Genomic DNA, 57,671 nt, shown 5'->3' with positions numbered 1-57,671 from the left:
CGGGGACCGACCTCGACGATCCGGAGCCGCCGGGAGCGGCCGATCCCGGCGCGCCCGTGCTGTGGCTCAATCCGGGGCTCGCCATGTCGGCCGGCAAGACGATGGCGCAGACCGGTCACGGCGCCCAGCTGACCTGGTGGGAGCTGACGGACGAGGAGAAGCGGGCCTGGCGGGCGGCGGGGTTCCCGCTCTCGGTGCGCACCGCGGACCCGGTCCACTGGAAGGAACTGATGGGGGCCGGCGGCCCGTTGGTGCGGGACGCGGGGTTCACCGAGATCGCGCCCGGGGAGACCGTCGCGGTCGAGGGCGTGCACCGGGCCGGGTCGTCCGGCCCCTGAGGCCGGCCCCACCCGCGCTCCGTACCGGAGGGCCGGCCTCGTCGGCCGGACCGAGCGGCCGTCCCGGCAGCCGGTATCCGCGGCCGCCTCGTGCGACCGGCGCTGCGCGGTCCGCGACGCGTCCGCCGGAGCGCTCCCCTGCGGCGCTCGGACGGGCGGTGCGGGGGCCCGGGCGCGTCAGTCGGCCAGCGCGGAGGCGAGTTCGGTGGTGGCGCGGACGAGCTCGGTGTCCGGTTCGTCGAGCAGGTGCTGGAGGGAACCGCGGCGGGCGCGGACGGCCTGCCGGGCCTCGCGCTCCCAGCCCACGTAGTTCTCTCGGCGGTTGAGCAGTTTGGGGTAGGCCCGGGCGGTGCGCTCCCACTGGCGCGCGTCGGCGATGTCCTTGAGCAACTGGACGATCTGCACCCGGCAGGCGACCTGCGGGAGTTCGAGGAGTTCCCACAGGAAGGGGACGGTGGCGGCGGTGGCCTGCTCGACCACGAATCCGTACTGGCAGATTCGTTCCCGCAAGTCGTGGAGCGCGGCCCGGGCCGTCGTCTCGTCCCCCCAGGCGACGGCGTTCAGCAGGAGCGGGATGGCCTGGGCGGAGCCGCTGGAGTCCTTGATCTCGCCCCACGGCACGCGTGCCAGGTTCTCGAGTGGTGTTGCCATGTCCGCTCCCTCCGAAGGCGTCGGACAGTGTCGGGTGATGCGGGCCGCTCGACGCCCCGGCCCCGGGAACGCCCCGGGGGCGTTCTCTGAAACAACGTCAGTACCTGGCGCTGGAAAGGATGTTGGCGCCGCCGCTAGTATCCACCCCGACAGCGCCTTCGTGCAATTGCACGAGAAATTGCACGGAGGTGGAAGGGAAGGATCAAGCCATGTGAGGCCCGGGAGCATCCGTGGTGCCGGATGGGCCCGCCGTCACATGGTCGAACGCCAGCAAGGAGAGTGCGTGGTGCGATCGGTGCCGAACGGAGTGCGGGCGAGTTCGCTGGCCGCCGACTGGGTCAAGAGCAGCCACAGCAACGCCGAGGGGAACTGCGTCGAGGTGGCCAGTCTGGCCGAGGGAGGTGTGGCGGTGCGCAACTCCCGCGACCCCGAGGGCCCCGCCCTCGTCTACACGCCGGCGGAGGTGGCCGCCTTCCTGGCCGGCGCGAAGGACGGCGAATTCGATCACCTCCTGGGAGGTCCTCACGCATGACGGAATCCCGACGCCGGTCCCGGCGAAGCGGAGGAGGGGTGTCCCACTTCCGCCTTCGCATGCGGCACGGACCGGAGCGGTGCGATAATTTGGGCTGTCTTCTGCCGGTCGACTGGGAGCCAGGATGTCTGTCGAGTCACCCCGCGCCTCCCGCCTCGAACCGTATCTGAGTCGGTCGGAGCCCGCGCCCACTCTGCTGAAGATGCTGGTCGGCGTACAGCTCGCGGGCGCGCGTGAGGACGCGGGCCTGTCCCAGGAACAGGCGGCGCGGGCCCTCGGGTTCAGCCCGGCGAAGCTGTCCCGCATCGAGGCGGGCAAGGGCCGCAAGCCTCCCACGGAGGCGGACGTCCGCTCGCTCCTCTCCCTCTACGGCACCGACGACTACGAAGTGTCCGTGCTGCTCCGGCTGTTGCTGCGGGCCGGCGAGCCGGGATGGTGGCAGCGCTACGACAAGCGGCTCATGCCCGAGTGGTTCGACCGGCTGGTCGGGCTCCAGGAGGCGGCCACCACCATCCGGACCTTCGAGATCCAGTACGTGCCGGGCCTGCTGCAGACCCCGGCCTACACCCGGGCGGTCGTGCAGCGCGGCCTGCCCACCGCCCCGGCCGCCGAGGTCGAGCGGCGGGTGGAACTGCGCATGCGCCGCCGGCAACTGCTGGACCGGGAGGACGCGCCCCATCTGTGGGCGGTCGTCGACGAGTCGGTCCTGCTGCGCGTCCTCGGCAGCCCCGAGGTGATGCGCGAGCAGCTGGAGCACCTGGTCGAGATGGCGTCCCGCCCTCATGTGATCGTGCAGGTCGTCCCGCTCGACGTGACCAACGCGTCGGCGCCGGCCATCCCGGTCACCTATCTGCGCTTCGGCGGTGTCGAACTGCCGGACGTGGTCTACCTGGAGCACATCCGCAGCGCCAACTTCCTGGAGGACCGCGACGAGACGGAGGAGTACCGCGTGGTGCTCGACCGGCTCGCCGACGAGGCGCTCAGCCCACGCGAGTCGCTGGCGCTGCTGCGCGACACGGTGAAGCGCCGCTACAGCCCGGCCCCCTGAGACGGCGGAGACCCGACCGCGCGCCGGGGCCGGCCGTCGGCCGCCGACCTGCGGCTGCCGGAGCGGGCCGGCGGCGCACCCGCCCGCCCGCGCGGGACCGCGGCGCGAACGCCGCGGTCCGTCGGGTCAGCGGATACGGCCGACGCCGCCGAACTCGATCCACTCCTGGGTGAGCTGACGCGCCACCACCTCGCTGTCCGGGCGCCAGGTGGACACCTCCACGAGACCGGGCTCCAGGATCTCCATCCCGTCGAAGAAGGTCGCCACGTCCTTCTCCTGGCGGACCCGGCCCCAGTGGCCCTGGGTCGCGGTGTCCATGAAGTCGGTGACGAACGTGCGGACCTCGGGGTCCTCGCTGACGAGCTGGCACATCACCATGCAACTGCCGGGGACGAGCCGCGCGGAGACCCGCTCGATCACCGCGAGCGGGCCGTCCGTGTCACTGTCCGGGATGCAGTGGAACACCGAGTTGAACAGCACGGCGACCGGCTGCGAGAAGTCGATCAGGCGACGGGTGTCGGGGTGCGCGAAAATCTGGTCGGTCTCGCGCAGGTCCGCGTGGATGACGGCGGTGCGGTCGTTCTGGTCCAGCAGGGCCCGGCCGTGCACGAGGACCATGGGATCGCTGTCCACGTAGACGACGCGGGACGTCTCGTCGATCTGCTGGGCGACCTGGTGCACGTTGTTCTGCGTGGGCAGGCCCGATCCGTGATCCAGGAACTGCCGGATGCCGTGCTCCCGGGCGAGCGTCCTCACCACGCGCTGGAGGAAGCGCCGGTTGTTCAGCGCCAGCGCCCGCGTGCTCGGTACGACCTTGTCCAGCTCCTCGCACGCCGCGCGGTCCGCGGCGTAGTTGTCCTTGCCGCCGAGATAGTGGTCGTACATGCGTGCGGCCGTGGGCACGGTGGCGTCGATCGCCGTGGACAGCTGCTGGTCCGGCTGCATCATTCCCCCAGATCGGTGCCGCGCCACGGGACTGGCCCGACGGTCGACATAGTAGAGAGGCCGACGTCGGGGTGACCAGTGCCCGGCGCCGACGGCGCCGCGCGGGGCCCTCCCCCGGCCCGGCCCCCAGCATCCCGCACAACGGACGGGCTTGTCCCGGCAGTCGGCGAGATTCCGGCACCCGGACCGGCCGAACCGTCCGCGGGCGGGCCGCGGACCACGAGACGCCGGCCGGGCCGCGTACCACGGGACGCCGGCCGGGCCGCGTACCACGGGACGCCGGCCGGGCCGCGGAACCTCAAATCTTCCTCTGAACGCACCCCGCACCGGGTTGGGCGCCCGCCGTCGGGGCCATGACACCGGCACACCGGGGGGACGGGCGTCGTGAGGAGACGGCACACGGGCAGGCCGGGCGGGCACCACGACCGAGGAGGGGACATGCAGCAGCCGAGGCGGCTGGGGACGGGAATCGGATGGCGGCCGGAGATCGCCGCGGCCGTGGAGCGCATGCCGGGCATCGACTGGGTCGAGGCCGTGGCGGAGAACGTGTGCCCCGGTCACGTACCGGAGGCGCTGCTGCGGCTGCGGGAGCGCGGTGTCACCGTCGTCCCGCACGGGGTGTCGCTGGGTCTCGGCGGCGCCGACCGTCCCGAGGAGTCCCGGCTCACCGCGCTCGCCGAGCGGGCGGAGGCGCTCGGATCACCGCTCGTCACGGAGCACATCGCGTTCGTCCGGGCGGGCGGACCGCTCACCGCCTCGCCCCTCCTGGAGGCCGGGCACCTGCTGCCGGTACCGCGGACCCGGGACGCCCTGGACGTGCTGTGCGCGAACGTGCGCGCCGCGCAGGCCGCGCTGCCGGTACCCCTGGCGGTGGAGAACATCGCCGCGCTGATCTCCTGGCCCGGGGAGGAGATGACGGAGGGGCAGTTCCTCTACGAGCTGGCCGACCGCACCGGTGTCCGGCTGCTCGTCGACGTCGCCAACCTGCACACCAACCACGTGAACCGGGGCGAGGACCCGGCCAGCGCCCTCGACGAACTCCCCGTCGAGGCCATCGCCTACGTCCATGTCGCCGGAGGCTTCGAACGCGACGGCGTCTGGCACGACAGCCACGCCCACCCTGTCCCGCGGCCCGTGCTCGACATCCTCGCCGACCTCGCCTCGCGGGTGGCGCCGCCCGGCGTCCTCCTGGAACGCGACGACAACTTCCCCGAACCCGCCGACCTGGAGCGGGAACTGTCCGCGATCCGGCGGACGGTGACCGGAGCCCGGGCGCGGGTCACGGCCGGAGCCGGCAAGCGGACCGGCGCACCGGCCCGCACCGGGTCCGCCGCGATGTCCGGGCACCGCGGCGGGGGTCGTGCGGAGCCGTCCGAGAAGCGGCCCGGCGCCACCGGGCCGGCGGCCGGGCACGCCGCGACCGCCCCGGCCACCCTCGCGGCCGGGGCCGAGGAGGCGCCCGGGGCCGAGGAGGCGGCCCGCCAGCGGCTGGCGCTCGCGCAGGCGGCCCTGCTGTCGGCGCTGGTGGCGGGAACGCCCGCACCCGAGGGCTTCGACCGGGTCCGGCTCGGGGTGCAGGCACGGGCGCTCGCCGCCAAGCGGGCGGACGTGGTCGCCAAGGTCGCTCCCGAGCTGCCGGAGATCCTCGCGGAGGTGTACCGGCCCGCCTTCCTGGCGTACGCCCAGGGGCACCCGATGACCGGCGGTTACCGGCGCGACGCCCTGGACTTCGCCGAGCACCTGCTGCTGGCCGGGCTGCCCGAGAGCAGCGAGACGCGCCGGCTGCGCACCTGGTGGCTGGAGCGTTCGGGCCCGGCCCCGCTGTCCCGGCACCCCGCGGCCCGGCTCGCCCGCGCCACCCGCCGGATGCTGCTGCGCCGCTGACGGCACGGGCCGCGCGAGCCCGGGCCCGCGCGGCGGCGGGTGGCGCGGGCCGCCCGCCCGGCGCAGCGCGGGACACGGCGCCCCGGACGCCGCCTTTCGGCGACCCTTCCGAGTGCCGCGTGCCCGGCCTCCGCGCCTGGTGGCTCTCCTCCCGCCCGCTCGCTGCGGGAACGGCCGGTCCGCGGAGTGTGCCCGGAGTAACACCGCCGCCCCGGCGGGCGGGAACCGTGTCCGCTTCCTGCCGTTCCGGCACGGTGCGACGTCGGTGCGAACCCCGGCAAACGGTGCCTTCCGCCCGCCGCGCGACCGTGGATTCCCGGACCGCCTCCGGCGTGGCGGGCGCAGTAGCATGCCACCCCGCACGCGGTGCATCGGCGTGCGGGGCGCAACAGGAGGCACCATGCGATCCATCAACCGCTCCGGATCGGCCAGAGGAACCGGGCTCATCATCACGGCCCTCGTGGCGACCCTCGCCGCCCTGGCGTTCCCGGTCTGGTCGTACGCGGACCGCTCCGGCACCGGCCTGGACACCCTGAACGCGGAGACCGTGGCGACGCGGTACGGCCCCCTGTCGGCCCAGGACCGGGACTTCGTCACGCGGGTCCGGCTGGCCGGGCTCTGGGAACTGCCCGCGGGCCAGCAGGCCGAGGAACGCGGCACCACCCGGGCCGTCCGGGCGGCCGGCGAGCACCTCGTCGAGGGGCACACCTTCCTCGACGCCCGGGTCCGCAGCGTCGCCGCGCGCCTCGGCCTGGAACTGCCCAACCAGCCGAACGCCCAGCAGCGCGGCTGGCTCGCCACCCTCGACGCGGCCCACGGGACCGAGTACGACCGGGACTTCGCCAACCTCCTGCGCAGGGCGCACGGCACGGTCTTCGCCCTCGTCGCCGAGGTCCGCGCGAACACCCGCAACGCGCTGGTCCGGGATCTCGCCGACGACGCCAACACCACCGTCCTCGACCACATCAAGGTGCTGGAGGCCACCGGCTACGTCGACTTCGACGCACTGGCCGAGGACGCCGCGACGGCGAGTCCGCCACCGCTCACCAACGCGCCCGCACCGCCCGGTCCGACCGAGGCCCCGCGCTCGCCGGTGCCCGTGACCCCGTCCTCGGGCTACCCGCTCCCGCCGCCCGCGACCCGCCCCAAGCCGTCGGCGACGTCGTGAGGACCCCGGCCGAGCGGAACGTCACGGACCGGCAACACTCCGTCCACGGAGTGGACAAGGCATGGCGCGCGCCGCGGCCTTCGCATAGAAACACGCCATGCTCTGGGTCCTTCTCCTGCTCCCGGCCTGGGCCGCGGCGGGCATATCGTGCACGCGGCTCTGCCTGGCCGCCGTGCGCGCCGCGACCGTCGACGCGGACGCGGTACGCCGGCACGACCTGACGCTGTACGAGGCGGCGTTCCTGTCGGGCGGCCCGGCCCGGGTCGCGGACCTGACGCTCGTGTCGATGGCCCGGCAGCGGCGGCTGCTGCTCGCGCACACCGGCTGGGCGACGGTCGTGGACCCGCGCGGGCGCGACGAGATGGAGCGCTCGGTGCTCGGGGCGATAGGCCCGGAGGGGCAGTCGCGGATCGCGCCGGTGCGGGCGGCCGCCGCCGCCGCGGACTGCGTGCACCGGCTCGCGGAGCGGCTGGTCGCCGCGGGGCTCGCCGTCCCCGCCGGGGCCCGCACCACCGTGGCGGGCGCCGTGCGCCAGGTCCAGGCGGCCGCGGCCGCGGTGCTCGCGCTCGCCGTCGCGGCCCTGCTGCTGCCGGCCGGAGCCGCCGGCAACGGCGTACCGGTGGCGGCCTGGTTCTCGCTGCCGCTCGTGCTGACCCTGAGCTGCCTCGCGATCGCCCGCATCGAGGTCCACCCGTACACCCGGTGGGCCTCGCCCGCCGGGCAGCGGCTGCTCGGCACCCTCGCGCGGCACGCCGGCACCACCGACGACGACCGCGTCTACCTCACCTCGGTCGCCGTCCGCGGGCTGCGCGCCGTCGGCGAACCGGACGTCCGGGCGGCGCTGGCCCACCGGGACCGCTGAGAGCGCGCCCACCTCCCCGGAGCGAAGCCTGCCCCCGGGGGGCCCGCGGCCCGTGCCGGATTCCGGCCGGGGAGGCGAGGGCCCGCGCAGGGGGCCGAAAGGCGCCCGCGGGGGCGCATCGGGGTCATTGACGCCGACACCGGCGGCCGGTGCTTTACTTCGCCGGCGGCCGAACGAAGCATCCTTGGCGTCGCTGCCGTGCGCCGAAGGGATTCGCGATGAGAGCTGCCGTCCTCCGCGGAACAGCGGGGTCCCTGCTGGCGACCGCCCTCGTCGCCGCACCGGCCGGCGCCGCCCCCGGCTCCGGCGGGAGCGGTCCCGGCCCGGCCGAGGCCCGCGGCACCGCGGTCGCCGCTCGGCTCGCCGCGACCGCCGGCATCCGCTTCGGCACCTGCCCCGAGGTGGAGGGGCTGCCGGACAACGTGCGGTGCGGCACCGTGACCGTGCCGCTCGACTACGCCCGCCCCGACGGCCGCAAGATCCGGCTGACCGTCAGCCGCGTCCGGGCCACCGGCACGGACCCGCGGAGCCCCAAGCGCGCGGTGGCCCGCCAGGGGGCCCTCGTGTACAACCCGGGCGGCCCCGGCGCGTCCGGCATGTACTTCCCGCTGATCGGGTTCCTCCCCGAGTGGAAGGCGATCGGCGCCGCCTACGACCTCGTCGGCTACGCGCCGCGCGGCGTCGGCCGCTCCGCGCCGCTGTCCTGCCGGGACCCCGAGCACCTGCCGAAGGGACCCACGGTGTCCCCGGCGTTCCCCTCCGAGTCGTACAAGCAGGAGCGGATCGCGCAGGCGAAGGCGTACGCCCGCGGCTGCGCGACCCGCTCCGGCGACGGCCTGCGCCACTACACGTCGCTCGACAACGCCCGCGACCTGGAGGTGCTGCGCGCCGCACTCGGCGAGCGCGGGCTCACCTTCATGGGGGCCTCCTACGGCACGTACGTCGGCGCGCTGTACGCGACGCTGTTCCCCTCCCACGTGCGGCGGATGGTGTTCGACTCCGCCGTCGACCCGGACCCGCGCCGCGTCTGGTACCGCAACAACCTCGACCAGTCGGCGGCGTTCGAGCGCCGCTGGTGGGACTTCCGTGCCTGGATGGCGCGGCACGACGACGTCTACGGTCTCGGCGGCACGCCGCAGCAGGTGCTGCGCTCCTACGAGAGGGCGCGGGCGCGGCTGGCCGCGGCGCCGGCGGGCGGCACGGTGGGACCGGCGCAGCTCCAGGGGGCGTTCCTGGAGGCCGGGTACTACGACGACTACTGGCCGCACAGCGCGCTGGCCCTGTCGGCCTACCTGAAGGGGGACCCGGAGCCGCTGGTGGAGATCGCCGGCCCGCATCCGGAGGCGGCGGCCGAACAGGAGAACACCCGCGCCGTCTACACGGCCGTGGAGTGCAACGACGCGCCCTGGCCGACCGACTGGCGCACCTGGGACCGCGACAACACCCGGCTCGCCCGGGTGGCGCCGTTCGAGACCTGGGACAACGCGTGGACGAACCTGCCGTGCGCGTACTGGCCGGTGCCGCGGCGGCAGCCGCTCGACGTGAGGGCCCGGCCCGGAGCGCTGCCGCCGACGCTGGTGCTGGCCGCCGAACGGGACGCGGCGACCCCGTACGCGGGGGCGCGGGAACTGCACCGCCGGCTCCCCGGGTCGGTGCTGGTGACCGAGCACGACGCCGGCACGCACGGGATCGGCGGCGGGCCCAACGCCTGCGTCAACGGCCATCTGGACGCCTACCTGCTGGAGGGGCGGCTGCCCGCCCGCGACGCCGGCTGCGCCCCGCGCGGGGAGCCGGTCCCCGAGAAGCCCTGACGGGGCCGGACACGACGGCGGCGGGAGCCCTTGCGCAAGGGCTCCCGCCGCCGTGTCACGTCCGGCGGGTCACCGCCCGGGGGCGGCGGGGCCGCTCAGGCGAGACCGGCCACCAGGTCGGCGACGTCCTTGCGGCGGCCCGTGTAGAACGGGACCTCCTCGCGCACGTGCATCCGGGCCTCGGAGGCGCGCAGGTGACGCATCAGGTCGACGATGCGGTACAGCTCGTCGGCCTCGAAGGCGAGGATCCACTCGTAGTCGCCGAGGGAGAACGAGGCGACCGTGTTGGCGCGCACGTCGGGGTAGCCGCGGGCCATCTTGCCGTGGTCGGCGAGCATCCGGCGGCGGTCCTCGTCGGCCAGCAGGTACCAGTCGTAGCTGCGCACGAAGGGGTACACGCTCACGTAGTCGCGGGGCGTCTCGTCGGCGAGGAACGCCGGGATGTGCGAGCGGTTGAACTCGGCGGGCCGGTGCAGCGCCATGTTCGACCAGACCGGGTCCAGGGCGCGGCCGAGGCGGGTGCGCCGGAACAGGTTGTACGCCTCCTGGAGCCGGTCGCTGGTCTCGGCGTGCCACCAGATCATGACGTCGGCGTCGGCCCGCAGCCCCGACACGTCGTAGGTGCCGCGGACGGTGACGTCCTTCGCGGCCAGTTGGTCGAACAGCTCCTGGACCTCGTCGGCGTAGCCGGAGCGGTCCTCGGGCAGCACGTCCTTCAGCCGGAAGACGGACCACAGGGTGTAGCGGATGACCTCGTTCAGGTCCTTGGCCAGCTTGCCCTTGTTCGGGACCCTGCCGGACTCGGTGGTGGGGGCGTCGTCGCTCATGGGGCTATTCTCCCGCTCCGCCGTGCAGGCTCTGCACCGGGTCGGCCGCCATCGCGTCGAGGCCGCCCCGGTCGCCGCCGAGTCCGTCCACCGCGGCGTTCGCGGAGGCGATGCAGGCCGGGATGCCGACGCCGTCGTAGGCCGCGCCGCAGACGGCCAGACCGGGCAGCCTGCCGACGTGCTCGCGGACGCGGGCCACGCGCGCGTGGTGGCCGACGGGGTACTGGGGCAGTCCGTCGTCCCAGCGGGTGACCCGGGCGGCCACCGGTTCGGCGTCGAGGCCGGTGGCGGCCCGCAGGTCGTGCCGGGACACCCGGACGAGGTCGGCGTCGGGACGGCCGAGGACCTCCGTCTCGCCGTACCGCCCGACGGAGGTGCGCAGCACCGTGAGGTCCGGGTTCTCCCCGGCGATCCAGGCCCACTTGCGGGAGGCGAACGTCGCGGCCTTGATGGTGTGCCCGTCGACCGGCGGGACGAGGAAGCCGCTGCCGTCGGGCAGTGCGGCGTCGGTGCCGCGGTAGGCGAGGGTCACGAGGGCCATCGAGGCGTACTCGACCCGGGCCAGCTCGGCCGCCGCGGCGGGGGCCTCGGCGCGCAGCAGGGCGGCGGCGGCCGGGGCGGGAACGGCGAGGACGACCGCGTCGGCGGCCAGCACCCGGCCGCCGGCGACGATCCGCCAGCGGGGCCCCGGCCCGTCGCCGGTGGCGGGGCCGCCGGGCGCGGCTGCCTCCGCGCCGGTCCTGCGCAGCTCGGTCACCGGCGTCCCGGTGAGGATCTCGCCGCCGCGTGCGGTGACGGACGCGGCGACGGCGAGCGGGAGCCGGCCCACGCCGCCCTCGATGCCCGTGAACACCGGACCGGTGTGCTGCGCGGCGGCGGCCTTGGCCTGGATCTCGCGGACCGCCGCGGTGAGCGAGGTGTGGGTGCGGGCGGCGGCGTACAGCTGAGGGACGGCGAGGCGCAGCGAGATCCGGTAGGCGTCGCCCGCGTACACCCCGCCGAGGAGGGGTTCGACGAGGCGGTCGACGACCTCCCGGCCGAGGCGGGCCGCCACGTAACGGCCCACGGCGATGTCGTCGCCGATCTCGGTGCGGGGCAGGTCGGCGTCCTGCTCGACACGGCGCAGGCCGGCCTCGGACAGGACGCCCGCGAGGGCGCCCGCGCTGCCGGGGACGCCCATGACGTGCCCCTTGGGCATGGGCCGCAGCGTCCCCCGGTTCCACAGGTACGCCGAGGCGGTGGCGGGCGGCTGGAGGCGGTCGCCGAGGCCGGTCTCGCGGGCCAGGGCCACGGCCTCGGGGCGGCGCGCCAGCAGCGACTCGGCGCCGAGGTCCACCCGCGCGCCCGCGATCTCACCGGTGAGCAGCTTGCCGCCGAGCCGGTCGGACGCCTCCAGCACCGTGACGCGCAGACCGCGCCCCAGCAGACGGTGGGCGGCGGCCAGTCCGGCGATGCCGCCCCCGACCACCACGACGTGCCCCCGACCCGTGTGAACGTCCTCTTCGCGCATGTCCCCACCTTCTCAGACCCCGCCGGCGCGACCGCCGGGCAGCCCGGTGTCCGGCGCGCGACCGGACCGTGACCGCATCGGGACCGGCGCGGGCCGACGTTCCGCGCCGGCCGGGCGTCGAAGGAGCGTCAGTCCGTCACCGTCCCGGGGGTAGGCCATGCGCACACCGACATCAGCCCGTCCGTCGTCCTCCGCGCCGCCGGGACGGCCCCCGCGCCGGCCCGGCCCGCCGCGCCCCCGCCGTGCGCCGCGGGTCCTGGCCGGGGCACTCCTCGTCACCGCGCTCGCGCTGACGGGGTGCGGGGCCGGCTCCGGCTCCTCACAGGGCGACGGCAAGGCGGCGGCCGAGGGCGGGGCCGCCGACACGCGGCGGGCGGGCCCGGGGGCCAGCGGCGCCGGCACGGCCGCCCGCGCGGCCACCGGCGCGCCCGCGCCGTCCGCGACCGCCGTCGTCCGCACCGCCTCCCTGACGGTCCGGGTCGAGGACGTTCCGCGCGCCCTGGACGACGCCCGGTCCGCCGCCGAGGGCGCCGGGGGCTACGTCGGCGACGAGACGACCACGCGCGACGACGAGGGCCGCGAGCGCACCCGGGTCGTCCTGCGGGTGCCGGCCGAGCGGTACGCCCGGGTGCTCGCCGACCTGGAGGGCGCCGGACGGGTCCTGGAGCGCAGGGCCGAGGCACGGGACGTCACCGACCAGGTGGTGGACGTGCGGAGCCGCATCGCCTCGCAGCGCGCGAGCGTGACCCGGGTCCGCGCGCTGATGGACAAGGCGGCCAAGCTCGGCGACGTGGTCACCCTGGAGGGGGAGTTGAGCCGCCGCGAGGCGGACCTGGAGGCGCTGCTCGCCCGGGAGGCCGCGCTGAAGGACCGGACGAGCATGGCCACGATCACGCTGTCGCTGTCCCGGACCGCGGCGCCCGCCCCGCAGGAGGGAGACGGCCCGGGCTTCGCGGACGCGCTCTCGGGCGGCTGGAGGGTGCTGGTCACCCTGGTCCGCTGGCTGGCGCTGGCGATCGGGGCGGTCCTGCCGTTCGCGGCGGTCGCCGTGCCGATCGCAGCGGTGTGGAGGTTCGTGGTGCGGTCCCGGCTGCGCCCCCGGTCCGCCGCGGGACCCGTGCCGGCCCCGTCGGCCCCGGCGCCCCCGGCGGCCGGCGACAGGGCCGGGGACGGTGCCGACCGAAGCTGAAACGCCGGGCCCCCGTAGCGTGTTCGCATGAGCATGAGCGCAGCGAGCGGCAAGGGCGGGGCCCGGGAGCGACTGGTCGTCATCGGCGGTGACGCGGCGGGCATGTCCGCCGCGTCCCAGGCGCGCCGGCTGCGCGGGCCGGACGCGCTGGAGATCGTCGCCTTCGAGCGGGGCGCCTTCACGTCGTACTCGGCGTGCGGCATCCCGTACTGGGTGGGCGGCGACGTCCCGTCCCGCGACCGGCTGGTGGCGCGCACCCCCGAGGAGCACCGGGAGCGCGACATCGACCTGCGGATGCGGACGGAGGTCACGGAGATCGACGTCGCGGGCGGCCGGGTGCGGTCGCGGGAGCTGGACACCGGGACCGAGGCGTGGACGGCGTACGACAAGCTGGTGGTCGCCACCGGTGCGCGGCCGGTGCGGCCCGACCTGCCGGGGATCGACGCGCGGGGTGTGCACGGGGTGCAGACCCTGGACGACGGCCAAGCCCTGCTGGACACCCTGGACAGCACGCGGGGCCGGCGGGCCGTGGTCGTCGGGGCGGGCTACATCGGCGTGGAGATGGCCGAGGCGCTCGTCAACCGCGGGTACGGGGTGACGGTCGTCAACCGCGGCAAGGAGCCGATGTCCACGCTCGACCCGGACATGGGCCGCCTGGTGCACACGGCGATGGAGGGCCTCGGCATCACGATGGTGGACGACGCCGAGGTCACCGAGGTGCTCACCGACGGCGGCCGGGGCCGCGCGGTCGCCACCGAGGACGCCGAGTACCCGGCGGACGTGGTGGTCCTCGGCATCGGGGTGCGCCCGGAGACGGCGCTCGCGCGGGCGGCGGGGCTGCCGGTGGGCGATCACGGCGGCCTGCTCACGGACCTGGCGATGCGGGTGCGCGGGCACGAGAACATCTGGGCGGGCGGCGACTGCGTCGAGGTGCTGGACCTGGTCTCCGGCCGCGAGCGGCACATCGCGCTGGGCACGCACGCGAACAAGCACGGCCAGGTCATCGGCACCAACGTGGGCGGCGGTTACGCCACGTTCCCGGGGGTCGTCGGCACGGCGGTCAGCAAGGTGTGCGATCTGGAGATCGCCCGCACCGGCCTGCGCGAGAAGGACGCGCACCGCGCGGGCCTGCGGTTCGAGGCCGTCACCGTGGAGTCGACGAGCCGTGCGGGCTACTACCCGGGCGCGGAGCCGATGACGGTGAAGATGCTGGCGGAGCGGCGCACCGGGCGGCTGCTCGGCGTGCAGATCGTGGGCCGGGAGGGCGCGGCGAAGCGGGTGGACGTCGCGGCGGTGGCGCTGACGGCGGGCATGACGGTGGAGGCGATGACGGCCCTCGACCTCGGCTACGCGCCGCCGTTCTCCCCGGTCTGGGACCCCGTTCTGGTGGCGGCCCGCAAGGCGACGGCGAAGGTGCGGGCGGGCGCCTCCTAGTGCCGTGACGAGCCGGTGGCCCCTTCCGGTCAGGGCACTGGCAGCGTGCCCCGCGGGTCCGGGTGGCCCACCGGAGGGTGCTCGCGCCGTGCGGGGGCCGCGGACCGGGGGCGGAGGGCCGCCGCACGGGCCGCGGGCGCGCACGGCGGCGGACGGTGCGACGGCCGCCCGTTCCGCGGGGAGCGGCCGGACGGCGCCCGGCTCACCGGTCTTCGCCCGGGTGCCCGGCGGTCCCGCGGCCGGCGCTCAGGCCGACTCGTGGCCCGCCGCTCCGTTGATGCGGTCGATCGCCTGGCGGGCCTGCTCCCCCGGCGGGCGGCCCGGCAGCGACGAGACGGAGGCGGGTGCGGTGACCGCGGGGGGCGTCTGGGCGGGCTTGGCGTGCGCGGCCGGCCGGGCGGACCGCAGCCGGTGGCTGACGGCCTCGTCCAGGGTCACCGGTCGTTGCATGCGGGCCGCGAGACGCCCCGCCTCCTGGCCGAGCGCCGCGACGTCCTCCCAGGGGAGGTGCACCACGAGGGCGATCTCCGCCTCGCCGTCGGGCAGTGCGTGCAGGGGAGGGGTAACTCCGTCGTTCATCGCCTGTGTCCTCACGTCGTCACGTCGTCGCGTCGAACCCACGCCGGAACGACCGTCACGGCGGGGGCGGTTGAGGACAGATACGGCTCGTGGGGCCGGTGTGTTCAGCGGCGCGCCGATCGGGCTGCGGCCGGACCGCCCCGGCCGGGGGCGCCGGCGGCACGCGGATTCGCCGCCCGCATCGCGGGCAGTACTTCCTCGTGGTCATTCCCGTCCATGACGTGAACCCGGTGCGGCGCACGCCCTATGTGACGTACGCGCTCATCGCCGCCAACGTCATCGTGTTCCTGTACACACCCGGTCTGGCCGGATCGGTGGCGGGCGACAGCGCGCTGTCGCAGCTGTGCCATCTGCACGCCTTCCTGGACCAGTACGCCGCCGTGCCGCAGGAGCTGATCCACCATCGGGTGCCGGCGCTCGTGCCGACCGGTGACGTCGGGGCGGGACCGCACGGCGCGGGCTGCGTGCTGGGCCCGCGGGACTACGACAAGTCGCCGCCGCTGTCGGTGCTCACCGCGATGTTCCTGCACGGCAGTTGGCTGCACCTGCTGGGCAACATGCTGTTCCTGCTGATCTTCGGCAACAACATCGAGGACCGCCTCGGCCACGTCCGGTTCACGCTGTTCTACGTCGCGTGCGGCTTCGCGGCGGCCTACGGGTTCGCGCTGGTCAACGAGGACTCGGGGGATCCGCTCATCGGCGCCTCGGGGGCGATCGCGGGCGTCCTCGGCGCCTACCTGGTGCTGTACCCGAGGGCCCGGGTGTGGGTGCTGGTGCCGTTCCTGGTGTTCCTGCCGCTCCGGCTGCCCGCCTGGATCGTGCTGGGCTTCTGGTTCGTTCTCCAGGCGGCCTACTCGTCCGGCGCGGCGGTTCCGGACGCGGGGACCGTCGCGTATCCGGCGCACGTCGTCGGATTCCTCGCCGGCATGCTGCTGGCGTGGCCGCTGCGCCCGGGCACCCCGCCGCCGCCCGAGCCGCGCCGGCTGCTGTTCGGCCGGCAGGCCCGGCACGGCTGGTGAGCCGCCCGGGCCCCGTTGCGGCGCCCCGCGGGCGCGGGTCTCAGCGCGCCGTGCTGGTGTGCACGTACTCCACGAGGCGGGTCAGGGCGTCGGGGTCCATCGAGGGCAGGACGCCGTGGCCGAGGTTGAAGACGTGGCCCTCCAGACCGGCGGCCGCGTCGAGCACCTCGCGCGTCTTGGCCTCGACGGCCTCGGTCGGCGCGAACAGCACGGCCGGGTCGAGGTTGCCCTGGAGCGCCTTGCCGGGGCCGACCCGCCGGGCGGCCTCGTCCAGCGGGACCCGCCAGTCGACGCCGACGACGTCGGCGCCGGCCTCGCCCATCAGTCCGAGCAGTTCGCCGGTGCCGACGCCGAAGTGGATGCGCGGGACGCCGTACCCGGCGACCGCGTCGAAGACCTTCGACGACGCGGGGAGGATCGAGCGGCGGTAGTCGGCGGGGGCCAGCGCGCCCACCCAGGAGTCGAACAGCTGGACGGCGCTCGCGCCCGCCTCGATCTGCACCTTCAGGAACGCGGAGGTGATCTCGGCGAGCCGGTCGAGCAGGTCGGCCCACAGCTGCGGGTCGCCGTACATGAGCGCCTTGGTGTGCTCGTGGTTCTTCGACGGTCCGCCCTCGACGAGGTAGCTCGCGAGGGTGAAGGGGGCGCCCGCGAAGCCGATCAGGGGGGTCTCGCCGAGTTCGGCGGTCAGGAGCCGGATCGCCTCCGTGACGTACCAGACGTCGTCGGGGGTGAGGTCGCGGAGCTGGGCCAGGTCGGCGCGGGAGCGGATCGGGTTCTGCACGACGGGCCCGACGCCCGGCTTGATGTCGAGGTCGACACCGATGGCCTTCAGCGGCACGACGATGTCGCTGAAGTAGATCGCCGCGTCCACGCCGTGCCGCCGGACGGGCTGGAGCGTGATCTCGGCCACCAGCTCCGGCCGCATGCACGACTCCAGCATGGGGATGCCCTCGCGCACCTTCAGGTACTCGGGCAGCGAGCGCCCGGCCTGCCGCATGAACCACACGGGCGTGTGCGGCACGGGCTCGCGCCTGCACGCCTTGAGGAAGGCGGACTCGTACGTCGCTGTCGGCTGCTGCCCGGCGGGGCTGTGGTTGGCGCTCACGACGGAAAGTCTCCCACGGCCGGCGGGCCTGCCCGTCCCGGGCTCCGGGGCCGCGGGCGGCCGGCGGGATCGGGCCCCGCCGCGGCGGGGCGGGGCCCGGTCGCGCCTCGGGCCGGCGCTCCCGCCGGGCGCACGGCGAGAGGCGCGGGAGCGTCCGGGCGCCGGCTCGGCCCGGCGGGCGGCCTGCCCGGAAAGCGGTGTTCGCGCGGCGCGATCCGGACAGGGGTCCCACGCACGGGTGTCTCTCCCTGCACGCGGGCTCCGTTCCCCTTAACCTTCCCCGCATGGCTGCGGCTCAGGGACGACTGTCGGACGGCGCTGGCGGGATGGACGACGCGAAGGAGGAGGACAGGAATGCGGCGGAGACGGCCCCGTTGGCCTTCCGGGCGGCCGTCGACGCCCTGAGGGCCGCACGGCTGCGGCCGGACATCGAGATCGACCCGACGCGAGCACCGCAGCGGCTGGCCCCCCACGCCTACGCGCTGGAGGCCGCCGTCGTCGCCGACGACGAGGATCTGGCCGACGGGCGCCTGGTCCTGCTGCACGACCCGGCCGGGCACGACGCCTGGCAGGGCTCCTTCCGGCTGGTGACGCTGGTCCGCGCGGAGCTGGAACCGGAGATGGCCGCGGACCCGCTGCTCCCCGAGGTGTGCTGGTCGTGGCTGACGGGCGCGCTCACGGCCCGCGGGCTGTCGTACGGGGAGCCCAGCGGCACCGTCACGCGGGCGAGTTCCCACTACTTCGGCGGACTGGCGGAGCGCCCGGCCGCCTCGCAGATCGAGATCCGGGCGTCCTGGACCCCGCGGGAGGGCCTGGGCGGCGTGCCGGACACGGCCGCGCACCTCGCCGCGTGGTGCGACCTGCTGTGCCAGATCGCCGGGCTCCCGCCACTGCCGCCCGGCGACGCCTCGGTGGTGACCCTGCCGCAGCGCCGGGGCCCGCAGTCCCGCTGATCCTTCCCCCGGACCTCCCTTACAGGGCGCGCGTCGACGACGCGCGCCTTTCCCATGTCCCGACGCGGCCTCCCGTGCAACCGGTGCGGCGCCGCGCGTCCGGCACGGCCCGGCCTTCCCGGCGCACGCGGAGCCGGGACCGCGCGGAGGGCGCTCCCGCGGCTCCCCGCCCGTTCCCCCGCGGACGGGTTTTACCGCCGCCGGTCACCGCCTTGCCGGTTTCTTTGTCGATACGGCCACTTTCGGCCGCGTATCGACGACGAGCGACTCGGTTCGATCTTCGGGTGATCGATCGCGCGTCCGAATTGCACGGATTGTTACTCATCACTTCGTGATCATTCTCTAAAGGTCCACAGGTTTGATGCCGAAGACGTCTGTGACCTTGAAAGCACGGTTCGTCCTGGCTCGCCCCCCAGAGCCGGTCCCCGTCCCCGCCCCCCAGGAGGCCTGGTGTCCGTTCTCCTCGAGCAGCCCGCAAGCCTGGTCGCCTACCGCCCGAACAAGCCGACCGCCATGGTGGTCGTGGCCGACCCCCGGGTCCGCTCCACCGTCACCCGCCATCTGTGGGCGCTCGGAGTGCGCGACGTCATCGAGGCGTCGTCCGTCGCGGAGGCCCGTCCGCGCATCGGCAACCCGCGCGACATCTGCGTCGCCGATGTGCACCTGCCGGATGGTTCCGGCCTCACCCTTCTGTCCGAAACCCGAGCCGCGGGCTGGCCCAACGGCCTCGCCCTCTCCGCCGCCGACGACATCGGCGCCGTGCGCAACGCCCTCGCGGGCGGCGTCAAGGGCTACGTCGTCACCGGCACCCGCACCAACGTCGGGCTCCCCACCCGGCCCGGCGCCGCGCCCATCGGCTCGGCCGCCGCCCGCATGCACCGCCGCCCCCCGGGTGCCCCGAGCCACCCGGGCGGCTACCGCGAACTGTCCGGCCGCGAGGTCGAGGTCCTGCGCCTGGTCGCGGAAGGCCAGTCCAACAAGGCCATCGGCGTCTCCATGGGCCTGTCCGCCCTGACCGTCAAGAGCCACCTCGCCCGCATCGCCCGCAAGCTCGGCACGGGCGACCGCGCCGGGATGGTCGCGGTCGCGCTGCGGACCGGCATCATCCACTGACCCCTCCCCCGACCCGCTCCCCCGCCCCTCCGGCCCCGCCGGACCTCCTCCCCCGATCGTGAACCGGATCTTTCAGCGAGCTGACTGGTTTACGACCCCCAGACGCCCGTCGCCGGAACGTTCCGTCGACGGGCGTTGTCCATCCACCGATACTCTTGACAGGTGACCGACGCCCAAGAGACCGCAGCAGACAGTTCACTGCGCACCACCGGAGGCGGCCCTCCGGACGACGTCGAACCGGCGCCGATCCCCTTGCTGGAGCCCCGCGAGGGCATCCCGGCCGTGATCGCCGACGACACGGCGCTCGCCGAGGTGATCGCCGCGTTCGCGGGGGGCACCGGCCCGGTCGCCGTCGACGCCGAACGCGCGTCCGGTTACCGGTACGGTCAGCGCGCCTACCTGGTGCAGCTGCGCCGCGAGGGCGCGGGCAGCGCCCTGATCGACCCCGTCGCCTGCCCCGACCTGTCGGGCCTCGGCGCGGCGATCTCCGGCGCCGAGTGGGTGCTGCACGCCGCCACCCAGGACCTGCCCTGCCTCCGCGAGATAGGCATGATCCCCACCGGCCTCTTCGACACCGAGCTGGCCGGACGCCTCGCCGGGTTCCCGCGCGTGGGCCTGGGCGCGATGGTCGAGAGCGTCCTCGGCTTCGTCCTGGAGAAGGGGCACTCGGCGGTGGACTGGTCCACCCGCCCGCTGCCGGAACCCTGGCTGCGCTACGCGGCGCTGGACGTGGAACTCCTCGTCGACCTGCGCGACGCCCTGGAGAAGGAACTGGACCGGCAGGGCAAGCTGGACTGGGCCCGCCAGGAGTTCCACGCGATCGCCTCCGCCCCGCCCGCCCCGCCGCGCAAGGACCCCTGGCGCCGCACGTCCGGGATGCACAAGGTCCGCCGCCGCCGGCAGATGGCCGTCGTCCGCGAGCTGTGGGAGACCCGGGACCGGGTCGCGCAGCGCCGCGACGTCTCACCGGGCAAGGTGCTCGGCGACGCCGCCATCGTGGAGGCGGCGCTCGCGCTGCCCGCCACCGTGCAGGCGCTGTCCGCCCTGAACGGCTTCGGGCACCGGATGGGCCGGCGGCAGCTGGACCAGTGGCAGGCCGCGGTCGACCGCGCCCGGGAGCTGCCCGACGCCGAGCTGCCGCAGCCGGGCCAGCCCGTGACGGGGCCGCCGCCGCCGCGGGCGTGGGCCGACAAGGACCCGGCCGCCGCGGCCCGGCTGTCCGCCGCGCGGTCGGCCGTGTCGGCGCTCGCCGAGCAGCTGAACATGCCGCAGGAGAACCTGATCACCCCGGACACCGTGCGCCGGGTCTGCTGGGAGCCGCCCGCCGTGCCGGACGCCGAGTCGGTGGGCACGGCCCTCGCCGGACACGGCGCCCGCCGCTGGCAGGTGGAGCTGGTCACCCCCGTGCTGGTGACCGCGCTGGCGGCGAAGGCCGCCTGAGGGCTGTCCCGTCGTCCCCGGCGGGCGCACGACGACGGCCACGGCACCGCGCCGCGTTGTCGGACCGCCCGCATACACCCGGTACGAGGACGGTCCTGCGCCGCTGCACCGCGGCCGACGCCGCGCGCCGACCCACCGGGGACGACGGGACAGCCTTTGGCGCGTCACCGGGCGGTCTGCCGGACGGCCCGCGGCGTCCGGTGCGGTGCGTCGCACGGCACGGCGTCGCCCGCGTACCGGTCGGACGCGGGGCGGCGCGGTGCCGTGCCGGTACCGCGAGCCGCGGGCCGGCGAACCGTGGCGGCACCGGCACGGTCCGGAACAGGCCCGGCGGCGGCGCGCCGCGCCCGATGGGCGGGGCGGCGCGTCCGGTGCGAGCGACGAGATCACGCCAAGATCCGCAGCCCGTCCGGAGCGGACGCGGGCCCCTGGCGCGACCGCTCCCCTACGCCGTCCGGTGTGACGTTCACCGCTCCCGGCCGCGGGACTGGGCACGATGGTTACTCGTAAGTAGCATGGGTGCTGAGCGCGCGCTCAGGCGTGTGCCCGCGCAGCAGTGCCATCCCGCATCTGGAGGAGAGCCATCGTGCCTCGTACCGTCAGGGACGTCGTCTTCGTCGACGGCGTCCGCACCCCGTTCGGCAAAGCGGGCCCGAAGGGCATCTACCACGAGACCCGCGCCGACGACCTCGTCGTGAAGGCCATCCGGGAGCTGCTGCGCCGCAACCCCGGTCTCGACCCGCAGCAGATCGACGAGGTCGCGATCGCCGCGACCACGCAGATCGGCGACCAGGGCCTGACCCTGGGCCGCACGGCGGGCATCCTCGCCGGCCTGCCCCAGTCCGTACCCGGTTACTCCATCGACCGCATGTGCGCGGGCGCGCTGACCGCCGTCACCAGCACCGCGGGCTCCATCGCCTTCGGCGCCTACGACGCCGTCATCGCGGGCGGTGTCGAGCACATGGGCCGTCACCCCATGGGCGAGGGCGTGGACCCCAACCCCCGCTTCGTCAGCGAGAAGCTGGTCGACGAGTCGGCCCTGTTCATGGGCATGACGGCGGAGAACCTGCACGACCGCTACCCGACCATCACCAAGCAGCGCGCCGACGAGTACGCCGTGCGCTCGCAGGAGAAGGCCGCCAAGGCGTACGCCAACGGCAAGATCCAGCAGGACCTGGTGCCGATCTCGGTGCGCAACACCAACGCGGAGGTCGGCGAGACGGGCTGGGGCCTGGTCACCGCCGACGAGCCGATGCGCCCCGGCACCACGCTGGAGAACCTGTCCGGCCTCAAGACCCCGTTCCGTGTGCACGGCCGGGTCACCGCCGGCAACGCGGCCGGCCTGAACGACGGCGCGACCGCCTCGATCCTCGCCTCCGAGGACTTCGCGCGCGAGCACGACCTGCCCGTGAAGATGCGGCTCGTCTCGTACGCCTTCGCGGGCGTCGAGCCGGAGGTCATGGGCTACGGCCCGATCCCGGCCACCGAGAAGGCCCTCGCCAAGGCCGGCCTGTCGATCGAGGACATCCAGCTCTTCGAGATCAACGAGGCCTTCGCCGTCCAGGTGCTCGCGTTCCTGGAGCACTACGGCATCGCCGACGACGACGCGCGCGTCAACCAGTACGGCGGCGCCATCGCCTACGGCCACCCCCTCGCCTCCTCCGGCGTCCGTCTGATGACGCAGCTGGCACGCCAGTTCGAGGAGCAGCCCGAGGTCCGCTACGGCCTCACCACCATGTGCGTCGGCTTCGGCATGGGCGCCACGGTGATCTGGGAGAACCCGCACCACAAGGACGCCGGAGGCGACAAGTGAGCACCACCGAACTCCTCAAGGGCGCGGCCGAGCTGTTCCCCGACGAGGTCGTGACGTCCGCGAACGTACGCCACCTCGACCTGCCGTTCGGGGTGGGGCGCTTCGCGCTCATCACCCTCGACAACGGCTTCGACCACACCAAGCCGACCACCTTCGGTCCCGCGTCGCTGGCGAACCTGAACGCCGCCATCGACCAGGTGGAGAAGGAGGCCGCGGCCGGCGAGATCGTCGGCGCGGGCGTCACCGGCAAGCCGTTCATCTTCGCCGTCGGCGCCGACCTCAAGGGTGTCGAGCTGCTGAAGCGGCACGAGGACGCGCTCGCCATCGGCAAGGGCGGCCACGAGGTCTTCAAGCGCCTGTCGGCCCTCGCGGTGCCGACGTTCGCCTACTACAACGGCGCGGCGATGGGCGGCGGCGTCGAGGTCGGCCTGCACTGCACGTACCGGACCGTCTCCGCGGCGCTGCCCGCGTTCTCGCTGCCCGAGGTCTTCCTCGGCCTGGTCCCCGGCTGGGGCGGCTGCACGATCCTGCCGAACCTGATCGGCGCCGACAAGGCCGTCTCGGTCGTCATCGAGAACTCGCTGAACCAGAACAAGCAGCTCAAGGGCGGTCAGGTCTACGACCTCGGCATCGCCGACGCGCTCTTCGAGGGCGCGGACTTCCTGGAGCAGTCGCTGCTGTGGACGGCGGCCGTCCTCAAGGGCGAGATCGCCGTCGAGCGCCCCGCGATCGACCGCGGCGAGGCCTGGGACCAGGCCGTCGCCCGCGGCCGGGCCATCGCCGACGGCAAGGTGCACGGGGCCGCTCCGGCCGCCTACCGCGCGCTGGACATCATCGCCGCGGCGAAGGACGGGGACCTCCAGAAGGGCTTCGACGCCGAGGACACCGCGCTGGCCGACCTGATCATGGGCGGCGAGCTGCGCTCCGGCATCTACGCCTTCAACCTGGTCCAGAAGCGCGGCAAGCGCCCGGCCGGGGCGCCGGACAAGTCGCTCGCCCGCCCGGTCACCAAGGTCGGCGTCGTCGGCGCGGGCCTGATGGCCTCGCAGCTGGCGCTGCTGTTCCTGCGCCGCCTGGAAGTCCCGGTCGTGCTGACCGACATCGACCAGGAGCGCGTCGACAAGGGCGTGGGCTACGTCCACGCCGAGATCGACAAGCTGCTCCTCAAGGGGCGCGTCAACCAGGACAAGGCCAACCGCCTGAAGGCCCTGGTCTCCGGTGTGCTGGACAAGGCGGAGGGCTTCTCCGACGCCGACTTCGTCATCGAGGCCGTCTTCGAGGAGATCGGCGTCAAGCAGCAGGTGTTCGCCGAGGTCGAGGCCGTGGCCCCGGCGCACGCGATCCTCGCCACCAACACCTCCTCGCTGTCGGTGAGCGAGATGGCGTCGAAGCTGAAGCACCCCGAGCGGGTCGTGGGCTTCCACTTCTTCAACCCGGTCGCGATCCTGCCGCTGCTGGAGATCGTCCGCGGCGAGCAGACGGACGACGCCTCGCTCGCCACGGCGTTCGCCGTCGCCAAGAAGCTGAAGAAGACCGCGGTCCTCACCAAGGACGCCCCGGCGTTCGTGGTGAACCGCATCCTCACCCGCTTCATGGGCGAGATCCAGAACGTCATCGACGAGGGCACCCCGGTCGAGGTCGCGGAGAAGGCCATCGAGCCGCTCGGCCTGCCGATGTCCCCGCTGGTCCTGCTGGAGCTGGTCGGCCCCGCGATCGGCCTGCACGTCTCGGAGACCCTCAACCGGGCCTTCCCGGACCGCTTCACGGTCTCCCCGAACCTGGCGGCCGTCGTCAAGGCGGGCAAGCGCGGCTTCTACGTCTACGACTCCGGCAAGCCGGAGCTGGACCCCGAGGTCACCGCGCTGCTGAAGCAGGGCGACACCGTCCTGACCGAGGAGCAGGTCCGCGACCGCGTGCTGGACGCCGTCGCCCAGGAGATCGGGCTCATGCTCGACGAGGGCGTCGTCGCCGAGGCGCAGGACATCGACCTGTGCCTGATCACCGGTGCGGGCTGGCCCTTCCACCTGGGCGGCATCACGCCGTACCTGGACCGTGACGGTGTCTCCGAGCGGGTGACCGGGAAGCGCTTCCTGGCCCCGGGCCTGGCGTCCGTCCCCGTGTGACGCTCCGCTGACACGACGGTGCCCCGCACGCCGGCCGGCGTGCGGGGCACCGTCGTGTCCGGGGGCCCCGGGCTGCGGGGACCGGAAGGCGTCACACCGCCTGCCAGGGCTCCAGGGCCAGGACCGGTTCCGGCTTGCGGCGGGTGATCAGGAGCTCCCCGGTCCCCGGGGAGAGACTCGCGGCCACGACCCGGCCGTCCTCGTCCTCCGCCAGCGACACCAGGGCGTCCGCGGGGAGTTCGGGCCCCGACTCCGTCCACCAGGCGCCCGCCGCCTCGTCCTCGGTGGGGTAGGCGGCGAACGCCACCCGACCGCCCGCGGAGCGCTGGGCGAGCAGCGTGCAGTCGTGCCCGTCGAGTTCGCACCGGATGGCGCCGACGGGGCCCGGACCGGCGGCGGCGAGGACGACCGCGGGCCGTGCACCGGGGCGCCAGGCGCACACGTCGCCTGCGGTGTCGGTGTAGAACAGCGTGGTGGAGTCGGCGGAGGTGGCGAGCGCGCGCAGCGTGTCCGGGCGGACCGGGGCCTCCAGTTGCTCCTCCGGCGCGGGGTCGGCTCCCGCCTCGGGCTGGCGCCAGTGCAGGACGCCGCCGGAGACGGCCGCGTACAGCTCCACCCGTCCCGAGGCCCCCGTCACCGCGGCCGGGGTCCCCCGCACATCGCTTCCCTTGAGGTCCCGCCAGGGCCCCCAGCCGCCCTTCGGCTTCTGGGCGATCATGCTGACCCCGCCGGACCCGTTCCGCACGAAGACGTGGGCGCGCCCGTCCGCGTCGACGGCGAGGGCCGGGTCCCCGGTCCGGCCGCCGGTGCGGTCGGGGTGCCCGATCGGATGCCAGTCGAGCGCGGCGAGGTCCGCCCGGTAGTGGGTCGAGTGGACGAGCCCCGACTCCTCGCGGACGGTCGGACGCCACGAGACCAGATGGGTGTACCGGTCGGCTCCCTGCCCCAACGCCAGGACGGGATGCAGGCGTTGGCCGCCGCCCACGGTGCGCGGCGGGCCCCAGGGCCCGCCGGGCCCGCGCTCCGCCCGGCACCGGATGGCGGCTTCGGCCGGCAGGTACGCGCAGAGTCGGCCGTCACGGCCGCGTATGAGCCAGTCGACGTTCACCGGTTCACCTTAATCGGGCCGGCACCGCGCGCCGAGCGCCGACCCTCGTCCGGTCACAACCGCTTGGCGCTGCGCAGCAGACCGGCGTAGAAGCCGTTGCCGTCGATGCGGGAGGCGCCGCCCTTGTCGCCCATGGTCGGCCCGTTGACCTCCTTGCGGCTGGAGATGAAGACGCGGTGGCCGTCGGTGTCGACGCCGAGGTACAGGGCGACGTGGTCCAGGTGGTTGCCGGTGCGGTGGTCCATCTTGAAGAAGAGGAGGTCACCGGGCTGGACGACGTCGATGTTCTTGGGGCGCGTGTACCAGGGGGCGGGGCCGGAGAGTTTCAGGATGTCGACGCCGACCTTGGAGCGGGCCATGCCGTCGGCGCTGCGCGGCAGCCCGTCGCCGGAGGTGTTCGAGGACATCAGCGGGTAGCGGGCCCGGTAGCCCCAGACCATGCGCATGAAGCCGGAGCAGTCGAGGGCTCGGTAGCGCTCCTTGCGGGCCGGCAGGGTGGAGCCGTCGCGGAAGGTGTAGTTGATGCCGAGGTAGTCGTAGAAGTCGTTCTGTTCGAGGCGGTCGACCCCGTCCTCCTTGAAGGGCCCGAACACCGCGTCCCCGGCGTAGGGGACGCCCTCGTCGTCCTTCTTGACCGGAGCGCCCTCGACGTACTGGAAGGCGATCGCGAAGATGTCGTCGGCCTCGCTGCCGTAGAACTCCTTGAACCAGTCCTTGAACCACTTCTCCTTCTCCGCGCCCTTGCGCCAGGTCTCGGGCATGAGGCGCACCCAGTCCTGGGTGACCACGCGGGAGCGGGTGTTCGCCGGCTCGGTGAAGGTGCGGGAGGGGCCGCGGAGGGTGGCGGTGCGGGCGCCGTCGGTGAAGGTCGCGAGGACCTCGCCCCGCTCGCCGCGGAGCACGGAACGCGTGGGGTGGTTCAGCCGCTCCCAGGTCTGCTTGCCGGTGGCCTTCCCGGAGTTCTCCAGGTCGGGCCGGTCGGTGACGGCCTGCACGGCGGGCACCTTCGCGTCCTCGTCCTTGCGGAGTTCGACGGTGAGGTAGGCGCTTCCGGCGAGCAGCGCGAGGACGGTGGCCGCGTGCAGGACGGGACGGCCTGTGCGCTTCGGCATGGTGACGGCTCCTGGGGGTTTCCGGAGAGAAGGCGGGTCAGGCGCTCGGCATGGCGCCGAGGAGGATTCCGGCGGTGAGCACCACGTAGGTGGCGAGCGTGACCGAGCCGGTCGACAGCAGGGTGGCCCCCTTGGGCTGGCGGACCAGCTGGTAGCCGACGAGACCGGGGACGATGAAGCCCAGGGTCTGGTTGGCGTAGAGCAGCGGGAACTCCATCTGGAGCACGATGATCACCGTTGCCTGGATGAGCACGCCGGTCAGCACCACGGCCGCGAACAGGCGCTTGCCGTAGAGGATCACGAAGCGCTGCAGGAGCAGGGTGGTGACGTAGGTCAGGACGGTGACGCCCACGACCAGCGCGGCACGCTGCAGGTCCTCGATGAGGGTGAGCGCCAGCCAGCCCGGGGTGATCATGCCGCCGGGCGAGAGGTTGGTCGTGAGATAGCAGATCAGCGAGAACATCAGGCCCAGGCCGATGCCGATCGCGGCGATCTCGGGGGTGAGGACGGAGGGGATCAACGGGGCTCTCCTGGGCTGTGCCACTGCTGGTCGTCGACGGGGGATGCGGGTCGTACCCGGGGTTCGAACAGGCCGCGGGACGCGGCCTGTTCGCGGTGCTCGGACGGCTGGGACGGCTCGGACGGCTCCGGGGGCCGGGAGCGGGTGACGGCGGGCGGCTGCGACAGCTCCGGCCAGGGGGCACGCGACTGCTCCGGGGAGTGGCCCTCGCGGGCCCTCCGCGGGTCGTGCTGCCCCTGCGGCTGCTGCTGCCGGGCCCTGTCCGGCCGCGGACCGGGATGGTCCGCGGAACGCTGGACGGGGACGTGGGGGTGGCCGGTCTGCGGCGCGTACCGCGTCTCGTACGCCTCGGGATAGCGCTGGTAGGGGTCGATCCGCGGGGCGTAGAGCTGGACGGTGTCGACGTGCTCGCGCACGGCCGCTTCGCGGGGCCGGGAGGCGGCGGGCGTTCCCTCACCGGGGCCGTCCGCGTCCTCGTCGGCGCTCTCGTCCGCGGGCAGCTCGGCGAGGTGCTCCAGCAGGTGTTCGCCCTGTCCGTGGATGTTGCCGATCGCCACCAGCGAGCTGTCCGGGGCGAGTTCGGCCAGAAGCCGCCCCATGAACTCCTCGGGGTCGCGCTTGTCGCCGCCGAGGTCGACGGCGCGGGAGCGGTACGCGGCGGGCATGGCGTCGATGGCGCTTTTGGCGGGGTGACCGATGACGAAGACCTTGTCGGGATCCAGGTCGGGAACGATCTCGCCCATCTGCCCGTTGCGCTCGACGCGGTCGGGGCGGCAGTTGATGACCACGTTGAGCGGTCGGTGGATCGCGCCGAGATCGAGCAGCTGGTTGATGTTCATCAGCGTCGACTCGGGGTCGTTGGCCGCGAAGACGTTGGCGAACCGCAGCCTCTTGCCGTCCTCGGTGACATACCGCTCCACGGACAGCACACCGGGGTCCGGCGGTGCGTCGTACATGCCCTGGAGGGCCGTCTGCCGCTCCACTCCGAGCAGTTCGGCGACGGTGAGGGCGATGGCGACGTTCTCCTTGAAGGTGAACCAGCTGAAGCCGCGCAGCTCGTCGTCGGTGACGGAGTCCGGATCGGCGTAGATCAGCTTGCAGTCGCGCGCGTCGGCCTCCTCCTGGAGGATCGCGAAGCGCTCCTTCTCGGCGGTCACGCAGATTCCGCCCTCCGGCATGGACCGGGACAGCGAGCGGGCCACGTCGTCGAGAGTGGGGCCCATCTCCGCGAGGTGGTCCTCACGGACGTTGCACAGGACGCCGATCGTGGAGCGGATCAGCTTGGACTGGTTGATCTCCTGGAGCGCCGGCATCACCGCCATGCACTCCATGACCAGGGCGTCCGGGTTGTAGGCGGCGGCGCGCCGGACGATGCCGATCTGCTCGACGACGTTGGCGATGCCGAACTTGCGGTAGACCGGCTCCTCGGTGGCGTCGGGGTGGATGAACCGGGCGGCCGTGCCGGTGGTCTTGGCGACGGTGGTGAGGCCGCCGCCGCGCAGGGCACCCGCGCACAGCCGGGTGATGGACGACTTGCCGCGGATGCCGTTGACCAGCACCCGGGTGGGGATGTTGTCCAGGTTGGTGAAGTGACGGCGCTGTTCGACGACCCCCGCCACGAGCAGGATCGCGCAGCACACCATCAGAACGGTGTAGAGGAAGAGCACGGCCGATCAGTTCCTAACGTGCTGCTGGGCCGTGCCGGGTGCGCTCCGGCGTGGCGTTGGCTGCTGTCTGCGCTGTTCCTGGAGTTGCTGGCGGACGAGTTCGAGGGAGCGGGTGACCGCGCCGACCTCGTCGTGGTTGCGGGGGAACAGGACGGTCTTGCGGTCGCCGCCGGCCAGTGCCTCGGCCTGTCCGGCCAGGGCGCGCAGCGGACGGACCACGACGATGTGCATCCAGCCGAGGCAGGCGGCCGCCGCCGCGACGCCGAGCAGGCCGGCGAGCACGGTGCGGTGCTGGACGTCGTACTCGGGGATCGCCAGCCGGTCGGCGGGCTGCCAGCTCACGACGGTCCAGCCGAGCTGCTTGGCCGCGCCGCCGCCCACGAAGGGGGCCGCCGCGGCGATCTGCACGCCGTGGTCGCGGTAGAGGACGCCCGCGGCGTGCGCGGACTTGCCGACCCGCTGGCCGGAGGCGGCGGCCAGGTCCTTCAGACGCTGGTCGGGCAGCGACTGGAAGGCGAGGTAACCGGTGTTGCCGGCGATGACCTCCCCCTTGCCGTCGACGAGGCGGACGACGCCGAGCCCGGGACGCTTGAGCACCGAGTTGAGGAAGTCGATGCGGAACTCGCCGACCAGTGCCGAGCCGTCGCGGCCGGGTATCTCCGCGGTGCCGACGACGAGGGGCTTCTTGCCGCCCTGGCCGAGGAGTTGCAGCGGGTCGGCGGTGGCCGGCTTGGGCCGGGCGGCCTGGGGATCGTCACCGACCCCGGCGACCACGTCCCCGGCGGCGTCGACGACGTAGAGCGCCTGGTAGCGCAGGTGCTGGTTGAGCGTGCGGTCGAGGACCTTGGTCATGTCCGCCGGGGTCGTGCGGTCGCCGATGAGGGTGGCGACGGACTGGAGGTCGGCCTCGCCCTCGTTGAGCGCTCGGCGTGCCCGGTCGGTGAGGGTGTCGGTCCGCTCGCGCTGGTCGTTGACGAGTTGCTGCGGCACGACGACCGTGCCGTCGGCGCGGTTCAGCAGGAGCAGGAGCGGGGCGGACCAGGCGAGGAGGAGCACCGCGCAGACGGCGAGGAGAGCGCGGGTGCCGACCCGGCGCAGACCCGTGGGCGCAGGAGGCGAGGTGCTCCGGTCGGCGGGGGCACCGAGGAGTTGCTCGCGCAGCCGTTCCAGGGCGTGGCCGATCCTGCGGGCCTCGCCGTAGCCGGGTATGCCGACCGGGCGCGCCAGATCGCCCCGGGTGAGGCGGCGCGATTCCAGGAAGAGCCGGATGAGCGGACGCTGCACCGTGCCCAGCAGGACGGCGACGGCGATGCCGCCGACCAGGAGGAGCGCCCCGGCCGCGATCAGGCCGAAGACGGGCGAGGCGGACCGGGTGGGGTCCTCGGCGACCTTCACCATGGCGACCACGGTGAGGCCGAGGGCGGTGGCGGTGGTGGTCTCCCCCGGTTCGGGCGCGGAGAGACTGGCGTAGCCGGCGACGGACCGGTCGCTCAGGAAGCTGCCGCCGAGCAGGCTGCCGCTGACGCCGAGGTAGCCGCCGGAGCCGGGTTCCTTGGTGCTGAGCGGGTGCTGGGCGGCTCGGCCGGCCGCCTTCTTCGCGAAGGCCTTGAGCTGTTTGGTGGATGCGGCGACCTCCTTGCGCTGGAGGTCGGTCAGCACCTGCTCGGGCTCGGGGATGCCGTCGCTGCTGAGGATCTCGCCGGCCCGGTCCACGACCGCGATGGAGCGGAACTGGCCGAGGCTGATGCCGGGGAACTTGAGGCTGTTGGAGGCGACGAGCAGCAGCTGGGGCTTGCCGGGCCAGGACAGCAGCGCGAACGACAGCAGCCGGACCTCGCCGTTGCCCAGGCGTACCATGCGCGGGGCGAGCCCGCCCTCGTCGCCCAGCGCGGAGCGGTCGAGGGAGGTCAGGGGCACGGTCTCGCCGCGGGCCGCGACGAGCTTGCCGGACCTGATCTCGACGACGGCGGTACCCATCCACTTCTGGTACGTGTTGCCCAGTTTGTCGAGCACCGTGTCCGCGGTGACCGGGGCGCCGGCGCTGAACAGGGCGGCGGAGCGGTCGAGGTCGGTCACCGACTCGTCGATGGACGCGCGCATGGCGATCGCGCCGTCCTCCGCGAAGTGCTGCTGCGACGTCTGCACGGCCTTGGGCAGCGAGGTGTCTCCGGCGGGGCCGAGGACGAGGGCCGTGACCGCCGCGAGGGAGAGGAGGAGCGCGGACAGGATCGCGATGGGCGGACGGATACCGCCAAGCAGCGACATGTCAGCTCTGCGGCGAGCACGATGCTGCCGCGCCGGGGGCGATGGCGCCAACGGACGGTCCTCTCAAGCGGTGGTACGAGCGCGGGCACGGAAATGGCCCGAACGCGAGTGCGGGTGTGACGCGAAGACACAGCGGTGTCCTGAAGTCTCCGCGCGTGTCAGACCCGCGAAGACGTCAGGAAGTTGCACGGATCAAAAGTGATCTGAGCAACATCACGTTTCAGATGAGCATGTTTGGCTACGCCCGATCGATTCCGGTTCATACGGCGCTCTCGCGCAGGAACCTTCCTGCACAGGCCCGGCACGAGCCCCGTGCCGTCAGCCCGGCAGCTCCGTCAGGGGCTTCAGGCCGTCCTTGGCCGCTCCGCGGTTGAGCATGGTGCCCTCGGTCCGCTCGAACGCCAGCCGGAGACGGGAACGCTCCTGGTCGCCGAGGTCGTCGCGCTTCAGCTCGGCCGCCACGTCCACCAGGCGGTAGTCCTCGACCTGGTCCTCGGCGGGCTCGGCCGGCGTCCCGTCGGTGGTGACGTCCGGGTCCGGCGGGATCTCCACGAGGGTCGGCTCGTACCGCGCCTCCACGTCCCACCGGCCACCGTGCTGCGTGAAGGTGAACCAGCCGATCACGCCCTCCTCGGTCAGCCCCGTGGGCACGTCGTGGCGGGCGACCTGGTTGCCGAGTCCGTACGCGATCCAGGTGCCGTCCACCTTCTCCATCGGCTGCACGACGTGCGCGTGGTGGCCGATGACCAGGTCGATCCCGGTCTCCCGGGCGAGCCGGCGGGCGAACTCCAGCTGCGGGGTGGAGGGGTTCGGGTGGTGTTCGCGGCCCCAGTGGATGGAGAGGATCACGATCTCGGCGCCGGCCTTGCGGGCCTGCCGCTCAGCCGTCTTGATCCGGGTCAGGCCGTTCTTGTTGACCAGCCAGGGCTTGTCCGCGGGCAGCTCGTGGGCGTTGAAGCCGAAGGCGAAGGAGATCTGCGCGACCTTCACACCCTTGACGTCCATGATCAGCGGCGTGAGGGAGTCCTTGCGGGTGCGGAAGGAACCCGTGTGCTTCAGCCCGGCCGCGTCCAGCGTGTCCAGGGTGCGCTTCACGCCCGCGTACCCGTGGTCGATCGAGTGGTTGGAGGCGGTGGAGCAGGTGTCGTACCCGACATCCTTGATCGTCCCGGCGATCTGCGGGGGTATGAGGAAGTTGGGGTAGCTCTCGAACGGGCCCTTCGGCTCGCCGATGACCGGCTCCATGTGGCAGATGCCCAGGTCCGCCTTGCTGATCACCGGCTTGATCCCGGCCATGAGCGGCCCGAAGTCCAGCCCCTGCGACCCCTTGCCGGTCCGCTTGGCATCGGCGCGGGCCTGGTCGATCAGCTGCGGATGCAGCAGGATGTCCCCGGCCGCGGCGACGGTGAAGGACCGTCCGCCCTTGCCCGACGAGGCGTCGGACCCGCCCTCGCCTCCCACGAGACCACACCCCGCCACGGCCAGGACGAGGGCGATCGGGGTCAGGCGAGCGGGCAGGATGCGGCGGCTACAGCGTCTGGTCACCGAGATATCTTGATACAACCATGAGGGCAAACCGCTCCAGAACGATAACGATCGCAACACTTCTCTTGCTCCTCGCCGCTCTGGCAGGTTGGGGAACGGCTGTCGTGCGCGGACATCACGGCACCGGCGGCGCCCACTCCGCGGGCGCCGGTGCGGACGGACCACCTCGGGTCGACCTGGCGCGCTCCATCGCCGCCTACACCGAGCGGTTCACACCCGGCGGCTCCTTCCGGCCGCCGTCGCGCACCGAACGCGAGACCGTCGCGCAGGGGGTGGGCCTGCTCCTCGACGGCCGTCGCGAGCAGGCCGAACAGCGGCTCGCCGAAGTGGACTTCGCCGTGCGCACCGTCACCGACAGCGCGACGGGCCGACGATTCGCAGAGGTGTACGACCGCGTCGACGAGGGAGCCTCGGCGCGCGGCTGGGGCCGCGTCCTCCTCGACCTGGAGCACCCCGTCAGGTGGTCCGTCCAGGTGCCCCATCCGGTCTCCGACCGGAACACGCAGACGCTGGGCGTACGGGTCCTGCGGGACGCCCCCGGCGGTCTCCTGGTGGTTGCCGGTGCACATCGCACATCGGGTGACGGGAATGCGGCGGACGTGGCCCATCGGCGGGACACGGTCTTCCACGCCGTCTGCGCCGAGCTCGTGCGGCGCGGTGTGCCCGGTGTCCAGCTGCACGGATTCGCGCAGAGGTCGGCGCCGCGCTACGACGTGATCGCCTCGACGGGAGCGGGCGAGGACGCGGTGGCGTCGGGCCGCCGGCTCGCCGACGCGCTGGGCTCCCGGCACTTCGCGGTGTGCCGGGCCTGGGCCCGCTCCTGCCCGCTCGCCGGACGGGACAACGTCCAGGGGCGCGCCGCCGCCGCGGCCGGGGTGCCGTTCCTGCACGTGGAGTTCGCTCCGGGGCCGCGCGGCGGCGGCCCGGAGTCCGTGCGGGCCGCCGCGGCCGTGTCCCTCGTGACGGGCGACTGGGCCCGGCACCCTCTGCCACGCTGACCCCATGACGACTCTGCTGATCGTGGACGGCGCCAACGTGGTCGGATCGGTGCCCGACGGCTGGTGGCGGGACCGGCGGGGGGCGGCCGAGCGGCTTCGGGACCGGCTCGCCCCTCTCGCGGAGGCCGGGGTGGCCGGCCGCCCGGGCCCGCTGGAGATCGTCCTGGTGGTGGAGGGCGCCGCCCGGGGCGTGGACAGCGTGCCCGGGGTCACGGTGGACGCGGCGCCCGGCAGCGGCGACGACCGGATCGTGGAACTCGTCGCCGCCTCGCCCGGCCGCGACCGCCTCGTCGTGACCGCCGATCGCGAACTGCGCCGCCGGGTGGCCGAGCACGGCGCGGAGGTCACCGGCCCCCGCACCGTCCGCCCCGGCGCCTGACCACTCCCCCGGCACCCCTGGCACCCCCCGGCCGCCCCCGGGCGCCGCCCCTCCAGGCACCGCGGGCGGGCCGGGACGGAACGGCACCGGAGCGGGGCGGGAACGGCGCGCGGCCCGGAAGGCGGAGCGGGGCGGGAGGGCCGAGCGGCCCGGAGGGCGGGGCGGGAGCGGCGCCGGCCCCGTACGCCCACCGGGCGGTGGGTGTACGGGGCCGGCGGGCTGCGGGAGCGGCGGTGTGCGGACCGAAGGGTGGGTGGGGTGCGTCAGGCGGTCGGGCCGGAGGGCGGACGCGGGCCGCCGGAGGCCGGTGCCGGTTCCTCCGCGCGGGCCAGCCGGCTGTGCGAGCGGCCGTACAGGAAGTACACGACGCAGCCGATCACCATCCAGATCCCGAACCGCAGCCAGGTCTCCGCGGGCAGGTTGAGCATCAGCCACAGGGACGCGAGGACCGACAGGATCGGCACCACCGGAACCCACGGGGTACGGAAGGCGCGGTGCAGGTCGGGGCGGGTACGGCGCAGGATGACGACGCCGATGGCGACCACCACGAAGGCGAAGAGCGTGCCGATGTTCACCAGCTCGGCCAGCTCGCTCAGGCTCGTGAAGCCCGCGAGGATCGCGATGAGCACGCCGAGCAGGATCGTCGGCCGGTGCGGGGTGCGGAACCGCGGGTGGACGCGGGAGAAGAACCGCGGCAGCAGTCCGTCACGGCTCATCGCGAAGAACACCCGGGTCTGGCCGAGCAGCAGGATCATGCAGACCGTGGTGAGGCCGACGGCGGCGCCGAAGCTGATGACGCCCGCGAACCAGGGGTGCCCGGTGGCCTTGAAGGCGTCGGCGAGCGGGGCGTCGACGGACAGCTCGGTGTACTTCTGCATCCCGGTGACCACGATCGACACGAGGACGTAGAGCGCGGTGCAGATGAACAGGGAGCCGAGGATGCCGCGGGGCATGTCCCGCTGCGGGTTCTTCGTCTCCTCGGCGGCCGTCGCGACCACGTCGAAGCCGATGAAGGCGAAGAACACGACCGACGCGGCGGTGAAGATGCCGAGCAGGCCGAAGTTCGTCGGGGCCCAGCCGAACATGAGCTGGATCAGCGGCGACTTGATGCCGCTGCCGGCCTCGACGTTCTGCGCCTTGGGGATGAAGGGCTTGTAGTTGTCGCCGCTGATGAAGAAGGCGCCGGCGATGATCACGATCATCACGACGGTGACCTTGATCGCCACGACCAGCGTGGTGACCCGCGCGGAGAGCTTCACGCCGATGACCAGGATGGCGGTCAGCACCAGCACCAGGGCGGCGGCGAGGATGTCGAAGCCGAACCCGGTGGCCCCCTCGCGCCCGCTGAGGGCCTCGGGCAGATGCCAGCCGGCGTTATCCATGAGGGAGCGGACGTAGCCCGACCAGCCGACGGCCACCACCGCCGTGCCGAGCGCGAACTCCAGGACCAGGTCCCAGCCGATGATCCAGGCGGGCAGCTCGCCGAGGGAGGCGTAGGAGAAGGTGTACGCCGATCCGGCGACCGGCACCGTGGAGGCGAACTCCGCGTAGCAGAGGGCGGCCAGCGCGCAGGCCACGCCGGCGACGGCGAAGGCGAGCGAGACGCCGGGCCCCGCGTTCTCCTTGGCCACCTTGCCGGTGAGCACGAAGATGCCGGTGCCGATGATGACGCCCACGCCGAAGACGGTGAGGTCCAGGGCGGACAGCGACTTCTTGAGCGCGTGCTCCGGCTCCTCGGTGTCGGCGATCGACTGTTCGACCTTCTTCGTTCTGAAGAGGGTGTTGCTCACGGACGTACCTCCCACGCTTGTCGTCCTCGACATCATCGAGAGGGCAGGTGAGACCTATGCCCCGACGCGGGTCCCGTTAACGCGAACGGCCGGTTGCACCACCCGTCCAGCGTGGTGGAACCGGCCCTTCGGCCCTGTCGTCCGTGGGGCGGCGGTCAGTCGCGGGCCGGCTCGACGATGTCCGCGGCCTGCGGGGCGGTGCGCTCGTAGCGCCCGTCGAGCTTGGCGACCAGGCCGGTGACCTGGCGGGCGATGTCCGGCGCGGTCAGCCCGATCTCGGCCATGACCTCGGCGCGGGAGGCGTGGTCGAGGAAGCGTGGCGGGATGCCGAAGTCCCGCAGCGGGACGTCGACGCCCGCGTCGCGCAGCGCCTGGGCGATGGTCGAGCCGACACCGCCGACGCGGGAGTTGTCCTCGACGGTGACGACCACGCGGTGCTGCTCGGCGAGCGGGGCCATGGCCTCGTCGACCGGCTTGACCCAGCGCGGGTCGACCACGGTGGTGGAGATGCCCTGCCGGTCCAGGAGCGCGGCGATCTCCAGGCACATCGGGGCGAGTGCGCCGACGGAGACCAGGAGCACGTCCGGGGCGTCGGTGCCGGGCGCGCGCAGCACGTCCATCCCGCCGATCCGGCCGACGGCGGCGACCGCCGGGCCGACCGCGCCCTTGGAGAAGCGGACGACGGTGGGCGCGTCCTTCACCTCCACGGCCTCGCGGAGCTGGGCGCGGACCTGGTCGGCGTCGCGCGGGGCGGCGAGCCTGAGGGTGGGCACGACCTGGAGGATGGACATGTCCCACATGCCGTTGTGCGAGGCGCCGTCCGTGCCGGTGACGCCCGCGCGGTCCAGGACGAAGGTCACACCGCACTTGTGCAGGGCCACGTCCATCAGGACCTGGTCGAAGGCGCGGTTGAGGAAGGTCGCGTAGACGGCGAAGACCGGGTGGAGTCCGCCGGTGGCCAGGCCCGCGGCCGAGACGGCGCCGTGCTGCTCGGCGATGCCGACGTCGTAGATGCGGTTCGGGAAGGCGTCGGCGAACTTCTTCAGGCCGACCGGCTGGAGCATCGCCGCGGTGATCGCGACGATGTCCTCGCGCTCCTTGCCCAGCGCGACCATCTCGTCGCCGAAGACGGACGTCCAGTCGGCGCCGGACGCCTTGATGGGGAGCCCGGTGTCGGGGTGGATGGGGCCGATGCCGTGGAAGCGGTCCGCCTCGTCCTGGAGGGCGGGCTGGTAGCCGCGGCCCTTCTCGGTGAGGCAGTGCACGATCACCGGGCCGCCGAACCGCTTGGCGCGGGCCAGCGCCGACTCCAGCGCCTCGATGTCGTGGCCGTCGATCGGGCCGACGTACTTCAGGCCGAGGTCCTCGAACATGCCCTGCGGGGCGATGAAGTCCTTCAGCCCCTTCTTCGCCCCGTGCAGCGTCTCGTACAGGGGCTTGCCGACGACCGGGGTGCGCTCCAGCAGGTCCTTGCCGCGGGCCAGGAAGCGCTCGTAGCCGTCGGTGGTGCGCAGGGTCGCCAGGTGGTTCGCGAGGCCGCCGATGGTCGGCGCGTAGGACCGCTCGTTGTCGTTGACGACGATGATCAGCGGGCGGTCCTTGGCGTCGGCGATGTTGTTCAGCGCCTCCCAGGCCATGCCGCCGGTGAGGGCGCCGTCGCCGATGACGGCGACGACGTGGTCGTCCCGGCCGAGGACCTCGTTGGCCTTGGCCAGGCCGTCGGCCCAGCCGAGCACCGTGGAGGCGTGGCTGTTCTCGATCACGTCGTGCTCGGACTCGGCCTGCGAGGGGTAGCCGGACAGGCCGCCCTTCATCTTGAGGCGGGAGAAGTCCTGACGGCCGGTGAGCAGCTTGTGGACGTAGGACTGGTGTCCGGTGTCCCACAGCACCCGGTCCCTGGGCGAGTCGAAGACGCGGTGCAGGGCGAGGGTCAGCTCCACGACACCGAGGTTGGGGCCGAGGTGGCCGCCGGTCTTGGAGACCGCGTCGACGAGGAAGGTCCTGATCTCGCCGGCCAGCTGGTCCAGCTGCTCCAGGCTGAGCCGGTCCAGATCGCGCGGTCCCGTGATGCGGGTCAGCAGCGGCACCCGTGCCTCCTTGCAGTAGAGCTGTTGCCGGGCTTGGTCGAGTCTAATGTTCCGCCTGCGCGGGCGCGGTCCGGGCCCGGCGATCCGCACCACACGATCGGCCCCACTCCACGGGAACACGCGTTCGCATTCGTGACATGGCTGTGCCCGGCACCGCCATTGGTGCCGGGCACAGGGCTGTGAAGGGAGTGAACCCTACGCGCGACCCGCCGTCTTCTGGGTCTTGCGGGTGACGGCGTCGATGACGACCGTGGCGAGGAGCACGCCACCGGTGATCATGTACTGGACCGGGGAGCCGACGCCCTCCAGGGCCAGGCCGTACTGGATCGAGACGATCACCAGGACACCCAGCAGGGCGTTCCAGGTGCGGCCCCGGCCACCGAAGAGGGAGGTACCGCCGATCACGGCGGCGGCGATGACGTTCATGAGGAACTCACCGGTGCCGGCGCCCTGGTTGGCGGAGGCGATCTTCGAGGCGACGAAGAGGCCGCCGATCGCGGCGAAGGTGCCGGCGATCGAGAAGACCGAGATCCGGATCATCTCCACGTTGATGCCGGCGCGCCGCGAGGCCTCGACGCTGCCGCCGAGCGCGAAGATCTTGCGGCCGTACGTGGTGCGGCGCAGCACGAAGTCCGTCAGGATCAGGACCGCGAGGAACAGCACCACGGCCAGCGGCAGGCCCTTGTACTGGTTGTAGACGATGGCCGCGGCGAACGCGACGACCGCGATCAGCACGGTGCGCAGGACGGTGTCGCTCAGGGGCCGGGACGGCACGCCCGCGGCCTCGCGGCGGCGGTTGTCGTAGAAGGCGCTGAGGAAGTACAGCACGGTCACCGCGATGGCGAGCACGTAGGCGGCGGCCACGTCGGTGAAGTAGTAGCTGGTCAGCTTGGCGACGACACCGTTGCTGTCGAGGTTGATGGTGCCGTTGCTGCCCAGGATCTTGAGCATGAAGCCCTGCCAGAACAGCAGGCCGGCCAGCGTCACCGCGAAGGCCGGGACGCCGATCCTCGCGAAGAAGAACCCGTGGATCGCGCCGATGACCGATCCGGTGAGGATGGCGAGCACCATGGCGAGCCACTCGTTCATGCCGTGAGTGACGCTCAGCACCGCGAACATCGCGCCCGCCACACCGGACACCGAACCGACCGAGAGGTCGATCTCGCCCAGCAGCAGGACGAAGACGATACCGACGGCGATCATGCCGGTGCCGACCATGGCCACCGAGATGTCGGACAGGTTGCCCGCGGTGAGGAAGTTGGAGTTCAGGCTCTGGAAGATGATCCAGATGACGACGAGGCCGATGACGACCGGGATGGAGCCGAGGTCACCGCCCTTCACCTTGCGCTTGAACTCGGTGACGTAGCCCGTGAGGCCCTGCTCGCGCACCAGCAGGCGGGGGTCCACCGCGACGTCGGAGCCGGCGGCGGCCTCGGGGTTCTCCACGACGTGGTCCCCCGGGGTCTCTGAAGTCTTGTCGATGCTCACTTCTGAGCCTCCCCGTTGCCACGTGCCGCACGACGGGTCACGGCGTTCTCCGTGGCGCCCGTGATGGCGGAAATGATCTCTTCCTGGGAGGTCGACTTGACCTCGAAGATGCCGTTGTTGCGTCCGAGACGCAGCACGGCGACCTTGTCGGCCACGGCCTTCACGTCGGCCATGTTGTGGCTGATGAGGATGACCGCGTGACCCCGCTCGCGCAGCCGCTCGACCAGGTCGAGCACCTGGGCGGTCTGCTCGACGCCGAGGGCGGCGGTGGGCTCGTCGAGGATGACGAGCTTCGGCTCACCGAGCATCGAACGGGCGATCGCGACGGTCTGGCGCTGACCGCCGGAGAGCGAGGCGATCGGGATGCGGACGCTCGGGATGCGGATGGACAGCGTGTCCAGCAGCTCGCGGGAGCGGCGCTCCATCTCGACCTCGTCCAGGACGCCGCGCTTCTTCAGCTCGCGACCCAGGTAGAGGTTGCCCACGACGTCGATGTTGTCGCAGAGCGCGAGGTCCTGGTAGACCGTCGCGATGCCCAGGTGCTGGGCGTCGTGCGGGCGGTTGATCTGGACGGCCTTGCCGTCCCACTCGATGACGCCCTCATCGATGGGGTGCACGCCGGCGATCGTCTTGACCAGCGTGGACTTTCCGGCGCCGTTGTCGCCCACCAGGGCGACCACTTCACCGGCGTGGACTTCAAGCTCTACGTCGGTGAGCGCCTGGACGGCACCGAATCGCTTGGAGACCCCGCGCAACGCCAGAACAGGCGTAGCGGACACGTGAACCATCTCCTTCGCCGCCTGACCCGGCGGGAGGTTGTGCAGAAGTTTGTGGAGGGGTGTTTCCGTCCGGCGCCCCGCCTAGCTTGCGGGGCTGTTGGATACGGGGCGCCGGAGGGGCTTCGCGTCACGCGAGTCCCGTACGGGAATGCTCGTCCGCAGTCCCGTACGCGGTTGGGGACTCGCGAGGGCTGCTACTGCAGGCCGATCTTCTTGCAGGCCGCGGCGTAGGCCGAGGTGCAGATGTCGTCGACCGTGTAGACGCCGTCCTTGACGACGGTGTCCTTGATGTTGTCCTTGGTCAGCGAGGTGACCGGGACGAGCACCGACGGGACCTGCTTGGTGGTCGGGCTGTCGACCTTGTCCTTGGCGACGGAGTCGAGCGACTTGCCCTGGGCGAGCGCGACGGCCATCTCCGCGGCGGCGTCGGCCTCCGGGGCGTACGGCTTGTAGACGCTCATGAACTGGTCGCCGGTGACGATGCGCTGCACACCCGCGAGCTCGGCGTCCTGGCCGGTGACCGGAACCTTGATGCCGACGGCCTTGAGGGCGGTGATGATACCGCCGGCCATGCCGTCGTTGGCGGAGTAGACACCGATGATGTTCTTCTTGCCGAGAGCCGAGATGGCGCCCTCCATGTTGGAGTTGGCGTTCTCCGGCTTCCACTCCTTGGTGTCGTACTCCTTGCCGATGTTCACCTTGCCGTCGAGCACCTCGTGGGCGCCGGCCTTGAACTGGGCGGCGTTGGGGTCGGTGACCGACCCGTTCATCATGACGATCTTGCCGTCCTTGGCCTTGGAGCCCAGGGCCTTGAGGAGGGCCTCGCCCTGCGTCTTGCCGACGGTCTTGTTGTCGAACGACGTGTAGGCCGAGATCGGGCCCTGGGCGAGGCGGTCGTAGGCCACCACCGGGATGCCGGCGTCCTTGGCCTTCTGGACCGAGCTCTTGATCGCGGCGGAGTCCACGGCGTCGACGATCAGCACGTCCACCTTGTTGGTGATCATGGTGTCGACCTGCTGGTTCTGGGTGCTCGCGTCCTGCTTGGCGTTGGCGTAGACGACCTCGCCCTTGCCGTTCGTGAGCTCCTTGACCTTCTTCTCGATCAGCGGCTTGTCGAACTTCTCGTAGCGGGCCGTCTGGTTCTCCGGAAGGAGCAGACCGACCTTGATCGCGTCGCCCTTCTTGGCGGAGCTCTCGGAGCTGTCGCTCCCGCCGCCCGACTCCTTGGCACTGCCACAAGCGGCCAGCGAAACAGCCATCGCACCAGCGGCAACGGCAACGGCGGCACGACGCATCTGCGTGTTCACTTCAGAAACCTCCCTGACGAGGCCGCGTCGTTGCGGCCGAGGTGGCTGGAAGTCAACTCGGCCACACGTGCGACGTCAAGAAGTAAATACTTAACGAGATGGCAACGGTGCCATGCGTTCTCTAAGTGAAGGCAGGCGCGACGGCGCTGAGAGACCCGTCCAGAAGGGTCGAATCGCCCATCTCGCTGAGCGCGAGAGCGAGCGCCCCGAGCACCTCCGCACGGCCCCCCAACGCGCCTGGCAGCACCGAGAGTTGGCGTGCGGCACTGGGGATCGCATAGCGACCCACGGACTCCCTGATGGGCCCGAGAACGAGCTCTCCGGACTCGGCGAGATCGCCGCCGAGGACGACCCGGCTCGGGTTGAGCAGATTGCAGAGGTTCGCGACTCCGCTCCCGATATGTCGGCCGACGTCGGCGATCACCCGACGGCAGCCCGGATCACCGTCCCGCGCCAGCCTGACCACGCCTTCCATCGTCAGGTCCGTACCGTGGCTGGACTGGAGGAGCGGCAGCACGTAACGCGCCGCCGCGAAGGTCTCCAGGCAGCCGCGGTTGCCGCATCGGCACACGGGGCCGGATTCATCAAGGGTAATATGCCCGATTTCTCCCGCCGTGCCGCCGGGACCGCGATAGATCTTCCCGTCGATCACCAGGCCGGCGCCCACACCGCTCGCGACCTTGATGTAGGCCAGGTCCCTGACCCCGCGCCCGCTCCCCCAGACCATCTCGCCGAGCGCGCCCAGGTTGGCGTCGTTGTCCACGTGCACGGGCACGCCGAGCCGCCCCCGCAGCTCCTCGGCGGGCCGCGCGCCGGTCCAGCCCGGCAGGATCGAGGTGGACCCCAGGGTGCCCGACTCCACGTCGATGGGACCCGGCACGCCGAGCCCCACGCCCGCGATCTTGGAGCGGTCCACACCCGTCGCCGCGATCAGCCGGCCGACCAGCTCCTCGGCCCGGTCGAAGCCCTGCGCGGCCGAGGCGTCCACGTCCAGCGGTTCCGACTCCTCCGCCAGCACCTGATGGGCGAGGTTCCCGACCGCGACGCGCAGGTGGGTGTGCCCGAAGTCGACCCCGATGACGATGCCGGCGTCCCCGCTCAGCGACACGCTGCGGGCCCGGCGCCCGCCCGCCGAGGTGGGCGTGACCTCGACCGTCCCCCCGTCCTTCAGCTCACGGACGATATTGGAGACGGTCGCGGCGGACAGGCCCGTCGTCCTCGCGATCTCCGCCTGCGTGAGCGATCCGGCAAGGCGCACCGCTCGCACGACGCGCTCCAGATTGGCTCGGTGCAGCGACGACTGCGACCCCGGAGTCTCCACGACGACCTCCCGCGTACGGGGCCGCCACGATGAGACCCCGCCTATGTCCAACTAGTGAACTCTAAGCTGAGCCGTTCGGGTTACCTCCCGTCAAGAGGTTGAGCCGGATCCGGCACGGATGAGCACGCGGGAGCGCCCCGCCCCGGAGGCGGCGCCCCCGGACGGGGCGCATCGCCTGTGGGTGAGGTCACAGCGGCGGTGTCCGGACTCCGTACACGTCGTCACCGTCCCGCGGGGGCGCGATCACGTCGCCGGTTGCGGGCGGGCGCGCTCGTCGCGCCCGCCGGACGCCCCCGGCCGCCCTCCCGGCGGCAGGACGGTCACCGGGCGCGCGCCCGTGCGGTGAACGGCCGCCTCGCGCCTGCGCCACCCCCGCCGGACGGGGGTGGCGCAGGCGCGGGGCGGCGCGGGCGGCTACTTGAGCGTGGCCGAGGTCAGGCCCGCCTGGACCTGGCGCTGGAAGGACAGGTAGACGACGAGCATGGGGATCATCGCGATCGTCACGCCCGCGAAGAGCACGGGGAGGTCGGTGGCGTACCCCTGCTGCTGCTGGAGCTGGATGAGTCCCTGGGTCAGGACGTAGCGTTCAGGGTCCGAACTGCTCTGCGGCTGCATCAGCACCGACGGCAGGATGTACTGGTTCCACTGGCCCAGCACGTTGAAGATGCCGACGCTGAGCAGTCCGGGCTTGGCCATCGGGAGCATCACCTGGAAGAAGGCCCGGGTGTGCGAGGCGCCGTCGAGGACGGCGGCCTCGAAGACGGCCCCCGGCAGCGTCCGGAAGAACGCGTGCATGAAGAACACGGTGAACGGCAGCGAGTAGGCGACGTACACCAGGATCAGACCCTGGTACGAGTTCAGCATGTCCAGGCGTTTGACCATGAAGAACAGCGGGACCAGGGCGAGGAAGACGGGGAACATGGCCCCGCCGACGAAGAAGTAGTAGACGAGCCGGTTGCCCGGGAACTCGTAGCGGGCCAGGACGTACGCGGCCATCGCCCCGAGGAGCATGGTCAGCGGGACCGAGAAGACCAGCACGATCAGGGTGTTGGCGAAGTAGTCGCCGATGCCCTTGTTCCAGGCCCGGCTGAAGACGTCCAGCTGCCAGTTCGAGGGCCAGCCGAGGGCCGAGCCGCCGATCTGGGTGTCGGTCTTGAAGGAGCTCAGGACGAGCCAGAGCAGCGGCAGGATGATCAGGACGGCCCACAGGGCGAGGAAGCCGTGCGAGAAGACGTTGAGGGCCAGGCCCTCGGTGCGCTTGTCGCCCGGCCGGGGCGGGGACTTCTTCGCCGCGCGCTGCGGGGGCACTGCGGCACCGCCGACCGTGGCCTGATCCGTGATGGGTGCGCTCATTGTCGTCTCTCCCGCTCAGAACTCGATGCGGTCGCGGCGGGTGGCGCGCAGCGTGACCACGGACAGGACCAGGGTGAGAAGGAGCATGACGACGCCCATCGCGCAGGCGTAGCCGCTCTTTCCGTAGTAGAGGAAGTTGCGCATCATGACGTTGGACATGACCTCGCTGTGGTGGTCCGGCCCGCCGCCGTACCCGGTGCCCTGGGTCATGGTGGAGACGAGGACGAACATGTCCATCGCGATGATGCCGAGGTAGACCCAGGCCGTCTGCACGGTGTCCCACAGCAGGGGCAGCGTGACCCGGAAGAAGGTGTGGGTGCGGCTCGCGCCGTCGAGCAGCGCGGCCTCGTAGATGTCCTTCGGGATCGACTGCATGGCGGCCGAGAAGAGGACGAGGTAGAAGCCGACGCCGTGCCAGACGACGACGGCCATCAGGCACCAGAGCACCAGGTTGGGCTCGTTCATCCACTCGACGGGGTTGCGGCCGTCGACCAGGCCCAGCTTGATGAGCAGGCCGTTGAGCAGCCCGCCGCTGTCACTGCGGTACAGGGCTCCGAAGAGCACCGCGACGATCGCGAGGGACAGGACCTGCGGGAAGAAGTACACGATCTTGTAGAAGCGCGAGCCGGCGACGCCCTGCACGCCGCCGGCGCCGCCCCGCCCGCCCGCGTTCACCATGAAGGCGAAGAAGAGGGCGAGCAGGATGGTGATCACCGGGATGAACACCAGGAACAGGATGTTGTGCCAGATCGCTCCGAGGAATACGTCGTCCTGGAACAGCGCCTTGTAATTGTCCAGGCCGACGAAACTGAAGGTCTGCGACTGGCCCTTCCAGTCGGTGAAGGAGTAGCCGATGGTCTGTAGGTAAGGCCAGATCACGAAGATCAGATACAGCGCCAAAGGTGCGAGGAGAAACCCCGCGACGAACCGGTACTGCCCTTTTCGCATGGCATCCTGCCCCTGGTGTGCCGGGTTTACGTGATCAGTCGCGGTGGTTCTTCTTGGATTCCGGGTCCTTGGCCGCCTTGTCGACGGCCGCCTGGGCCCGCTTCAGCCATTCCTTCGGCTGAATACGCTTGGCCATCAGCTCGTTGGACGCGTTCTGGATGGACACGTCCATCTCGCTGTACCAGTTGGGGTACAGGTAGTTGAAGGTGTTGTCGCCGGCGGCCTTGGACGCCTCGACCGTGGACTGCGTGCCGGGGCGCAGCTGCACGCCGTCGGAGACACCGTCCTTGAGGATGGTGAGCGAGTTGGCCTTCTGGGCGAAGAGCGTCGACCACTCCTTGGAGAGCATGGAGCGCATGAACTCCTTGGCCTCGGGGAGGTTGGCGGCCTTGGCCGGGATGATGAAGGGCTCGCCGGAGCCGGCCCGGATCGCCTCGAACGGCAGGGCGCTGTCGGGCAGGGTGGGCATCGGCATGAACTTCATGTCGAAGTCGTCCGGGGTCTGCTTGAGCTGCTCGTTCTCCAGCCAGGAGCCGCAGGTGATGAAGGCGGCCTTGTACTGGTTCCAGCGGGTCTGCGACTCGGTGTGGGTCAGGCCGTTGGTGCCCGACATCAGGTAGCCCTTTTCGACGACCTCGTAGATCGCCTCGACGGCGGCCTGGGCGGCGTCGGAGCCGACGAACGCCTTGGGGTCGAGGTTGTCGATCGCCTTCATGGCGTCCAGACCGCCCTTCTTGGCGATCAGGTCCATGATGGCGACGTTGATGTAGTAGGGGTACTTGCCCTGGTGGGCGAGGCCGCCGATGCCCTGCGACTTGGCGTCCTTGCACAGGGCGAGGAAGTCGTCCCAGGTCTTGGGGACGTCCCAGCCCTTCTCCTTGAAGAGCTTGCCGGAGTACCACAGACCCCACACCGTGTAGATGTAGTTGAGGGCCACGACCTTGCCGCCCTGGAGGCCGGGGTCGAGCGTGCCCGGGATGAGGGTGTCGCGGACCTTCTTGGCCGGGTCGTCGATCGACGGGGCGTCGAGCACCGCGGCCAGGTCGAGCAGGTTGCCGTTCTTGTAGAGCACGTCCAGCTTGATCTGCTGGGCGCCCGAGTCGTCGACGATGTCCGGCGGGTTGCCGCCGTTGAAGCGCGGCTGGAGCTTGCCGGTGATCTCCTGGGTGCCGGTGTGGGCGCTCTTGGTGCCCCACTTCTTGTCGAAGGCCGCTTCCCATGCCTTGGCGTAGTCGTCGCCGTAGCCGCCCTTGAAGACGACGACGTCGAGCTTGCCGCCGCCCTTCTTCACGCCGAAGGGGTTGTCCTTGCTGGTCTTGCCGGTGCCCTTGTCGTCCGAGCTGTCGTCGCCGCCGCCGCTCGCGCAGGCGGAGAGGAAGCTCATCGTCGGGACGGAGATCAGACCGAGTGCGGCCGACCTCTTGATGAGGTCACGGCGGCCGACACCCTCGGGGGTGCTGTTCTCGGCGGAAGTGGATCCCATGCTCAAGTCCTCGCCTTCTCCAGGACTCAGGCGGTGAACCGGATCCTCCCCGGCACCGCGGTTAGGTCAAGCTGGGGTCGTGCGTGGGGGATTCACGAGGGCGCGCCGACGATACGTGTATGAGACACGGTCCGCCTGCCCCCGCATTTCCCCCCTGGGTCCTGCCTGTCCAGAGCCGGTCGATCGACTGGCCGGACGCGACAGGTATAGTCCACTTCCCGCCAGCGGAGCAAGATCGAATGCAGGTTTGCCCGTCGGTCTTTTCCGAGTTGAGACCTCCCGGAAATATGGGGCAGCCACGGACCACCCCGGCGAAGCCCTGCCGGGACCGGCCTCGCACAATGACGCCCCGACGCGGTTCGCCGCTTCACATTCGCCCCGGATGCCTCACCCAACACCCTTGACAGCGTGCACCACTTGACGCCCCAATAGTCCTTGCGCACTGAATTGACAACGTTGTCGATGTCCTGGGAGGGCTCGCGCATGCAGCAGAGGGCTCGGTACAGACGCAGTTCCACGGGGCGCGCCGGACGGCTGTCCCCCGTCGCGCTGGGGGTGGCGGCACTGTCGCTGCTGGCCGCCTCGCAGGGGGTGGCGGTCGCCCTGCCCGCGCGAGCGGCGGTGCCCGACCGCGAGTTCAGCTCCTCGTTCGAGGCGGACGATCCGGCACCGGACTGGATCAGCACGGTGGACACGGCACCGGACGGGACGAAGCGGTCCTCCGGAGTGGACGGCGGCTACAGCACCGGCATCCCCGGCAACGTCACCGACCACGTCACCGACGTACGGGCGAGCGACGAGAACACCGGCGGCGGAGAGGTCAAGGAGAACCTCGTCGACGGCGAGCCGAGCACCAAGTGGCTGACGTTCCACACCACCGGCTGGGCGGAGTTCGACCTGGACGCACCGGTCACGGTGGTCACCTACGCGCTCACCTCCGCGAACGACCACGACGAGCGGGACCCGAGGGACTGGACCCTGAAGGGCTCGACGGACGGCAAGGACTGGAAGACCCTCGACACCCGCTCCGGCGAGTCCTTCTCGGAGCGCTTCCAGACCAGGTCGTACGATCTCGCGAGCCCGGCCGAGTACCGGCACTTCCGGCTCGACGTCACCGGGAACCACGGCGGCGACATCCTCCAGCTCGCCGACGTCCAGTTCTCCACCGGCAAGACCGACGACCCGACGCCCAAGGACATGCTCTCGCTGGTGGACCGCGGGCCGAGCGGCTCGCCCACCGCCAAGGCGGGCGCGGGCTTCACCGGCAAGCGGGCCCTGCGGTACGCGGGCACCCACCAGGGCGACGGGCGGGCGTACTCGTACAACAAGGTCTTCGACGTCAACGTGCGCGTCAAACGGGACACCGAACTGGGCTACCGGATCTTCCCCTCGATGGCCGACGGCGACCGTGACTACGACGCGACCAACGTGGCCGTGGACCTGGTCTTCACCGACGGCACCTCGCTGAGCGGGCTGGACGCCGTGGACCAGCACGGGTTCGCGCTGACCCCGCAGGGCCAGGGCGCCGCCAAGGTGCTGTACGTCAACCAGTGGAACGACGTGACCTCGCGGATCGGATCGGTCGCCGCCGGGAAGACCGTCGACCGCATCCTCCTCGCCTACGACTCGCCGAAGGGACCCAACACGTTCCGCGGCTGGCTCGACGACGTCACCCTGCGGCGGGCGGCGCCGGAACGGCCGAAGGCGCATCTGTCCGACTACGCCCTCACCACCCGGGGCACGAACTCCAGCGGGGGCTTCTCGCGCGGCAACAACTTCCCCGCGACGGCCGTACCGCACGGCTTCAACTTCTGGACGCCGGTCACCAACGCGGGCTCGCTGAGCTGGCTGTACGACTACGCGCGGGCGAACAACGCGGACAACCTGCCGACCATCCAGGCCTTCAGCGCCAGCCACGAGCCGAGCCCCTGGATGGGCGACCGGCAGACCTTCCAGGTGATGCCCTCGACGGCGTCGGGCACCCCGGAGACCGGCCGGGACGCCCGCGAGCTGGCCTTCCGCCACGAGAACGAGACCGCACGCCCGTACTACTACGGGGTGACCTTCGAGAACGGCCTCACGGCCGAGATGGCGCCGACGGACCACGCGGCGGCCCTGCGTTTCACCTACCCCGGTGACGACGCGAACCTGCTCTTCGACAACGTGACCGAGCAGGCCGGACTGAGTCTGGACACCGACGCGGGGGTGGTCACCGGCTACTCCGACGTCAAGTCCGGCCTGTCCACCGGCGCCACCCGGCTGTTCGTCTACGGCAAGGTCGACGCCCCCGTCACGGCCGGCGGTTCCAGCGGCGTCAAGGGCTACCTGAAGTTCCGGCCCGGCGCGGACCACTCCGTCACGCTGCGCCTGGCGACCTCGCTGATCAGCGTCGACCAGGCCAAGGACAACCTCCGGCAGGAGATCCCGGACGGCACCTCGTTCACCGCGGTGAAGACCCGTGCGCGCAAGCAGTGGGACCGGCTGCTGGGCCGGGTCGAGGTCCAGGGCGCCACCCCGGACCAGCTGACGACGCTGTACTCCAGCATGTACCGGCTGTACCTGTACCCGAACTCCGGCTTCGAGAAGGTCGGATCGGCCTACCGGTACGCCTCGCCGTTCTCCCCGATGCCCGGCCCGGACACCCCCACCCACACCGGCGCGAAGATCGTCGACGGCAAGGTGTACGTCAACAACGGCTTCTGGGACACCTACCGGACCACCTGGCCCGCCTACTCGTTCCTGACGCCCGGTCAGGCGGGTGAGATGGTCGACGGCTTCGTGCAGCAGTACAAGGACGGCGGCTGGACCTCGCGCTGGTCCTCGCCCGGCTACGCCGACCTGATGACCGGCACCTCCTCGGACGTGGCGTTCGCGGACGCGTACGTCAAGGGCGTCGAGTTCGACGCCGAGGCGGCGTACGCGGCGGCCCTGAAGAACGCCACGGTCGTCCCCCCGGCCTCCGGCGTCGGCCGCAAGGGCATGGCCACCTCGCCCTTCCTCGGCTACACCAGCACGGCCACCGGCGAGGGCCTGTCGTGGGCGATGGAGGGCTACGTCAACGACTACGGCATCGCCGAGATGGGCCGCGCGCTCTACGAGAAGACCGGCAAGAAGCGCTACAAGGAGGAGTCGGACTACTTCCGCAACCGCGCCCAGGACTACGTGAACCTCTTCGACCCGAAGGCCGGCTTCTTCCAGGGCCGTGACGCGAAGGGCGCCTGGCGGGTCGACTCCGCGACGTACGACCCGCGCGTGTGGGGCTACGACTACACCGAGACCAACGGCTGGGGGTACGCCTTCACCGCGCCGCAGGACTCGCGGGGTCTGGCGAACCTGTACGGGGGCCGCTCCGCGCTCGCGGACAAGCTCGACACGTACTTCGCGACCCCCGAGACGGCCTCCCCGGAGGTCGTCGGCTCCTACGGCGGCGTGATCCACGAGATGACCGAGGCGCGGGACGTCCGGATGGGCATGTACGGGCACTCCAACCAGGTGGCCCACCATGTGAACTACATGTACGACGCGGCCGGTCAGCCGTGGAAGGCCCAGAGGAACGTCCGCGAGGTCCTCTCCCGCCTCTACGTGGGCAGCGAGATCGGGCAGGGCTACCACGGCGACGAGGACAACGGCGAGCAGTCGGCCTGGTACCTGTTCTCCTCGCTCGGCTTCTACCCGCTGGTGATGGGCGGCGGCGAGTACGCCATCGGCTCCCCGCTGTTCACCAAGGCGACCGTCCACCTGGAGAACGGCCGGGACCTGGTGGTCAAGGCGCCGCGCAACAGCGCGAAGAACGTCTACGTGCAGGGCGTCAGGGTCAACGGCAAGCGCTGGAGCTCGACGTCGCTGCCGAACTCGCTGATCGCGAAGGGCGGTGTGCTGGAGTTCGACATGGGCGCGAAGCCGTCCTCGTGGGGCACCGGCAAGGACGCGGCCCCCACGTCGATCACCCAGGACGACAAGGTGCCGTCGCCGCGCGCGGACACCCTCACGGGTGATGGCGCGCTCTTCGACAACACCTCGGCCACGGACGCCACCGTCACCTCGGTGGACCTGCCGGTGGGCGACGCGACCAAGGGCGTGCAGTACACGCTGACCTGCTCGGACCACACCAAGGCGCCGGCCGGCTGGACCCTCCAGGGCTCCCCGGACGGCACGACGTGGAAGGACCTCGACCGGCGCTCCGGCGAGTCCTTCCCGTGGGACAGGCAGACCCGGGCGTTCTCGGTTCCGCATCCGGGCTCGTACGCCCACTACCGGCTCGTCCTCGACGGACCGGCGACCCTCGCGGAGGTGGAACTGCTCGCCTGACACGGGCGGCACGGCACACCGCGGACACCGCACGGCACGGCAGAAGGGGCGGGCCCGGAGGAGACTCCGGGCCCGCCCCGCGTTGCCGGCGGCTCACCTCGCGCCGCCGACGGCTCGGCTGGTCATCTGCTCAGGCACTCACCGCGAGGGTGAAGACGTGCAGGTCCGCGTTGCCGGGAAGCGTGACGCTCTTGACGGTGCGGCCGGCCGGGGCCTCGAAGGGCTTGGTGGCGAAGACGTACGTGGCCACCGGGTCCTTGTCGGCGCCGGCCACGTTGCGGTAGGCGGCCTCGGCGACGGTGAGGTTGCCGTACTGGACGGTGCCGCCCCCACCGCCGACGGTCCAGTCGGTGAAGGCCAGTTCGACCGATTCGGTGCCGCCGTCGGTGTAGGTGACGGTCGCCCGGCTCCGCTGGTTGCCGTTGACGGCGCTGCCGACGAAGGACAACCGGCGTGCCGAGTCGGCCAGTTCGATGGTCTGGCCGTGCGCCGAGGCGTTGTCGGGGCGGCCCGCGGGCGAGTCGGGCCAGGTGAAGCCGAGGCCGTCCACCGTGCCCGGCCGGCCCGGGGTCAGCCCCGCGTCGGCGAGGGCCTGCCGGGAGTAACTCCAGCCGCCGCCGTCGAAGTCGGCCTCGTCGTGGTCACCCGCGTCGTCGGAGACACCGGTGTTGTCGTAGGCCGCGAGCAGGGAACCCGGGGCCGCCACGGTCAGGGCGACGGGCTGGGCGTACGAGGTGTCGGCGGAGGTCACCGTGACCTTGACGTCGTGGAACCCCTGCTCGACGTCGTCGGCGGCGGTGAGCGTGATCCGCTGGGCGCCGTCGGTGACGGTGCCCTCGGCGGGTGTCGCCGTCACTCCGTCGGGGGTGTCCACGTGGAAGCGGACGTCGGGTCCGGTGCCGCCGCTCAGCGCGAGGGCGCGGATGTCGAGCGCGGCGCTGCCGCCGGGCGCCAGCGTGGCCGCCGTCGGGCCGACCCCGATCTGGTACGGCTGCTCACCGGTGCGGAAGGAGGGCGGCGCCGCCTGCTCCGCGCTCCCCCACGCCGTGTCGGGGGCGGAGGACAGCGTGTAGTCCAGGGTGCCGCCGTCGCGGACGAACGAGGCGGGGAGCCAGGGCCGCTCGCCGGCGCGGCCGTCGACGCGCAGCGACCGGATGTAGGGGGCGTCCGCCGCGGCGCCCCGGGCCCGGATCTCGATGTCGCGCCGGCCCGGGCGGTCGATCTCGATCCTCGGGAACAGCGGTGAGGCCAGGGTGAGTTCGGCGCGGGAGGGGACCTGGGGGTACATGCCGAGCGCGGAGAAGACGTACCAGGACGACATCTCGCCGAGGTCGTCGTTGCCGGGGATGCCCTCCGGCGCGGTCGACCACAGCCGGGTCATCGCGGCGCGGACGGTCTCCTGCGCCTTGTAGGGGGCGCCCGCGTAGTCGTACAGGTAGGGGACGTTGATCGACGGCTCGTTGTCCAGCTCGGACTTGTCGCCGCCGGAGCCGGTGAACGCCCAGCCGCCGTCGTCGTCGTGGAAGAAGGCGTCGAGGCGTGCGAGGGCCTTGTCGCGGCCGCCCATCGCGGCGAAGAGGCCCGCCGGGTCGTGCTGGACCATCCAGGTGTACTGGGCGGCGGTGCCCTCCACGAAGCCGTTGCCGGTGGCGGGGGTGAATCCGGTGACCCAGCTGCCGTCGGCCCTGCGGTTGGCGATGTAGCCGCCGCCGGGGTCGGCCGCGATGTTGAAGTTGTTCTGCCACCACTGGGAACGCCGCGTGAACTCGGCCGCGGTCTTCTTCCGGCCGGCCGCCGCGGCCAGTTGCGCGAGGGCGAAGTCGGCGCCGGACATCTCCAGGGTCTCCGCGGCGCCGCCCCAGGCGTTGGACACGGACGGCATGTAGTGGTGGTCGAGGTACTTGTCGAGGGAGGGCCGCTGTCCGACCGAGAGGACGGGTTTGCCGGCCGGGGACAGGTCCCCCTCGGTCGGTACGGTGGCCGCCTTCACCAGCGAGTCGAGGGCTCCCCGCAGGTCGAAGCCGGTGCCGCCGAAGGCGCGGATGCCGGCGAGGGCGGGTGCGGAGGGGTCGCCGTTCATGACGTGGGTACCGCTCGCGCCGTGCAGCCACCGGTCCCAGACCCCGCCGTTCTGCCGGGCCAGTTCGAGCAGCGACTGCGCGATGTCGGAGCCGGTTTCCGGATCGAGCAGGGTCAGCAGCTGGACCTGCGAGCGGTAGACGTCCCAGCCGGAGAAGGTGCCGTACTGGGCGGCGTGGCCCCGGCCGACGGTGTGCACCCTGTCGTCGGGGCCGCGGTATCTGCGGTCGGCGTCGCTGATGACGTTCGGGTGCAGCAGGCAGTGGTAGAGCGCGGTGTAGAAGGTGGTGCGGTCGCTGCCGGTGCCGCCGCCGACGGCGATGGCACCGAGCCGGTCCCGCCAGGCGCGGTGCGCGGCCTCCCGGACGGAGTCGAAGGAGCGGGACGGCGGGTTCTCGGCGGCGAGGTTGGCCCGGGCGCCGGCCGGGCTGACATAGGAGATGCCGACCTTGACGTTCACCGGGCCGGTGCCGGGCGCGAACTCCACCCAGCCGCCGGCGCCCTTGCCGGCGACGGGACGGCCGCCCTGCGCGAATCCGCCGGTGCCGCCGCTCGCCTCGGTGGACCCGGGGCTGAGCCGGTCGTCCTGCCAGGTGCCGGTCTTGACGAAGTCCCGGTCGAAGCGGGCGGTGAAGTACAGGGTGTAGTAGGAGCGGCGGCCCTCGGGGTCGAGGTAGCCGCAGAAGTCGCCGGAGGTGACGGAGCCGGAGACCGTGTGCGTCGCCGGGTCGATACGGACGGTCGAGGCGCTCGATCCGACCTCGGAGTTGGCCGTGCGGATCAGCAGCGAGGCGGGTTTGTCCGCGGGGAAGGTGAAGCGGCCCGAGCCGGTGCGCGCGGTGGCGGTGAGGTCGGCGCTCACCCCGGAGGCGAGTCCGACCGCGTAGTGGCCGGGCTCGGCCCGCTCGTCGGTGTGCGCGAAGTCGGACGCGTAGACGGCGTCCTCGGTGTCGGCGGCCGGGGAGGAGGTGACCTCGCCTGCGTAGGGGAAGAACGGGATGTCGCCGCTGCCGCCGGCGCATCCGGTTCCGGACATGTGGGTGAGGCTGAAGCCCCGGATGCGGGTGGCGTCGTACTGGTAGCCGCCGGGAGCGGCGGTGCGGGTGGCGTCGCCGCGGGTGTTCTCGGGGCTCCAGGACAGCATCCCGAAGGGGGTGACGGCGCCCGGGAAGACGTTGCCGCCGTTCCTGGTGCCGATGAGCGGGTCGACGTGGACGGTGGGGTCCCGGACGAGGTCCGGTGGGCCGGACGGGGGTGCGGCGAGCGCCGGAGTGGCGCCCGCGGCCGTCAGGACGACGGCCAGCAGGACGGATGACGGACGGAAACGCATGACGCGGCCCCTCCTCCTTCGGACGGGTCGCGCACCACGGGTCGCACAAGCCGCTGGGACAGTAACGTGCGTCACGGGTACCACGGAAGACCGCGTCCGCCCCGGACGGCGCGCCCGCCGCGGAACGGCGAGGATCCGGCGGCCCGGCGCCTCCCGGCCACGGCACGTGCCGCATATCCGCCAACTTCCTTGACATCGTTGTCCGTTGGAGCGGTACAGTCGGTACAGACCATGCAGACAACGTTGTCGCACACCGTGGTCGTCACAAGCCGCACCATCCCCGGGCAGGGCTCCCCCCGTCCTGCCCGGGCTCGCGGACCGGGCGGGCCCGAACCCACCCGCCCGGTCCGCCCCGAGTCCGCCCTCGCCACCGTCCCGGCGGGAACGTCCGCCGGCGGCGCCTCCCCGGCCGGTGGGGGAACGCGAAGGGCCGCACCCCCGTCGGACGGGGGTGCGGCCCTCTGCTCGCTCGCCGGACCGGCTACTTGCGGATCAGGTTGCGCAGCACGTACTGCATGATGCCGCCGTTGCGGTAGTAGTCCGCCTCGCCGGGGGTGTCGATGCGCACGACGGCGTCGAACTCGACGCCGGTGTCGGTGGCGACCTTCACCGTGCGCGGGGTGGTGCCGTTGTTGAGCTCCTCGACACCGGTGAAGGAGAAGGTCTCCTCGCCGGTCAGGCCGAGGGACTCGGCCGTGACGCCCTCCGGGAACTGCAGCGGCAGGACGCCCATGCCGATGAGGTTCGAGCGGTGGATGCGCTCGTAGGACTCGGCGACGACGGCCTTGACGCCGAGGAGCGCGGTGCCCTTGGCGGCCCAGTCGCGGGACGAACCGGAGCCGTACTCCTTGCCCGCCAGGATGACCAGCGGGATGCCCTGGTCGATGTAGTTGCGCGAGGCATCGTAGATGAACGACACCGGGGCGCCGTCCTGCGTGAAGTCGCGGGTGTAGCCGCCCTCGGTGCCCGGCGCGATCTGGTTGCGCAGGCGGATGTTGGCGAACGTGCCGCGGATCATGACCTCGTGGTTGCCGCGGCGCGAGCCGTAGCTGTTGAAGTCGCGGCGCTCGACGCCGTGCTCCGTGAGGTACTTGCCTCCGGGGGTGTCGGCCTTGATCGCACCGGCCGGGGAGATGTGGTCGGTGGTGACCGAGTCGCCGAGCTTGGCCAGGACGCGGGCGCCGGCGATGTCGGAGACCGGGGTGGTCTCCATCGTCATGCCCTCGAAGTAGGGGGGCTTGCGCACGTAGGTCGACTGGGCGTCCCACTCGAAGGTGTCGCCCTCGGGGATCGGCAGCGCCTGCCACTGGGCGTCGCCCGCGAAGACGTCCTGGTAGGACTTGGTGAACATGTCCTCGCCGATGGCGTTGGCCACGACGTCGTTGACCTCGGCCTCGGTGGGCCAGATGTCCGCGAGGTGGACCGGCTTGCCGTCCTGGTCGGTGCCGAGGGCGTCCTTGGTGATGTCCACCTTCATGGAGCCCGCGATGGCATACGCGACGACCAGCGGCGGGGAGGCCAGGTAGTTCATCTTGACGTCGGGGTTGATGCGGCCCTCGAAGTTCCGGTTGCCGGAGAGGACCGAGGTGACGGCGAGGTCGTGGTCGTTGACGGCCTTGGAGACCTCGTCCGGCAGCGGGCCGGAGTTGCCGATGCAGGTGGTGCAGCCGTAGCCGACGAGGTTGAAGCCGACCTTGTCGAGGTAGGGGGTGAGCCCGGCCTTGTCGAAGTAGTCGGTGACGACCTTGGAGCCCGGGGCGAGGGTGGTCTTGACCCACGGCTTGCGGGTCAGGCCCTTCTCCACGGCCTTCTTCGCGACGAGCGCGGCGGCGACCATGACGTACGGGTTCGAGGTGTTGGTGCAGGAGGTGATGGCCGCGACCGTCACCGCGCCGTGGTCGATCTCGTAGGTGCTGCCGTCGGGGGCGGTCACGGTGACCGGGTTGGACGGGACGCCGTTGGAGGTCGCCGGGGCGTCGGAGGCCGGGAAGGACTCCTTGCCCGCCTCGTCGTCGTCGGCGACGTAGTTGCGGACGTCGCTCTTGAACTGCTCGGCGGCGTTCGCGAGGACGATGCGGTCCTGCGGGCGCTTCGGGCCGGCGATGGAGGGGACGACCGTGGAGAGGTCGAGTTCCAGCTTCTCGGAGAAGTCGGGCTCGGCGGCCGGGTCGAGCCAGAGGCCCTGCTCCTTGGCGTACGCCTCGACGAGCGCGACCTGCTGCTCGGAGCGGCCGGTGAGCTTGAGGTAGTTCAGCGTCTCGCCGTCGATCGGGAAGATCGCGGCGGTGGAGCCGAACTCCGGCGACATGTTGCCGATGGTGGCGCGGTTGGCGAGCGAGGTGGCGGCGACGCCCTCGCCGTAGAACTCGACGAACTTGCCGACGACGCCGTGCTTGCGCAGCATCTCGGTGATCGTGAGGACCAGGTCGGTGGCGGTGGTGCCGGGGGTCAGCTCACCGGTGAGCTTGAAGCCGACGACGCGCGGGATGAGCATGGAGACCGGCTGGCCGAGCATCGCGGCCTCGGCCTCGATGCCGCCGACGCCCCAGCCGAGCACGCCCAGGCCGTTGACCATCGTGGTGTGCGAGTCGGTGCCGACGAGGGTGTCGGGGTACGCCTGGCCGCCGCGGACCATGACGGTGCGGGCCAGGTGCTCGATGTTGACCTGGTGGACGATGCCGGTGCCCGGGGGGACGACCTTGAACTCGTCGAAGGCGGTCTGGCCCCAGCGCAGGAACTGGTAGCGCTCCTTGTTGCGGCCGTACTCCAGCTCGACGTTCTGGCCGAAGGCGTCCTTGGTGCCGAACTTGTCGGCGATGACGGAGTGGTCGATGACCAGCTCGGCCGGGGCCAGCGGGTTGATCTTCGCCGGGTCGCCGCCGAGCTCCTTGACGGCCTCGCGCATGGTGGCGAGGTCGACGACGCAGGGGACGCCGGTGAAGTCCTGCATGATCACGCGGGCCGGCGTGAACTGGATCTCCTGGCTGGGCTGCGCCTGCGAGTCCCAGCCACCGAGGGCCCGGATGTGGTCGGCGGTGATGTTCGCGCCGTCCTCGGTACGGAGCAGGTTCTCCAGCAGCACCTTCAGGCTGTACGGAAGGCGAGCCGAGCCTTCCACCTTGTCCAGCCGGAAGATCTCGTACGACTCGTCGCCCACCTGCAGCGTGCTGCGGGCGTCGAAGCTGTTCGCCGACACGACAGTCTCCTTCATTGATGTGCGCGTTCCCACCGCATCCTGCCGCCACGAGGTCGTGGACGATCCGCTAAGGTAAGGCTAAGTTAGGTAACCCTTACCACGGGATCGGCGACGCGGTGCGGCTGCGGTACGCCTCGGCAGATATCTCGATGTCGAGATAACTCTAGTACATGGGGGCGGCGAGGTCATGCCCGGGCGCTCCCATGTCCCGACAGGTCCACCCCCGCCTTCCCGGTACCCCCGCGGCACCCCGTCGCACCA

The 57,671-nt window shown here is 72.2% G+C and carries 41 protein-coding genes (1 of these 41 only partly in view); 18 read left to right on the top strand and 23 right to left on the bottom strand.

From position 1 onward, the window contains the following. Positions 1–338, top strand: partial view of a peptidyl-tRNA hydrolase gene (locus ACGFS9_RS25470; RefSeq protein WP_393256453.1) — the 3' portion only. 391 nt of this gene lie to the left of the window's left edge; the window shows 338 of its 729 coding nt (coding positions 392–729); the start codon falls outside the window, past its left edge; its stop codon occupies positions 336–338. Positions 339–515: 177 nt separating this feature from the next. On the opposite strand, the gene ACGFS9_RS25465 is transcribed toward ACGFS9_RS25470, so the two are convergent. Next, positions 516–989, bottom strand: a complete 474-nt coding sequence (locus ACGFS9_RS25465; RefSeq protein ID WP_393256451.1) for a hypothetical protein — start codon at positions 987–989, stop codon at positions 516–518. A 286-nt stretch (positions 990–1,275) separates the two neighbouring features. On the opposite strand from ACGFS9_RS25465, the gene ACGFS9_RS25460 reads away from it, so the two are divergent. Both ACGFS9_RS25460 and ACGFS9_RS25455 read left to right on the top strand, forming a co-directional pair. Beyond that, positions 1,276–1,521, top strand: a complete 246-nt coding sequence (locus ACGFS9_RS25460) for a DUF397 domain-containing protein (RefSeq protein ID WP_393256464.1) — start codon at positions 1,276–1,278, stop codon at positions 1,519–1,521. Positions 1,522–1,645: 124 nt separating this feature from the next. Further along, a complete protein-coding gene (locus ACGFS9_RS25455; protein ID WP_393256450.1) occupies positions 1,646–2,569 on the top strand; it encodes a helix-turn-helix domain-containing protein in 924 nt (307 codons plus the stop codon). A gap of 126 nt (positions 2,570–2,695) precedes the next feature. Here the strand turns inward: ACGFS9_RS25455 and ACGFS9_RS25450 are convergent, their stop codons facing one another. After that, positions 2,696–3,514 carry an SAM-dependent methyltransferase gene (locus ACGFS9_RS25450; RefSeq protein ID WP_393256462.1) on the bottom strand — a complete coding sequence of 273 codons (819 nt, stop codon included), beginning with the start codon at positions 3,512–3,514 and terminating at the stop codon, positions 2,696–2,698. Positions 3,515–3,952: 438 nt separating this feature from the next. Between ACGFS9_RS25450 and ACGFS9_RS25445 the strand changes: the two genes are divergently transcribed. From ACGFS9_RS25445 to ACGFS9_RS25430, 4 genes are all read left to right on the top strand, one after another. After that, positions 3,953–5,398 (top strand): DUF692 domain-containing protein, encoded by a 1,446-nt coding sequence (locus tag ACGFS9_RS25445; protein ID WP_393256449.1) that lies wholly within the window; start codon positions 3,953–3,955, stop codon positions 5,396–5,398. Between the two features lie 400 nt (positions 5,399–5,798). After that, a complete protein-coding gene (locus ACGFS9_RS25440) occupies positions 5,799–6,566 on the top strand; it encodes a DUF4142 domain-containing protein (protein WP_393256448.1) in 768 nt (255 codons plus the stop codon). Between the two features lie 97 nt (positions 6,567–6,663). Next, the gene (locus ACGFS9_RS25435; RefSeq protein WP_393256446.1) at positions 6,664–7,428 is read left to right on the top strand and encodes a TIGR04222 domain-containing membrane protein; all 765 of its coding nucleotides are present in this window, start codon (positions 6,664–6,666) and stop codon (positions 7,426–7,428) included. Between the two features lie 218 nt (positions 7,429–7,646). Beyond that, positions 7,647–9,239, top strand: a complete 1,593-nt coding sequence (locus tag ACGFS9_RS25430) for an alpha/beta hydrolase (RefSeq protein WP_393256445.1) — start codon at positions 7,647–7,649, stop codon at positions 9,237–9,239. Between the two features lie 95 nt (positions 9,240–9,334). Here the strand turns inward: ACGFS9_RS25430 and hemQ are convergent, their stop codons facing one another. Both hemQ and hemG read right to left on the bottom strand, forming a co-directional pair. Then, the gene (gene hemQ, locus ACGFS9_RS25425; protein WP_393256444.1) at positions 9,335–10,066 is read right to left on the bottom strand and encodes a hydrogen peroxide-dependent heme synthase; all 732 of its coding nucleotides are present in this window, start codon (positions 10,064–10,066) and stop codon (positions 9,335–9,337) included. Between the two features lie 4 nt (positions 10,067–10,070). Further along, the gene (gene hemG, locus ACGFS9_RS25420; protein WP_393256442.1) at positions 10,071–11,576 is read right to left on the bottom strand and encodes a protoporphyrinogen oxidase; all 1,506 of its coding nucleotides are present in this window, start codon (positions 11,574–11,576) and stop codon (positions 10,071–10,073) included. A gap of 157 nt (positions 11,577–11,733) precedes the next feature. On the opposite strand from hemG, the gene ACGFS9_RS25415 reads away from it, so the two are divergent. After that, positions 11,734–12,765: a DUF4349 domain-containing protein gene (locus tag ACGFS9_RS25415; protein WP_393256441.1), complete on the top strand. Its 1,032-nt coding sequence runs from the start codon at positions 11,734–11,736 to the stop codon at positions 12,763–12,765. Positions 12,766–12,792: 27 nt separating this feature from the next. Continuing rightward, positions 12,793–14,199, top strand: coding sequence for an FAD-dependent oxidoreductase (locus ACGFS9_RS25410; protein ID WP_393256440.1), 1,407 nt, complete (start codon positions 12,793–12,795; stop codon positions 14,197–14,199). Between the two features lie 246 nt (positions 14,200–14,445). Here ACGFS9_RS25410 and ACGFS9_RS25405 read toward each other — a convergent pair whose 3' ends face one another. Then, positions 14,446–14,778, bottom strand: coding sequence for a hypothetical protein (locus tag ACGFS9_RS25405; RefSeq protein WP_393256438.1), 333 nt, complete (start codon positions 14,776–14,778; stop codon positions 14,446–14,448). A 200-nt stretch (positions 14,779–14,978) separates the two neighbouring features. Between ACGFS9_RS25405 and ACGFS9_RS25400 the strand changes: the two genes are divergently transcribed. After that, positions 14,979–15,797, top strand: coding sequence for a rhomboid family intramembrane serine protease (locus ACGFS9_RS25400; RefSeq protein ID WP_393256437.1), 819 nt, complete (start codon positions 14,979–14,981; stop codon positions 15,795–15,797). Between the two features lie 40 nt (positions 15,798–15,837). Here ACGFS9_RS25400 and hemE read toward each other — a convergent pair whose 3' ends face one another. Beyond that, positions 15,838–16,905, bottom strand: coding sequence for a uroporphyrinogen decarboxylase (gene hemE, locus ACGFS9_RS25395; protein WP_393256436.1), 1,068 nt, complete (start codon positions 16,903–16,905; stop codon positions 15,838–15,840). A 284-nt stretch (positions 16,906–17,189) separates the two neighbouring features. Here hemE and ACGFS9_RS25390 point away from each other — a divergent pair, with 284 nt between their 5' ends. From ACGFS9_RS25390 to ACGFS9_RS25370, 5 genes are all read left to right on the top strand, one after another. After that, the gene (locus ACGFS9_RS25390) at positions 17,190–17,858 is read left to right on the top strand and encodes a DUF3000 domain-containing protein (protein ID WP_393256435.1); all 669 of its coding nucleotides are present in this window, start codon (positions 17,190–17,192) and stop codon (positions 17,856–17,858) included. 450 nt (positions 17,859–18,308) lie between these two features. Then, entirely contained in the window at positions 18,309–18,971 is a 663-nt protein-coding gene (locus ACGFS9_RS25385; RefSeq protein WP_019073943.1) for a response regulator transcription factor, read from the top strand. A gap of 162 nt (positions 18,972–19,133) precedes the next feature. After that, positions 19,134–20,411: a ribonuclease D gene (locus ACGFS9_RS25380; RefSeq protein WP_393256434.1), complete on the top strand. Its 1,278-nt coding sequence runs from the start codon at positions 19,134–19,136 to the stop codon at positions 20,409–20,411. Between the two features lie 586 nt (positions 20,412–20,997). Next, positions 20,998–22,224, top strand: a complete 1,227-nt coding sequence (locus ACGFS9_RS25375) for a thiolase family protein (RefSeq protein ID WP_393256432.1) — start codon at positions 20,998–21,000, stop codon at positions 22,222–22,224. Beyond that, positions 22,221–24,347 (top strand): 3-hydroxyacyl-CoA dehydrogenase NAD-binding domain-containing protein, encoded by a 2,127-nt coding sequence (locus tag ACGFS9_RS25370; RefSeq protein ID WP_393256430.1) that lies wholly within the window; start codon positions 22,221–22,223, stop codon positions 24,345–24,347. Before ACGFS9_RS25375 ends, ACGFS9_RS25370 begins: the two co-directional genes overlap by 4 nt. A gap of 91 nt (positions 24,348–24,438) precedes the next feature. Here the strand turns inward: ACGFS9_RS25370 and ACGFS9_RS25365 are convergent, their stop codons facing one another. The 6 genes from ACGFS9_RS25365 to ACGFS9_RS25340 form a co-directional block, all read right to left on the bottom strand. Beyond that, complete coding sequence (locus tag ACGFS9_RS25365) at positions 24,439–25,455, bottom strand: hypothetical protein (RefSeq protein WP_393256429.1); 1,017 nt, start codon at positions 25,453–25,455, stop codon at positions 24,439–24,441. Between the two features lie 53 nt (positions 25,456–25,508). Continuing rightward, the gene (locus tag ACGFS9_RS25360) at positions 25,509–26,567 is read right to left on the bottom strand and encodes an NlpC/P60 family protein (RefSeq protein ID WP_393256427.1); all 1,059 of its coding nucleotides are present in this window, start codon (positions 26,565–26,567) and stop codon (positions 25,509–25,511) included. A gap of 37 nt (positions 26,568–26,604) precedes the next feature. Next, entirely contained in the window at positions 26,605–27,087 is a 483-nt protein-coding gene (locus tag ACGFS9_RS25355) for a poly-gamma-glutamate biosynthesis protein PgsC/CapC (protein ID WP_393256425.1), read from the bottom strand. Further along, positions 27,084–28,754, bottom strand: a complete 1,671-nt coding sequence (gene pgsB, locus ACGFS9_RS25350; protein ID WP_393256424.1) for a poly-gamma-glutamate synthase PgsB — start codon at positions 28,752–28,754, stop codon at positions 27,084–27,086. Before pgsB ends, ACGFS9_RS25355 begins: the two co-directional genes overlap by 4 nt. Positions 28,755–28,760: 6 nt before the next feature. After that, the gene (locus tag ACGFS9_RS25345) at positions 28,761–31,019 is read right to left on the bottom strand and encodes a HAMP domain-containing protein (RefSeq protein ID WP_393256423.1); all 2,259 of its coding nucleotides are present in this window, start codon (positions 31,017–31,019) and stop codon (positions 28,761–28,763) included. A 318-nt stretch (positions 31,020–31,337) separates the two neighbouring features. After that, positions 31,338–32,564, bottom strand: coding sequence for a CapA family protein (locus ACGFS9_RS25340; protein ID WP_393256421.1), 1,227 nt, complete (start codon positions 32,562–32,564; stop codon positions 31,338–31,340). Between the two features lie 104 nt (positions 32,565–32,668). Here ACGFS9_RS25340 and ACGFS9_RS25335 point away from each other — a divergent pair, with 104 nt between their 5' ends. Both ACGFS9_RS25335 and ACGFS9_RS25330 read left to right on the top strand, forming a co-directional pair. Further along, positions 32,669–33,562: a hypothetical protein gene (locus ACGFS9_RS25335; RefSeq protein ID WP_393256420.1), complete on the top strand. Its 894-nt coding sequence runs from the start codon at positions 32,669–32,671 to the stop codon at positions 33,560–33,562. 4 nt (positions 33,563–33,566) lie between these two features. Continuing rightward, entirely contained in the window at positions 33,567–33,941 is a 375-nt protein-coding gene (locus ACGFS9_RS25330) for an NTP pyrophosphohydrolase (RefSeq protein WP_393256418.1), read from the top strand. A 263-nt stretch (positions 33,942–34,204) separates the two neighbouring features. Here ACGFS9_RS25330 and ACGFS9_RS25325 read toward each other — a convergent pair whose 3' ends face one another. From ACGFS9_RS25325 to ngcE, 9 genes are all read right to left on the bottom strand, one after another. Beyond that, entirely contained in the window at positions 34,205–35,731 is a 1,527-nt protein-coding gene (locus ACGFS9_RS25325) for an amino acid permease (RefSeq protein WP_393256417.1), read from the bottom strand. Between the two features lie 155 nt (positions 35,732–35,886). Next, complete coding sequence (gene dxs / locus ACGFS9_RS25320; RefSeq protein ID WP_393256415.1) at positions 35,887–37,818, bottom strand: 1-deoxy-D-xylulose-5-phosphate synthase; 1,932 nt, start codon at positions 37,816–37,818, stop codon at positions 35,887–35,889. A 195-nt stretch (positions 37,819–38,013) separates the two neighbouring features. Next, positions 38,014–39,306, bottom strand: coding sequence for a sugar ABC transporter permease (locus ACGFS9_RS25315; protein WP_393256414.1), 1,293 nt, complete (start codon positions 39,304–39,306; stop codon positions 38,014–38,016). Next, entirely contained in the window at positions 39,303–40,094 is a 792-nt protein-coding gene (locus ACGFS9_RS25310) for an ATP-binding cassette domain-containing protein (protein ID WP_393256413.1), read from the bottom strand. Before ACGFS9_RS25310 ends, ACGFS9_RS25315 begins: the two co-directional genes overlap by 4 nt. Positions 40,095–40,279: 185 nt before the next feature. Then, positions 40,280–41,380: a substrate-binding domain-containing protein gene (locus ACGFS9_RS25305; protein ID WP_393256461.1), complete on the bottom strand. Its 1,101-nt coding sequence runs from the start codon at positions 41,378–41,380 to the stop codon at positions 40,280–40,282. Positions 41,381–41,513: 133 nt separating this feature from the next. Beyond that, entirely contained in the window at positions 41,514–42,713 is a 1,200-nt protein-coding gene (locus tag ACGFS9_RS25300; protein WP_393256412.1) for an ROK family transcriptional regulator, read from the bottom strand. A gap of 414 nt (positions 42,714–43,127) precedes the next feature. After that, a complete protein-coding gene (locus ACGFS9_RS25295; protein ID WP_393256411.1) occupies positions 43,128–44,066 on the bottom strand; it encodes a carbohydrate ABC transporter permease in 939 nt (312 codons plus the stop codon). Positions 44,067–44,081: 15 nt separating this feature from the next. Beyond that, a complete protein-coding gene (locus ACGFS9_RS25290; RefSeq protein ID WP_393256409.1) occupies positions 44,082–45,014 on the bottom strand; it encodes a carbohydrate ABC transporter permease in 933 nt (310 codons plus the stop codon). A gap of 34 nt (positions 45,015–45,048) precedes the next feature. After that, positions 45,049–46,497 (bottom strand): N-acetylglucosamine/diacetylchitobiose ABC transporter substrate-binding protein, encoded by a 1,449-nt coding sequence (gene ngcE / locus ACGFS9_RS25285; protein WP_393256408.1) that lies wholly within the window; start codon positions 46,495–46,497, stop codon positions 45,049–45,051. A 483-nt stretch (positions 46,498–46,980) separates the two neighbouring features. On the opposite strand from ngcE, the gene ACGFS9_RS25280 reads away from it, so the two are divergent. After that, positions 46,981–50,805 carry a GH92 family glycosyl hydrolase gene (locus ACGFS9_RS25280; protein ID WP_393256406.1) on the top strand — a complete coding sequence of 1,275 codons (3,825 nt, stop codon included), beginning with the start codon at positions 46,981–46,983 and terminating at the stop codon, positions 50,803–50,805. A 130-nt stretch (positions 50,806–50,935) separates the two neighbouring features. Here ACGFS9_RS25280 and ACGFS9_RS25275 read toward each other — a convergent pair whose 3' ends face one another. Then, entirely contained in the window at positions 50,936–54,214 is a 3,279-nt protein-coding gene (locus ACGFS9_RS25275) for a GH92 family glycosyl hydrolase (protein WP_393256404.1), read from the bottom strand. Between the two features lie 481 nt (positions 54,215–54,695). Beyond that, positions 54,696–57,410: an aconitate hydratase AcnA gene (gene acnA, locus ACGFS9_RS25270; protein WP_393256402.1), complete on the bottom strand. Its 2,715-nt coding sequence runs from the start codon at positions 57,408–57,410 to the stop codon at positions 54,696–54,698. Positions 57,411–57,671 lie beyond the last annotated feature (261 nt).

Source organism: Streptomyces sp. NPDC048566, from assembly GCF_043199735.1.
GTDB lineage: Bacteria > Actinomycetota > Actinomycetes > Streptomycetales > Streptomycetaceae > Streptomyces.
This window is presented reverse-complemented; position numbering and strand designations above follow the sequence as displayed.

What these genes read in the sequence shown, in the direction of transcription:
- ACGFS9_RS25465 (WP_393256451.1), bottom strand. Translation starts at nt 989, where the DNA reads ATGGCAACACCACTCGAGAACCTGGCACGCGTGCCGTGGGGCGAGATC.
- ACGFS9_RS25455 (WP_393256450.1), top strand. Translation starts at nt 1,646, where the DNA reads ATGTCTGTCGAGTCACCCCGCGCCTCCCGCCTCGAACCGTATCTGAGT.
- ACGFS9_RS25450 (WP_393256462.1), bottom strand. Translation starts at nt 3,514, where the DNA reads ATGCAGCCGGACCAGCAGCTGTCCACGGCGATCGACGCCACCGTGCCC.
- ACGFS9_RS25445 (WP_393256449.1), top strand. Translation starts at nt 3,953, where the DNA reads ATGCAGCAGCCGAGGCGGCTGGGGACGGGAATCGGATGGCGGCCGGAG.
- ACGFS9_RS25440 (WP_393256448.1), top strand. Translation starts at nt 5,799, where the DNA reads ATGCGATCCATCAACCGCTCCGGATCGGCCAGAGGAACCGGGCTCATC.
- ACGFS9_RS25435 (WP_393256446.1), top strand. Translation starts at nt 6,664, where the DNA reads ATGCTCTGGGTCCTTCTCCTGCTCCCGGCCTGGGCCGCGGCGGGCATA.
- ACGFS9_RS25430 (WP_393256445.1), top strand. Translation starts at nt 7,647, where the DNA reads ATGAGAGCTGCCGTCCTCCGCGGAACAGCGGGGTCCCTGCTGGCGACC.
- hemQ (WP_393256444.1), bottom strand. Translation starts at nt 10,066, where the DNA reads ATGAGCGACGACGCCCCCACCACCGAGTCCGGCAGGGTCCCGAACAAG.
- hemG (WP_393256442.1), bottom strand. Translation starts at nt 11,576, where the DNA reads ATGCGCGAAGAGGACGTTCACACGGGTCGGGGGCACGTCGTGGTGGTC.
- ACGFS9_RS25415 (WP_393256441.1), top strand. Translation starts at nt 11,734, where the DNA reads ATGCGCACACCGACATCAGCCCGTCCGTCGTCCTCCGCGCCGCCGGGA.
- ACGFS9_RS25410 (WP_393256440.1), top strand. Translation starts at nt 12,793, where the DNA reads ATGAGCATGAGCGCAGCGAGCGGCAAGGGCGGGGCCCGGGAGCGACTG.
- ACGFS9_RS25405 (WP_393256438.1), bottom strand. Translation starts at nt 14,778, where the DNA reads ATGAACGACGGAGTTACCCCTCCCCTGCACGCACTGCCCGACGGCGAG.
- ACGFS9_RS25390 (WP_393256435.1), top strand. Translation starts at nt 17,190, where the DNA reads ATGGCTGCGGCTCAGGGACGACTGTCGGACGGCGCTGGCGGGATGGAC.
- ACGFS9_RS25360 (WP_393256427.1), bottom strand. Translation starts at nt 26,567, where the DNA reads ATGCCGAAGCGCACAGGCCGTCCCGTCCTGCACGCGGCCACCGTCCTC.
- ACGFS9_RS25345 (WP_393256423.1), bottom strand. Translation starts at nt 31,019, where the DNA reads ATGTCGCTGCTTGGCGGTATCCGTCCGCCCATCGCGATCCTGTCCGCG.
- ACGFS9_RS25330 (WP_393256418.1), top strand. Translation starts at nt 33,567, where the DNA reads ATGACGACTCTGCTGATCGTGGACGGCGCCAACGTGGTCGGATCGGTG.
- ACGFS9_RS25310 (WP_393256413.1), bottom strand. Translation starts at nt 40,094, where the DNA reads ATGGTTCACGTGTCCGCTACGCCTGTTCTGGCGTTGCGCGGGGTCTCC.
- ACGFS9_RS25305 (WP_393256461.1), bottom strand. Translation starts at nt 41,380, where the DNA reads ATGCGTCGTGCCGCCGTTGCCGTTGCCGCTGGTGCGATGGCTGTTTCG.
- ACGFS9_RS25295 (WP_393256411.1), bottom strand. Translation starts at nt 44,066, where the DNA reads ATGAGCGCACCCATCACGGATCAGGCCACGGTCGGCGGTGCCGCAGTG.
- ACGFS9_RS25290 (WP_393256409.1), bottom strand. Translation starts at nt 45,014, where the DNA reads ATGCGAAAAGGGCAGTACCGGTTCGTCGCGGGGTTTCTCCTCGCACCT.
- ngcE (WP_393256408.1), bottom strand. Translation starts at nt 46,497, where the DNA reads ATGGGATCCACTTCCGCCGAGAACAGCACCCCCGAGGGTGTCGGCCGC.
- ACGFS9_RS25280 (WP_393256406.1), top strand. Translation starts at nt 46,981, where the DNA reads ATGCAGCAGAGGGCTCGGTACAGACGCAGTTCCACGGGGCGCGCCGGA.
- ACGFS9_RS25275 (WP_393256404.1), bottom strand. Translation starts at nt 54,214, where the DNA reads ATGCGTTTCCGTCCGTCATCCGTCCTGCTGGCCGTCGTCCTGACGGCC.